The sequence below is a fragment of the Lelliottia sp. 489 genome, from assembly GCF_050435885.1.
Lineage (GTDB): Bacteria > Pseudomonadota > Gammaproteobacteria > Enterobacterales > Enterobacteriaceae > Enterobacter > Enterobacter nimipressuralis.
The window spans coordinates 1539478-1597148 of sequence record NZ_JBNDLC010000001.1 but is presented as its reverse complement, the minus strand read 5'-3'; the positions used below and the strand labels follow the sequence as shown (position 1 = coordinate 1597148).

At 55.8% G+C, this 57671-nt stretch carries 47 protein-coding genes (1 of these 47 running past the window's edge); 29 read left to right on the top strand and 18 right to left on the bottom strand.

Features of this window, described 5'->3' with window-relative positions; genetic code table 11:
- From ABIE11_RS07745 to ABIE11_RS07690, 12 genes are all read left to right on the top strand, one after another.
- Positions 1 to 3824: the 3' portion of an alpha-2-macroglobulin family protein gene (locus ABIE11_RS07745; RefSeq protein ID WP_429184236.1), read on the top strand. Its footprint begins 1126 nt before the window's first position; only the last 3824 of its 4950 coding nucleotides appear in the window; the start codon falls outside the window, past its left edge; it ends in the stop codon at positions 3822 to 3824.
- A 1-nt stretch (position 3825) separates the two neighbouring features.
- Positions 3826 to 6150 (top strand): peptidoglycan glycosyltransferase PbpC, encoded by a 2325-nt coding sequence (pbpC, locus tag ABIE11_RS07740; RefSeq protein ID WP_429184235.1) that lies wholly within the window; start codon positions 3826 to 3828, stop codon positions 6148 to 6150.
- Positions 6151 to 6306: 156 nt separating this feature from the next.
- Positions 6307 to 6738, top strand: a complete 432-nt coding sequence (gene ndk, locus ABIE11_RS07735; RefSeq protein ID WP_095282894.1) for a nucleoside-diphosphate kinase — start codon at positions 6307 to 6309, stop codon at positions 6736 to 6738.
- Between the two features lie 165 nt (positions 6739 to 6903).
- Entirely contained in the window at positions 6904 to 8070 is a 1167-nt protein-coding gene (locus ABIE11_RS07730) for a bifunctional tRNA (adenosine(37)-C2)-methyltransferase TrmG/ribosomal RNA large subunit methyltransferase RlmN (protein ID WP_100779320.1), read from the top strand.
- Between the two features lie 298 nt (positions 8071 to 8368).
- Positions 8369 to 9379: a cytoskeleton protein RodZ gene (rodZ, locus tag ABIE11_RS07725; protein WP_409255431.1), complete on the top strand. Its 1011-nt coding sequence runs from the start codon at positions 8369 to 8371 to the stop codon at positions 9377 to 9379.
- 26 nt (positions 9380 to 9405) lie between these two features.
- Positions 9406 to 10524 carry a flavodoxin-dependent (E)-4-hydroxy-3-methylbut-2-enyl-diphosphate synthase gene (ispG, locus tag ABIE11_RS07720; RefSeq protein WP_100779322.1) on the top strand — a complete coding sequence of 373 codons (1119 nt, stop codon included), beginning with the start codon at positions 9406 to 9408 and terminating at the stop codon, positions 10522 to 10524.
- 80 nt (positions 10525 to 10604) lie between these two features.
- Positions 10605 to 11879, top strand: a complete 1275-nt coding sequence (gene hisS / locus ABIE11_RS07715) for a histidine--tRNA ligase (RefSeq protein WP_429184234.1) — start codon at positions 10605 to 10607, stop codon at positions 11877 to 11879.
- A 13-nt stretch (positions 11880 to 11892) separates the two neighbouring features.
- Positions 11893 to 12513, top strand: a complete 621-nt coding sequence (locus ABIE11_RS07710) for a YfgM family protein (RefSeq protein ID WP_100779324.1) — start codon at positions 11893 to 11895, stop codon at positions 12511 to 12513.
- A gap of 10 nt (positions 12514 to 12523) precedes the next feature.
- Positions 12524 to 13702, top strand: coding sequence for an outer membrane protein assembly factor BamB (gene bamB / locus ABIE11_RS07705; protein ID WP_429184233.1), 1179 nt, complete (start codon positions 12524 to 12526; stop codon positions 13700 to 13702).
- A gap of 110 nt (positions 13703 to 13812) precedes the next feature.
- A complete protein-coding gene (gene der / locus ABIE11_RS07700; RefSeq protein WP_100780837.1) occupies positions 13813 to 15288 on the top strand; it encodes a ribosome biogenesis GTPase Der in 1476 nt (491 codons plus the stop codon).
- 72 nt (positions 15289 to 15360) lie between these two features.
- A complete protein-coding gene (locus ABIE11_RS07695; RefSeq protein WP_429184232.1) occupies positions 15361 to 16452 on the top strand; it encodes a Gfo/Idh/MocA family oxidoreductase in 1092 nt (363 codons plus the stop codon).
- 44 nt (positions 16453 to 16496) lie between these two features.
- Positions 16497 to 16712 (top strand): zinc ribbon domain-containing protein, encoded by a 216-nt coding sequence (locus ABIE11_RS07690; protein WP_100779327.1) that lies wholly within the window; start codon positions 16497 to 16499, stop codon positions 16710 to 16712.
- On the opposite strand, the gene xseA is transcribed toward ABIE11_RS07690, so the two are convergent.
- A complete protein-coding gene (gene xseA / locus ABIE11_RS07685) occupies positions 16709 to 18082 on the bottom strand; it encodes an exodeoxyribonuclease VII large subunit (protein ID WP_429184231.1) in 1374 nt (457 codons plus the stop codon). The two genes, ABIE11_RS07690 and xseA, sit on opposite strands and share 4 nt — an antisense overlap.
- A 159-nt stretch (positions 18083 to 18241) precedes the next feature.
- Here xseA and guaB point away from each other — a divergent pair, with 159 nt between their 5' ends.
- A complete protein-coding gene (gene guaB, locus ABIE11_RS07680; protein WP_100779329.1) occupies positions 18242 to 19708 on the top strand; it encodes an IMP dehydrogenase in 1467 nt (488 codons plus the stop codon).
- A gap of 62 nt (positions 19709 to 19770) precedes the next feature.
- The gene (guaA, locus tag ABIE11_RS07675) at positions 19771 to 21348 is read left to right on the top strand and encodes a glutamine-hydrolyzing GMP synthase (RefSeq protein WP_100779330.1); all 1578 of its coding nucleotides are present in this window, start codon (positions 19771 to 19773) and stop codon (positions 21346 to 21348) included.
- A 14-nt stretch (positions 21349 to 21362) separates the two neighbouring features.
- Here the strand turns inward: guaA and ABIE11_RS07670 are convergent, their stop codons facing one another.
- The gene (locus tag ABIE11_RS07670) at positions 21363 to 22553 is read right to left on the bottom strand and encodes an MFS transporter (RefSeq protein WP_429184230.1); all 1191 of its coding nucleotides are present in this window, start codon (positions 22551 to 22553) and stop codon (positions 21363 to 21365) included.
- A gap of 98 nt (positions 22554 to 22651) precedes the next feature.
- Between ABIE11_RS07670 and ABIE11_RS07665 the strand changes: the two genes are divergently transcribed.
- Positions 22652 to 23542, top strand: a complete 891-nt coding sequence (locus ABIE11_RS07665; RefSeq protein WP_429184229.1) for a LysR family transcriptional regulator — start codon at positions 22652 to 22654, stop codon at positions 23540 to 23542.
- Here the strand turns inward: ABIE11_RS07665 and ABIE11_RS07660 are convergent.
- Positions 23532 to 23702 (bottom strand): YfgG family protein, encoded by a 171-nt coding sequence (locus ABIE11_RS07660; RefSeq protein WP_429184228.1) that lies wholly within the window; start codon positions 23700 to 23702, stop codon positions 23532 to 23534. The genes ABIE11_RS07665 and ABIE11_RS07660 overlap by 11 nt on opposite strands.
- Before the next feature lie 365 nt (positions 23703 to 24067).
- On the opposite strand from ABIE11_RS07660, the gene ABIE11_RS07655 reads away from it, so the two are divergent.
- Complete coding sequence (locus ABIE11_RS07655) at positions 24068 to 26308, top strand: EAL domain-containing protein (RefSeq protein WP_429184227.1); 2241 nt, start codon at positions 24068 to 24070, stop codon at positions 26306 to 26308.
- A gap of 10 nt (positions 26309 to 26318) precedes the next feature.
- On the opposite strand, the gene ppx is transcribed toward ABIE11_RS07655, so the two are convergent.
- From ppx to purM, 4 genes are all read right to left on the bottom strand, one after another.
- The gene (gene ppx, locus ABIE11_RS07650) at positions 26319 to 27860 is read right to left on the bottom strand and encodes an exopolyphosphatase (RefSeq protein ID WP_102104969.1); all 1542 of its coding nucleotides are present in this window, start codon (positions 27858 to 27860) and stop codon (positions 26319 to 26321) included.
- Positions 27861 to 27863: 3 nt separating this feature from the next.
- The gene (gene ppk1, locus ABIE11_RS07645) at positions 27864 to 29924 is read right to left on the bottom strand and encodes a polyphosphate kinase 1 (RefSeq protein WP_100779335.1); all 2061 of its coding nucleotides are present in this window, start codon (positions 29922 to 29924) and stop codon (positions 27864 to 27866) included.
- 229 nt (positions 29925 to 30153) lie between these two features.
- On the bottom strand, positions 30154 to 30795 hold the full coding sequence (gene purN, locus ABIE11_RS07640) for a phosphoribosylglycinamide formyltransferase (RefSeq protein ID WP_100779336.1): 642 nt from the start codon (positions 30793 to 30795) through the stop codon (positions 30154 to 30156).
- A complete protein-coding gene (purM, locus tag ABIE11_RS07635) occupies positions 30792 to 31829 on the bottom strand; it encodes a phosphoribosylformylglycinamidine cyclo-ligase (protein ID WP_102104968.1) in 1038 nt (345 codons plus the stop codon). Before purM ends, purN begins: the two co-directional genes overlap by 4 nt.
- A gap of 276 nt (positions 31830 to 32105) precedes the next feature.
- On the opposite strand from purM, the gene ABIE11_RS07630 reads away from it, so the two are divergent.
- The 4 genes from ABIE11_RS07630 (at position 32106) to ABIE11_RS07615 (ending at position 36534) form a co-directional block, all read left to right on the top strand.
- Positions 32106 to 33536 carry a 6-phospho-beta-glucosidase gene (locus tag ABIE11_RS07630; protein WP_429184226.1) on the top strand — a complete coding sequence of 477 codons (1431 nt, stop codon included), beginning with the start codon at positions 32106 to 32108 and terminating at the stop codon, positions 33534 to 33536.
- Between the two features lie 196 nt (positions 33537 to 33732).
- Complete coding sequence (gene upp, locus ABIE11_RS07625) at positions 33733 to 34359, top strand: uracil phosphoribosyltransferase (protein ID WP_023308769.1); 627 nt, start codon at positions 33733 to 33735, stop codon at positions 34357 to 34359.
- An 87-nt stretch (positions 34360 to 34446) separates the two neighbouring features.
- Positions 34447 to 35736, top strand: a complete 1290-nt coding sequence (gene uraA / locus ABIE11_RS07620) for a uracil permease (RefSeq protein ID WP_100779339.1) — start codon at positions 34447 to 34449, stop codon at positions 35734 to 35736.
- 96 nt (positions 35737 to 35832) lie between these two features.
- A complete protein-coding gene (locus tag ABIE11_RS07615; RefSeq protein ID WP_213015986.1) occupies positions 35833 to 36534 on the top strand; it encodes a DnaA inactivator Hda in 702 nt (233 codons plus the stop codon).
- Between the two features lie 46 nt (positions 36535 to 36580).
- Here ABIE11_RS07615 and ABIE11_RS07610 read toward each other — a convergent pair whose 3' ends face one another.
- Genes ABIE11_RS07610 through celB form a run of 3 tightly spaced genes read right to left on the bottom strand, consistent with a single transcriptional unit; the run spans position 36581 to position 40287 of the window.
- A complete protein-coding gene (locus ABIE11_RS07610; RefSeq protein WP_429184225.1) occupies positions 36581 to 38008 on the bottom strand; it encodes a leucyl aminopeptidase family protein in 1428 nt (475 codons plus the stop codon).
- Positions 38005 to 38964 carry a N(4)-(beta-N-acetylglucosaminyl)-L-asparaginase gene (locus ABIE11_RS07605; RefSeq protein ID WP_102104965.1) on the bottom strand — a complete coding sequence of 320 codons (960 nt, stop codon included), beginning with the start codon at positions 38962 to 38964 and terminating at the stop codon, positions 38005 to 38007. Before ABIE11_RS07605 ends, ABIE11_RS07610 begins: the two co-directional genes overlap by 4 nt.
- 3 nt (positions 38965 to 38967) lie before the next feature.
- Positions 38968 to 40287, bottom strand: coding sequence for a PTS cellobiose transporter subunit IIC (gene celB / locus ABIE11_RS07600; protein WP_181826646.1), 1320 nt, complete (start codon positions 40285 to 40287; stop codon positions 38968 to 38970).
- A gap of 158 nt (positions 40288 to 40445) precedes the next feature.
- On the opposite strand from celB, the gene ABIE11_RS07595 reads away from it, so the two are divergent.
- The gene (locus ABIE11_RS07595; protein ID WP_429184224.1) at positions 40446 to 41270 is read left to right on the top strand and encodes an XRE family transcriptional regulator; all 825 of its coding nucleotides are present in this window, start codon (positions 40446 to 40448) and stop codon (positions 41268 to 41270) included.
- Here ABIE11_RS07595 and arsC read toward each other — a convergent pair.
- On the bottom strand, positions 41267 to 41626 hold the full coding sequence (gene arsC, locus ABIE11_RS07590; RefSeq protein WP_107703142.1) for an arsenate reductase (glutaredoxin): 360 nt from the start codon (positions 41624 to 41626) through the stop codon (positions 41267 to 41269). The genes ABIE11_RS07595 and arsC overlap by 4 nt on opposite strands.
- A gap of 12 nt (positions 41627 to 41638) precedes the next feature.
- Positions 41639 to 43102 (bottom strand): beta-barrel assembly-enhancing protease, encoded by a 1464-nt coding sequence (gene bepA, locus ABIE11_RS07585; RefSeq protein ID WP_409255422.1) that lies wholly within the window; start codon positions 43100 to 43102, stop codon positions 41639 to 41641.
- A gap of 221 nt (positions 43103 to 43323) precedes the next feature.
- Between bepA and ABIE11_RS07580 the strand changes: the two genes are divergently transcribed.
- The gene (locus tag ABIE11_RS07580; protein WP_100779346.1) at positions 43324 to 44385 is read left to right on the top strand and encodes an AI-2E family transporter; all 1062 of its coding nucleotides are present in this window, start codon (positions 43324 to 43326) and stop codon (positions 44383 to 44385) included.
- Between the two features lie 38 nt (positions 44386 to 44423).
- Here the strand turns inward: ABIE11_RS07580 and bcp are convergent, their stop codons facing one another.
- A complete protein-coding gene (bcp, locus tag ABIE11_RS07575; RefSeq protein ID WP_100779347.1) occupies positions 44424 to 44894 on the bottom strand; it encodes a thioredoxin-dependent thiol peroxidase in 471 nt (156 codons plus the stop codon).
- Positions 44894 to 45454 (bottom strand): glycine cleavage system transcriptional repressor, encoded by a 561-nt coding sequence (locus ABIE11_RS07570; protein WP_100779348.1) that lies wholly within the window; start codon positions 45452 to 45454, stop codon positions 44894 to 44896. Before ABIE11_RS07570 ends, bcp begins: the two co-directional genes overlap by 1 nt.
- A gap of 145 nt (positions 45455 to 45599) precedes the next feature.
- Here ABIE11_RS07570 and dapA point away from each other — a divergent pair, with 145 nt between their 5' ends.
- The 6 genes from dapA to ypfH all read left to right on the top strand — a co-directional run bounded on the left by dapA (position 45600) and on the right by ypfH (position 52138).
- Positions 45600 to 46478, top strand: a complete 879-nt coding sequence (gene dapA, locus ABIE11_RS07565) for a 4-hydroxy-tetrahydrodipicolinate synthase (RefSeq protein ID WP_100779349.1) — start codon at positions 45600 to 45602, stop codon at positions 46476 to 46478.
- Positions 46479 to 46494: 16 nt separating this feature from the next.
- Positions 46495 to 47529, top strand: coding sequence for an outer membrane protein assembly factor BamC (gene bamC / locus ABIE11_RS07560; RefSeq protein WP_100779350.1), 1035 nt, complete (start codon positions 46495 to 46497; stop codon positions 47527 to 47529).
- A gap of 109 nt (positions 47530 to 47638) precedes the next feature.
- Entirely contained in the window at positions 47639 to 48352 is a 714-nt protein-coding gene (purC, locus tag ABIE11_RS07555; protein WP_095282862.1) for a phosphoribosylaminoimidazolesuccinocarboxamide synthase, read from the top strand.
- A gap of 120 nt (positions 48353 to 48472) precedes the next feature.
- Complete coding sequence (gene ypfJ, locus ABIE11_RS07550) at positions 48473 to 49342, top strand: KPN_02809 family neutral zinc metallopeptidase (RefSeq protein WP_429184223.1); 870 nt, start codon at positions 48473 to 48475, stop codon at positions 49340 to 49342.
- Positions 49342 to 51369, top strand: coding sequence for a tRNA(Met) cytidine acetyltransferase TmcA (locus tag ABIE11_RS07545; RefSeq protein ID WP_429184222.1), 2028 nt, complete (start codon positions 49342 to 49344; stop codon positions 51367 to 51369). Before ypfJ ends, ABIE11_RS07545 begins: the two co-directional genes overlap by 1 nt.
- A gap of 73 nt (positions 51370 to 51442) precedes the next feature.
- Positions 51443 to 52138: an esterase gene (gene ypfH, locus ABIE11_RS07540; RefSeq protein WP_100779353.1), complete on the top strand. Its 696-nt coding sequence runs from the start codon at positions 51443 to 51445 to the stop codon at positions 52136 to 52138.
- Between the two features lie 38 nt (positions 52139 to 52176).
- On the opposite strand, the gene ABIE11_RS07535 is transcribed toward ypfH, so the two are convergent.
- Genes ABIE11_RS07535 through ABIE11_RS07525 form a run of 3 tightly spaced genes read right to left on the bottom strand, consistent with a single transcriptional unit; the run spans position 52177 to position 53885 of the window.
- Positions 52177 to 52374 (bottom strand): YpfN family protein, encoded by a 198-nt coding sequence (locus ABIE11_RS07535; RefSeq protein WP_059179411.1) that lies wholly within the window; start codon positions 52372 to 52374, stop codon positions 52177 to 52179.
- Positions 52375 to 52399: 25 nt separating this feature from the next.
- Entirely contained in the window at positions 52400 to 53527 is a 1128-nt protein-coding gene (gene dapE / locus ABIE11_RS07530) for a succinyl-diaminopimelate desuccinylase (protein ID WP_107703144.1), read from the bottom strand.
- A gap of 10 nt (positions 53528 to 53537) precedes the next feature.
- Positions 53538 to 53885 carry an ArsC family reductase gene (locus ABIE11_RS07525; protein ID WP_429184221.1) on the bottom strand — a complete coding sequence of 116 codons (348 nt, stop codon included), beginning with the start codon at positions 53883 to 53885 and terminating at the stop codon, positions 53538 to 53540.
- A 389-nt stretch (positions 53886 to 54274) separates the two neighbouring features.
- Here ABIE11_RS07525 and ypfM point away from each other — a divergent pair, with 389 nt between their 5' ends.
- A complete protein-coding gene (gene ypfM / locus ABIE11_RS07520; protein WP_100780840.1) occupies positions 54275 to 54334 on the top strand; it encodes a protein YpfM in 60 nt (19 codons plus the stop codon).
- Positions 54335 to 54448: 114 nt separating this feature from the next.
- Here the strand turns inward: ypfM and acrD are convergent, their stop codons facing one another.
- Positions 54449 to 57562: a multidrug efflux RND transporter permease AcrD gene (gene acrD, locus ABIE11_RS07515; protein WP_100779356.1), complete on the bottom strand. Its 3114-nt coding sequence runs from the start codon at positions 57560 to 57562 to the stop codon at positions 54449 to 54451.
- Positions 57563 to 57671 lie beyond the last annotated feature (109 nt).

Genomic DNA, 57671 nt, shown 5'->3' with positions numbered 1-57671 from the left:
CAGGCGGGCCTGGTTACAGCAAGCAGTTCTTTATGTTTGGCCCGCGCGATCTCTATCGTCCGGGGGAGACCGTGATCCTCAACGGTCTGCTGCGCGACAGCGACGGCAAACCGCTGGCCGATCAGCCTGTGAAGCTGGAAGTGCTGCGCCCGGATGGGCAGGTGGCGCGAACCGTCGTCAGCCAGCCTGAAAATGGTCTTTATCGCTTCAACTATCCACTGGAAAGCGGCGCGCAGACCGGCATGTGGCATGTGCGCGCGAATACGGGCGACAATCAGCAGCGTTTGTGGGATTTCCACGTCGAAGATTTCATGCCAGAACGTATGGCATTGAATCTGACCGGGCAGAAAACGCCGGTTTCGGTGCAGGATGAGGTCAATTTCGACGTTGTCGGCTACTACCTGTATGGCGCACCGGCTAACGGCAACAGTCTGCAGGGGCAGCTTTTCCTGCGTCCGCTGCGTGAAGCGGTCAGCGCGTTGCCGGGATTCCAGTTCGGTGATATTGCGGAAGAGAATCTCAGCCGCAGCCTCGATGAAGTGCAATTGACGCTGAATGAGCAGGGGCGCGGTCAGGTTGCCACGGAAAGCCAGTGGAAAGAGGTGCATTCTCCGCTGCAGCTGATTCTGCAGGCCAGCCTGCTGGAGTCTGGTGGTAGGCCGATCACGCGTCGTGCAGAGCAGGCCATCTGGCCTGCTGCTGCCCTGCCGGGTATCCGCCCTCAGTTCGCCAGCAAAGCGGTGTATGACTATCGCACGGACACCACGGTGAACCAGCCGATTGTCGATGAAAACGGTAATGCCAGTTTTGACATTGTTTATGCCGACGCCAGTGGCGCGAAAAAAGCCGTATCGGATCTTCAGGTGCGCCTGATCCGCGAGCGCCGCGACTACTACTGGAACTGGTCTGAAAGCGACGGCTGGTTGTCTCAGTTCGATCAGAAAGATCTGGTGGAGGGCGAGCAGGCACTGACGCTCAAGGCCGACGAAACGGGCAAAGTGACCTTCCCCGTTGAGTGGGGCTCTTACCGTCTGGAAGTCAAAGCCCCTGACGATATGGTCAGCAGCGTGCGTTTCTGGGCCGGTTACAGCTGGCAGGATAACAGTGACGGCACCGGGGCCGCGCGCCCTGACCGCGTCATGCTGAAACTCGACAAACCCGCTTATCAGCCAGGCGACACCATTAAACTGCATGTTGCAGCACCGGCAGCGGGTAAAGGCTACGCAATGATCGAATCCAGCGAAGGTCCGCTGTGGTGGAAAGAGATCGATGTCCCGGCGAACGGGCTGGATCTCTCCATTCCGGTCGATAAAGCCTGGAAGCGTCACGATCTTTACCTCAGCACGCTGGTGGTACGTCCGGGAGATAAATCCAAATCCGCCACGCCGAAACGTGCGGTGGGTATTCTGCATCTGCCGATGGGTGATGAAAATCGTCGACTCACGCTGGCCCTGGATACACCACAGAAAATTCGCCCGAATCAGTCGCTGTCAGTGAAGGTCAAAGCCAGCGTGAAAGACGGCAGTGTGCCACAGAAAGTGAACGTGCTGGTGTCCGCTGTCGATAGCGGCGTTCTGAACATTACCGATTATGTCACGCCCGATCCGTGGGAAGCGTTCTTTGGTCAGAAGCGTTACGGCGCGGATATCTACGATATTTACGGTCAGGTGATTGAAGGCCAGGGAAGGATGGCGGCACTGCGCTTTGGTGGTGACGGCGATGAGCTGAAACGCGGCGGTAAACCGCCGGTGAATCATGTCACCATTATTGCCCAGCAGGCGCAGCCTGTGGCGCTGGATGACAATGGCGAAGGGACGATTACTCTGCCGATTGGCGACTTCAACGGCGAGCTGCGCGTCATGGCGCAGGCCTGGACGGCGGATGATTTTGGTAGCAGCGAGGGCAAAGTGATTGTTGCGGCGCCGGTGATTACCGAACTCAACACGCCACGCTTCCTGGCCAGTGGTGACTCAACAAGGCTGACGCTGGATCTGACTAACCTCACCGACAAACCGCAGACGCTGAACGTCGCGTTGAGCGCATCGGGATTGATGGAGCTCGAAGGCGCACAACCGCAGCCCGTTCAGCTTGAACCGGGCACGCGAACCACGCTGTTTGTTCCGGTGAGAGCCCTGGACGGTTACGGTGACGGCGAAATCACCGCGCAGGTGACTGGCCTTCAGTTGCCAGGAGAAACTTTCGCACCGCAGAACAAGAGCTGGAAAATTGGCGTGCGTCCGGCGTTCCCGGCACAGACAGTGAATACGGGAACCATGCTAAACCCAGGCGAAAGCTGGACGGCACCGGCTCAGCACATCACGGGATTCTCACCGGCTACCCTGCAAGGTCAACTGCTGCTCAGCGGTAAACCACCGCTGAACCTGGCGCGTTATATCCGCGAATTGCAGGCCTATCCATACGGTTGCCTGGAACAAACCGCAAGCGGCCTGTTCCCGTCGCTCTATACCAACGCGGCGCAATTGACGGCCCTCGGCATCAAAGGCGATACGGATGACAAACGCCGTGCGGCTATTGATATCGGCATCTCCCGTTTGCTGCAAATGCAGCGTGATGACGGTGGTTTTGCCCTCTGGGATAAAAATGGCCCGGAAGAGTATTGGCTGACGGCCTACGTTACCGATTTCCTGGTCCGTGCGGGTGAGCAGGGGTACAGCGTTCCGGCCGAGGCGGTGAACAATGCCAACAACCGTCTTCTGCGCTATCTGCAGGATCCTGGCATGATGTCTATTCGCTACAGCGATGATACGCAGGCGAGTAAATTTGCGGTTCAGGCCTATGCGGCACTGGTGCTGGCCCGCCAGCAAAAAGCACCGCTGGGTGCACTGCGTGAAATCTGGGAGCGTCGTGCGCAGACCGGTTCGGGTCTGCCGTTGATGCAGCTGGGGATGGCGTTGAAACTGATGGGCGATGCGCCACGCAGCCAGCAGGCGCTGGATCTGGCCTTGAAAACCTCTCGCAGTGACAGCAAAAACTGGATGGCGGATTACGGCAGCCCACTGCGTGACAACGCCCTGATGCTCTCCCTGCTGGAAGAGTACAAACTACTGCCGGATGCGCAGAACACGCTGCTGAATACGTTGTCTCAGCAGGCGTTCAGCCAGCGCTGGCTCTCAACGCAGGAAAGCAACGCGCTGTTCCTGGCCGGTCGTCTATTGCCGACACTTTCAGGCGCCTGGCAGGCAACCACCAGCCTCTCGGATAAAGCGCTGAGCGGCGATAAGGCTCAGACACAAAATGTGAGTGGCGATCAGTTGGGCGCATTGCAGGTCACCAACAGTGGCACCACGCCGCTGTGGGTCCGTCTCGACAGCACGGGCTATCCGGATTATGCCCCGCAGCCATCGTCCAACGTTCTGCAAATCGAGCGTCATATTCTCGCAACCGATGGCAGCAGCAAATCGCTCTCTTCTCTGAAAAGCGGTGAACTGGTGCTGGTGTGGCTGGAAGTGAAGGCAAATCAGAATGTCCCGGATGCGCTGGTGGTCGATTTACTTCCGGCAGGGCTTGAGCTGGAAAACCAGAACCTGGCCAGCAGCAGCGCCAGCCTTCAGGATAGCGGCAGCGAAGTGCAGAATCTGCTCAACCAGATGCAACAGGCGGACATTCAGCATATGGAGTTCCGCGACGATCGCTTTGTTGCTGCGGTGCCCGTGAACGAAGGGCAGCCTGTGACGCTGGTGTATCTGGCTCGTGCCGTTACACCGGGAACGTATCAGGTTCCGGTACCGATGGTGGAATCTATGTATGTTCCGCAATGGCGGGCAACGGGCGCAGCAAGCGGCCCGCTGATTGTTGTTCCGTAAGGTGACGTTATCTCGACTCATTCGCTCCCGTTGGCTTTGGCTGGCGGGAGCGATTCTTATTGTATGGGCGTTGATTGTTGTCGCCGATCGCCTGTGGCCGTTGCCTTTAAGAGAGGTCAATCCTGCACGGGTGGTGGTCGATGAGAAAGGTACACCCCTCTGGCGTTTTGCCGATAGCGATGGGATCTGGCGCTATCCGGTCACCATTGAAGATGTCTCTCCGCGCTACCTTGAAGCCCTGATCCAGTATGAAGATCGCTGGTTCTGGGATCATCCCGGCGTTAATCCGTTCTCCGTTTTACGTGCGGCCTGGCAGGATCTGAGTTCCGGTAAAGTGGTTTCGGGCGGCAGTACCCTCACCATGCAGGTGGCACGACTGCTTGATCCGCATCCACGTACTTTTGGCGGTAAAGTGCGTCAGCTATGGCGGGCGATGCAGCTCGAATGGCACCTGTCAAAACGCGAGATCCTCACGCTCTATCTCAACCGTGCTCCCTTTGGGGGGACGTTACAGGGCGTCGGTGCGGCCAGCTGGGCCTATCTCGGGAAATCACCGGCGCAGTTAAGCTACTCAGAGGCTGCGTTGCTGGCCGTTCTTCCTCAGGCACCGAGCCGTCTGCGTCCGGATCGCTGGCCAGAGCGCGCGGAGGCCGCGCGTAATAAAGTGCTCGAGCGCATGGTGACGCAGGGCGTCTGGAGTGCGCAGCAGGTTAAAGAGTCGCGTGAAGAGCCGGTCTGGCTTGCCCCCCGGCAAATGCCACAGCTGGCTCCGCTATTTTCCCGCATGATGCTGAGTAAAAGTCGCGACAACAAAATTGTCACTACGCTGGATGCTTCGCTGCAACGTCAGATGGAAGAGCTGGCGATGAACTGGAAATCCCGGCTTCCGCCGCGTAGCTCACTGGCGATGATCGTTGTTGATCACACCACAATGAAAGTTCGCGGTTGGGTTGGCTCGGTGGATATTAATGACGACAGTCGTTTTAGTCATGTCGATATGGTGAGCGCGATCCGATCGCCGGGATCGGTGCTGAAACCCTTTGTCTACGGAATGGCACTCGATGAAGGCCTGATCCATCCCGCCTCTTTGTTACAGGATGTTCCGCGGCGCACGGGAGATTACCGACCGGGTAATTTCGACAGTGGTTTTCACGGCCCCGTCAGCATGAGCGAGGCGCTGGTGCGCTCCCTGAACCTTCCCGCCGTGCAAGTGCTGGAGGCGTATGGCCCAAAACGTTTCACCGGAATGCTCAGCAATGTTGGTTTACGCCTGATCCTTCCGCCTGGCGCGCAGCCTAATTTATCGCTGATCCTGGGCGGTGCGGGGGCGCGGCTCTCAGACATTACCGCCGCTTACAGCGCCTTTGCCCGTCAAGGGAAGGCGGGGCGGTTACGCCTGCAGCCGGGCGATCCGTTGATTGAGCGTCCGCTGCTCTCGCCTGGCTCGGCGTGGATCATTCGCCGAATTTTAGGCAACGAAGCGCAGCCGCTGCCGGATAGCGCACTGCCGCAGGTTGCACCGCTGGCGTGGAAAACCGGTACCAGCTATGGCTATCGTGATGCCTGGGCCATTGGCCTGAACGCGCGCTACATCATTGGGATCTGGACCGGACGCCCGGACGGGACACCCGTTGCCGGGCAGTTTGGATTCGCCAGCGCCGTGCCATTGCTGAACCAGGTCAATAATATGCTGCAGTCGAGTTCAACGGTGGATGAAGGGCGCTTGCCGCGCGATCCGCGCCCGGCTTCGGTCAGTCGCGGTGTGATCTGCTGGCCCGGCGGGCAATCCCTGCCTGAAGGGAGTGAGAACTGCCGTCGCAGGCTCGCGACCTGGTTGCTTGACGGCAGCCAGCCGCCCACGCTGTTATTGCCGGAGCAAGAGGGGAGCCGTGGGATTCGCTTCCCGGTCTGGCTGGATAACCAGGGCAAACGCGTCGCGGCTGATTGCCCCGGCGCGCAGGAGAAAATCCTCGACGTCTGGCCGTTACCGCTTGAACCCTGGCTTCCCGCATCTGAACGCAGGGCGGTACGCGTTCCGGCGCCGTCAACTACCTGTCCTCCACTGGCGCAAGATTCCCCTGCGCCGCTGATGCTCTCCGGCGTGCGTGAGGGGGCATTAATTAAACGCCTGCCCGGTGAGTCGCGCGTATCGCTTCCGCTACAGGCAATTGGCAGCGACAGTGAGCGCTGGTGGTTCCTGAATGGCGAACCGCTGAATGTGAAAGGGCGCGCTTACACTTTGCAGCTTGATAAAGCAGGGGATTATCAGTTACTGGTAATGGATGAGACGGGGCAAGTCGCTACGGTGAATTTCACCCTGCAGTAGCGAAAAACCCATCCGGGATGTGAGCTGTTGCTAAAACTCGTCTTATTTTAAAAAAATGTTACGTCGAACCATAGGCAATGGCGTTTTTGCTCTCTATAATCCGCGCCATCTTATACAGACGTATGCAAAACAACAGAACATAACACAGAGGTTATCATGGCTATTGAACGTACTTTTTCCATCATCAAACCAAACGCGGTGGCAAAAAACGTTATTGGCAGCATCTTTGCTCGCTTTGAATCTGCAGGGTTCAAAATCGTTGGCACCAAAATGCTGCATCTGACCGTTGAACAGGCTCGCGGTTTCTACGCTGAGCACGACGGCAAACCTTTCTTCGATGGCCTGGTTGAGTTCATGACCTCCGGTCCAATCGTGGTTTCCGTACTGGAAAGCGAAAACGCAGTACAGCGTCACCGCGATCTGCTGGGTGCAACTAACCCGGCTAACGCACTGGCTGGCACTCTGCGTGCAGATTACGCGGACAGCTTCACCGAGAACGGCACCCACGGTTCCGACTCTGTAGAATCTGCTGCGCGCGAAATCGCTTACTTCTTCGCCGAAGGCGAAGTGTGCGCTCGTACCCGCTAATTCCTCAGGGAAGGGTATAAATTTGGTAAAAGTCGCGTGCAAACGTGGCATCCCTGCGCCAGACTTTGTACAATGCAACGCCCCGGAAGAGCAAAGCGCTCACCGGGGCGTTTCTTTTCAACCCTCCACGGGCCATAACGTGTAACAACGAGGCCGGAAAATATTATGTCTGAACTAGTTAACACCTCTGAAGTCGCCATTGCCGCGGTTCCTAATAAAAATGGAAAAATTAACCTGCTGGATCTGAACCGTCAGCAGATGCGCGAGTTTTTCAAAGAGATGGGCGAGAAGCCGTTTCGTGCCGATCAGGTCATGAAATGGATGTACCACTATTGCAGCGACAACTTTGATGACATGACTGACATCAACAAAGTGCTGCGTAACAAACTCAAAGAAGTCGCTGAAATCCGCGCACCGGAAGTGGTGGAAGAGCAGCGTTCTTCTGACGGCACTATCAAATGGGCGATTGCAGTTGGCGATCAGCGCGTTGAAACCGTGTACATCCCGGAAGAAGATCGCGCGACTCTGTGCGTCTCTTCTCAGGTTGGTTGTGCACTGGAGTGTAAATTCTGCTCGACGGCGCAGCAGGGCTTTAACCGTAACCTGCGCGTGTCTGAAATTATCGGCCAGGTATGGCGCGCGGCGAAAATCGTCGGCGCGGCAAAAGTGACCGGCACACGTCCTATCACCAACGTGGTGATGATGGGCATGGGCGAGCCACTGCTGAACCTGACCAACGTCGTTCCGGCGATGGAAATCATGCTTGATGACTTCGGCTTTGGTTTGTCCAAGCGTCGCGTGACCCTCTCCACCTCTGGGGTTGTGCCTGCGCTGGATAAACTGGGCGACATGATTGACGTGGCGCTGGCGATCTCCCTGCATGCACCGAACGATGAAATTCGTGACGAAATTGTGCCGATCAACAAAAAGTACAATATCGAAACCTTCCTCGCGGGCGTGCGTCGCTACCTCGAAAAGTCCAACGCCAATCAGGGGCGCGTGACCATCGAATATGTGATGCTGGACCATGTGAATGACGAAACCGATCATGCGCATCAGCTGGCTGAATTGCTGAAAGACACGCCGTGCAAGATTAACTTGATCCCATGGAACCCGTTCCCGGGGGCGCCGTATGGCCGTAGTTCTAACAGCCGTATCGATCGTTTCTCCAAGGTGCTCATGGAGTACGGTTTCACCACCATCGTGCGTAAAACCCGTGGTGATGATATCGATGCCGCCTGCGGCCAGCTGGCCGGTGATGTGATCGACCGTACCAAGCGTACGCTGCGTAAGCGCATGCAGGGTGAGGCGATTGAGGTCAAAGCTGTGTGATTCGTATGCGTCGCGGTGCAGGTTTGTACCGTGACGCATTAGCTTACTGAATATTCAGCCACGTAGATTGTGATTGCTGAATAATTACGGTGCGTTTCAGACGACTTTAAGGCAGTATGTAACGTCGCAACAACAGTTTAGCCTCATGAGTAGCGCTGCACTGTCAACTAAAGCCGGACAGTCTTATACTAACTGTCTGTCTAAGGTTAAATGACCAGAAGTTTCGCGGTGCGGGTGGCATTGTGACTCACCGGCGCCTGAACCCTAATTTACACGTACCAGTAAGTAGTTGTAGCGAATGAATACTGAAGCCACTCACGACCAAAATGAAGCACTCTCCACGGGCGTTCGTCTTCGCAATGCCCGTGAACAACTCGGACTCAGCCAGCAAGCTGTTGCAGAACGCTTGTGCCTGAAGGTTTCCACGGTTCGCGATATTGAAGAAGATAAGGCTCCGGCCGATCTTGCTTCAACGTTTCTGCGTGGTTACATCCGCTCTTATGCAAAACTGGTGCATATCCCTGAAGAAGAACTGTTGCCAATGATGGAAAAACAGGCACCGGTACGTGCGGCGAAAGTCGCGCCGATGCAGACCTTCTCTCTGGGCAAACGTCGCAAAAAACGTGATGGTTGGCTGATGAGCTTTACCTGGCTGGTACTGTTTGTGGTGATTGGTCTGACGGGCGCATGGTGGTGGCAAAACCACAAAGCGCAGCAGGAAGAGATCACCACGATGGCTGACCAGTCCTCTGCCGAGCTAAACAATTCCGGTAACGACGGCGCGCAAAGCGTGCCGTTAAACACCGACAGCAGTGCCACTTCCGGCGAACCGCAAACTGCTGCTACCGATTCTCAGGCTGTTGAACCTGCCCAAACGCCAGCGCCGGCCACCACACCGGACCAGACGACAGCGCAAAATGCTGTTGTCGCACCGTCTCAGGCGAATGTGGATAACGCTCCAGCGGCGACAACACCTGCCGCTACGGCGAACACCACACAGCCGCTGCCAACCGACCAGGCTGGCGTCGTAGGGGCAACCACTGCCGATCCTAACGCGCTGGTGATGAACTTCTCTGCCGACTGTTGGCTGGAAGTGACGGATGCAACAGGTAAAAAACTGTTCAGTGGCCTGCAGCGTAAAGATGGCACATTAAATCTAACCGGTCAGGCTCCGTATAAGCTTAAAATCGGTGCTCCGGCTGCGGTGCAGATCCAGTATCAAGGAAAACCTGTCGATCTGAGCCGTTTTATCAGAACTAACCAGGTTGCGCGTCTTACCGTTAATGCCGAACAATCAGCAGCACAGTAACAGGCGAGTAACGCGGGAGACTTTTCATGCATAATCAGGCTCCGATTCAACGTAGAAAATCTAAGCGGATTTACGTTGGGAATGTGCCGATTGGTGATGGTGCACCCATCGCCGTTCAGTCGATGACCAACACCCGTACCACGGATGTTGAGGCGACGGTCAATCAAATCAAAGCATTAGAGCGCGTAGGAGCGGATATTGTCCGCGTCTCCGTGCCGACCATGGATGCCGCCGAGGCATTTAAACTCATCAAGCAGCAGGTCAATGTTCCGCTGGTTGCCGATATCCACTTCGATTACCGAATCGCGCTGAAAGTCGCGGAATATGGTGTGGATTGTCTGCGTATCAACCCAGGTAACATCGGCAGCGAAGAGCGTATTCGTTCGGTCGTTGACTGCGCCCGCGATAAAAATATTCCTATCCGCATCGGCGTTAACGCCGGATCGCTGGAAAAAGATCTGCAGGAAAAATACGGCGAACCGACGCCGCAAGCGCTGCTGGAATCAGCCATGCGCCATGTGGATCATCTCGATCGCCTCAACTTCGATCAGTTCAAAGTCAGTGTGAAAGCGTCTGACGTTTTCCTGGCCGTTGAATCCTATCGCCTACTGGCGAAGCAAATCGATCAGCCGCTGCACCTTGGGATCACCGAAGCCGGTGGCTTGCGCAGTGGTTCTGTGAAATCCGCGATTGGCCTTGGGCTGCTGCTTTCCGAAGGGATTGGCGACACGCTGCGTGTATCGCTGGCAGCCGATCCGGTGGAAGAGATCAAAGTCGGTTTCGACATTCTGAAATCCCTGCGCATTCGTGCTCGCGGGATCAACTTCATTGCGTGTCCAACCTGTTCGCGTCAGGAATTTGACGTTATCGGTACGGTCAACGCGCTGGAGCAGCGTTTGGAAGATCTGATCACGCCGATGGATGTCTCTATTATCGGCTGCGTGGTGAACGGTCCTGGTGAAGCGCTGGTGTCAACGCTTGGCGTGACCGGCGGCAACAAGAAAAGCGGCCTCTATGAAGATGGGATCCGTAAAGACCGTCTGGACAACAACGACATGATCGATCAGCTGGAAGCCCGAATTCGCGCAAAAGCGACGATGCTGGACGAAGCCCAGCGCATCAGCATTCAGCAAGTTGAAAAATAACGTGATGGGAAGCGTCAGGCTTCCCATGTATGATTGAACCCATTCTTTGGGTTTTTTTTGTATATAGAAAGAGAATAAACGTGGCAAAAAACATTCAAGCCATCCGCGGCATGAACGATTATCTGCCTGGCGAAACCGCCATCTGGCAGCGCATTGAAGGCACTCTGAAACAGGTGCTCGGCAGCTACGGTTACAGCGAAATCCGTTTGCCGATTGTAGAGCAGACCCCGTTATTTAAACGCGCGATCGGCGAAGTGACCGACGTCGTTGAAAAAGAGATGTATACCTTTGAAGACCGCAACGGCGATAGCCTGACGCTGCGTCCGGAAGGTACGGCAGGTTGTGTCCGCGCCGGCATCGAACATGGTCTCCTGTACAATCAGGAGCAGCGTCTGTGGTATATCGGCCCGATGTTCCGCCACGAACGCCCGCAAAAAGGCCGCTATCGCCAGTTTAATCAGCTGGGTGTGGAAGTGTTTGGCCTGCAAGGTCCGGATATTGACTCTGAGCTGATCATGCTGACGGCACGCTGGTGGCGTGAGCTGGGGATTTCCCAGCACGTTGCGCTGGAGCTGAACTCCATTGGCTCCCTTGAAGCGCGAGCGAATTACCGTGATGCGTTAGTTGCATTCCTGGAACAGCACAAAGATAAGCTGGATGAAGACTGCCAGCGTCGCATGTACAGCAATCCGCTGCGCGTTCTGGATTCCAAGAACCCGGAAGTGCAGGCGCTGCTGAACGATGCCCCGGCGCTGGGTGACTATCTGGACGACGATTCCCGCGAGCATTTCGCTGGCCTGTGCAAACTGCTGGAAGCGGCCGGTATTGCTTATACCGTGAACCAGCGTCTGGTGCGCGGTCTGGATTACTATAACCGCACGGTGTTTGAGTGGGTCACCACCAGCCTGGGTTCTCAGGGTACCGTGTGTGCAGGCGGTCGTTATGACGGTCTGGTGGAACAGCTGGGTGGCCGTGCTGCACCTGCAGTAGGTTTCGCAATGGGTCTTGAACGACTTGTTTTGCTGGTTCAGGCAGTTAATCCGGAATTTAAAGCAGAATCCGTTGTCGATATATACCTGGTGGCCTCAGGTGCGGATACGCAGTCTGCGGCAATGCAGTTTGCCGAACGTCTGCGCGATGCGCTGCCGGGCGTTAAGCTGATGACTAACCATGGTGGTGGCAACTTCAAAAAGCAGTTTGCCCGTGCCGACAAATGGGGCGCAAGTATCGCACTGGTGCTGGGCGAGTCCGAAGTGGCTGCTGGCGAAGTGGTGGTAAAAGACCTGCGCTCTGGTGAGCAAACAACCGTAACGCAGGATAGCGTTGCCGCGCACTTGCGCACTTTACTGGGCTAAGGGGAAGAACAGCGTGGAAATGTACGAGAACGAAAACGACCAGGTTGATGCGATTAAACGCTTCTTTGCCGAAAATGGCAAAGCCCTGGCCGTTGGGGTGATTTTGGGTGTGGGCGCGCTGATGGGTTGGCGTTACTGGAATAGCCATCAGGCTGATTCCGCGCGTGATGCTTCCCTGTCCTATGAAAATACCGTGAGCGCAATTCGTGCCGATCAGCCGCAAACGCTGGCTGCTGCGGAGAAATTTGCTGCTGACAACAAAAATACTTACGGTGCACTGGCATCGCTCGAGGTGGCTCAGCAGTTCGTTGATAAAAATGAACTGGATAAAGCCGCCGCGCAGCTGACTCAGGGTCTCGCGGCAGCCAGCGATGACAATCTGAAAGCGGTGATTAATCTGCGCCTGGCGCGTATTCAGGTACAGCAGAACAAAGCCGACGACGCGCTGAAAACCCTCGACACTGTCAAAGGTGAAGGTTTTGCAGCCATCGTTGCTGACCTGCGTGGTGAAGCTCTGCTCAGCAAAGGCGACAAACAAGGCGCGCGCAGCGCGTGGGAAGCGGGCGTGAAAAGTAACGCCTCACCTGCGCTGAGCGAAATGATGCAGATGAAAATAAATAATTTGTCCGTCTGAGAGGGACCCGATGCAATTGCGTAAATTACTTCTGCCAGGACTGCTTTCTGTTACGTTATTGAGTGGCTGTTCACTGTTCAGTGGCGAAGAAGATGTTGTAAAAATGTCCCCGCTGCCGACGGTTGAAAATCAGTTTACCCCGTCAACCGCGTGGAGCTCTTCCGTGGGTGATGGAATCGGTGATTTCTATTCCAACCTGCATCCGGCGTATGCCGATAGCGTTGTCTATGCGGCTGATCGCAAAGGCACCGTGCGCGCGTTCAACGCCGATGACGGGAAAGAAGTCTGGTCGGTCAATCTGGCCGAAAAAGACGGTTGGTTCTCCCGTACGCCGGCACTGCTCTCGGGCGGCGTGACCTTTTCCGGTGGTCATGTCTATATCGGTAGCGAAAAAGCGCAGGTCTATGCGCTGAACGCCAGCGACGGTTCTATTGCATGGCAAACTCGCGTAGCGGGTGAAGCCCTGTCCCGTCCGGTTGTGAGCGACGGCCTGGTGCTGATTCATACCAGCAACGGCCAGCTGCAGGCGCTGAACGAAGCTGACGGTGCCGTGAAATGGACTGTGAACCTGGACATGCCAGCCCTGTCTCTGCGCGGCGAATCTGCCCCTGCGACCGCGTTTGGTGCGGCTATCGTGGGCGGTGATAACGGTCGCGTCAGCGCCGTGCTGATGCAGCAGGGTCAGATGATCTGGCAGCAGCGTATCTCCCAGGCAACCGGTCCGACTGAAATTGACCGTCTGAGCGACGTCGATACCACGCCCGTTATCGTAGACAACGTGGTATATGCGCTGGCTTACAACGGCAACCTGACGGCGCTGGATCTGCGCAGCGGCCAGGTTATGTGGAAACGTGAGCTGGGTTCAGTGAACGATTTCGTGGTCGAGGGCAACCGCATCTACCTGGTGGATCAGAATGACCGTCTGCTGGCGCTGAACACCGACGGTGGTGTAACGCTGTGGACGCAGAGCGATCTGCTGCACCGTCTGCTGACCGCACCTGCGCTGTACAATGGCAGCCTGGTGGTGGGCGATAGCGAAGGTTATATGCACTGGATTGATCCGGAAACGGGTCGCTTCGTGGCGCAGGAAAAAGTCGACAGCTCTGGTTTCCTGACCGATCCGGTTGTGGCTGACGGCAAACTGCTGATCCAGGCAAAAGACGGTACGCTCTACGCGATCACGCGTTAATCGTCTCGTTTGTAGTATAATAAACGGCTCCTGTTAACTCAGGGGCCGTTTTGACTTTTATAAAAACGCCGCAACTGCGACGTTTATTTGAATTTTATGAGGCTTCAAACATGGTACCTGTGGTCGCGCTTGTCGGGCGCCCGAACGTTGGAAAATCCACTCTTTTTAACCGTTTAACACGCACCCGTGATGCGCTGGTGGCGGATTTCCCGGGGCTGACTCGTGACCGTAAGTACGGTCGTGCTGAAGTGGAAGGTCGCGAGTTTATCTGTATCGATACGGGTGGTATCGACGGTACAGAAGACGGTGTGGAAACGCGCATGGCAGAGCAATCTCTGCTGGCGATTGAAGAGGCGGACATTGTTCTGTTCATGGTAGACGCACGTGCGGGCCTGATGCCTGCCGATACGGCTATCGCCAAACACCTGCGCTCTCGCGAAAAGCCAACCTTCCTGGTGGCGAACAAAACTGACGGTATTGATGCCGATCAGGCGGTAGCGGATTTCTGGGCCCTGGGCCTCGGTGAAATCTACCCGATTGCCGCGTCTCATGGCCGCGGTGTCACCAGCCTGCTCGAAACCGTTCTGCTGCCGTGGGTTGACGAAGTAAACCCGCCGGAAGAAGTGGACGAAGACGCTGAATACTGGGCGCAGTTCGAAGCCGATCAAGAGGGCGCAGAAGAAGAACCTGAGGATGATTTTAATCCGCAGGATCTGCCGATCAAACTCGCTATCGTCGGTCGCCCGAACGTAGGTAAGTCCACACTGACCAACCGTATTCTCGGCGAAGACCGCGTGGTGGTCTACGACATGCCGGGCACGACGCGTGACAGTATTTACATCCCGATGGAACGTGACGAGCGCGAATATGTGCTCATCGACACCGCGGGCGTGCGTAAGCGCGGGAAAATCACCGATGTAGTGGAAAAATTCTCCGTTATCAAAACGCTGCAGGCGATTGAAGATGCGAACGTGGTGATGCTGGTCATCGACGCGCGCGAAGGCATCTCCGATCAGGACCTGTCGCTGCTGGGCTTTATCCTCAATAGTGGGCGCTCACTTGTTATCGTCGTCAACAAATGGGATGGCCTGAGCAACGAAGTGCGTGAGCAAGTCAAAGAGATGCTGGACTTCCGTCTGGGCTTCATCGACTTTGCCCGTGTGCACTTCATCTCTGCGCTGCACGGCAGCGGCGTGGGCAACCTGTTCGAATCCGTTCGCGAAGCCTACGACAGTTCCACCCGTCGTGTAAGCACCGCCATGCTGACGCGCATCATGACCATGGCAGCAGAAGACCATCAGCCGCCGCTGGTGCGTGGCCGTCGCGTGAAGCTGAAATACGCCCACGCCGGTGGTTACAACCCGCCAATCGTGGTGATTCACGGTAATCAGGTGAAAGATCTGCCGGATTCCTACAAGCGTTATCTGATGAACTACTTCCGTAAATCGCTGGATGTGATGGGTACGCCTATCCGTATTCAGTTCAAGGAAGGGGATAACCCGTTTGCGAACAAACGCAACACGCTGACGCCGAACCAGATGCGTAAGCGTAAGCGCTTGATTAAACACATCAAGAAAGGCAAATAATTGCACACTAAAAACCCGACTGAGTCGGGTTTTTTGCCTTTTGTCCTCCATAACTCATGAACGGAGTGGAACATGCGGTTAGGGTTTATTGGGCTTGGTGCAGTGGTTGAGACGGCCTATTTACCGGCGTTGCGACAGATTTCTGATACTCCCTTGCATTGCGTTGGTTTCGATCTTCGCCCCGAGCGCGAGCTTGCAGGCGTGGTGCGCTGCACGTCCCTGGAGCAACTACTGGCCAGTCCGATAGACACCCTGTTTGTCACCACCTCTTCACTGCATCACCTCGATGCCCTTGAGCCGGCCTTATCCTCACCGATTCCGCGTATCGTGGTGGAAAAACCAGTTGTCGCGACGCTTTCCCAAATCGAAAGACTCAAAACGCTGCTCGCAAAACCTGAAGCCGCTGCTCGCGTGCTGGCGCTCGATCACTGGATGGCGCGAAGCGGTGCCATGCAACTCGCGTTGGGCATTCTGAACCCGGCCTGGCAGCCGGAACGGGAAAATCAGACGGCAGGCCGGGTGGTCAATTCACTTGATGAGATCGTCAAAATCGAAGGATTTCTTCAGGAGCCTAGCGGCTTCAACGCTGCGGGAGAACCTGTCGCGCTGAATTTTGCCACCGGTGAGCCTGATACCCGCCAGCTTCGCCACCCGGACGGTGTCATCATTGATATCGGTACCCATGTGCTGGCGATGATGCGAGAAACCGTGCGCGCGCTCGGCGGAAATCACGCACTGTCTTTGCAGGTGATAACCGCGACAGATCGTCTCGGCCGCCCGATTGCCACAGGCGATCTGCTCACCGCCGAAGGCGAGGCTCATCTTCAGGGCCATGTGAGCGGTATTCCGGTGGATATCTGGCTGAACAAATATGCCGGGCCTGCGGGGGGGCAAAAAGGGCTTCGGCTGCATCTACGCGACGGGCGCATTATCAGCCACGACCGACGCGGCACCGAGGATGTTCTCGAACTGATTGACGGCGAAAACGTGCAGCGCTGGACGCTTCCGGGGGCTATCTACGCGCACTGTCTGGCAGAGCATACTCTTGGGGAAAATAGCCTGTACGAGAGGGCGCCAGAAGAGGTGACATTCACCACGCAGCGGCGACTGGAAGAGGTCGAACTCCTGCTGAAATTACAGCAACAGCTGCGTGGCCCACACTGATCGCGGCGTGGTAAAATACCTCAAAACCTTTTTAAGGAGTCACGATGTCTATCATCTGTCCGGATTGCCATGCAGAGCTGGAACCCGTAAACGGAATGGCGCACTGCGAGAGCTGCGATAAAGATATCGCGCTTGAAGCGCTATGCCCTGATTGCCATCAGCCGCTTCAGGTGTTGAAAGCCTGCGGTGCGGTCGATTATTTTTGCCAGAACGGGCACGGCCTGATTTCGAAGAAACGCGTTGAATTCAAGCCGGTTTAAACCGGCTTTTTCTTGCGCGTCTTTTTCGCGGGAGTGATACCTTTCACTTCACTTTCTACCCAGCCGTCGGCCAGGCGGGTTGTCAGCACGTCACCGGCTTTCACCTGTTTGGTCTGCTTCAGCACCGTGCCGTCTGTCGCCGTGGTTACACTGTAGCCGCGCGCCAGCGTTGAAAGCGGGCTAACGGCTTCCAGATGCGTCACCGCATTACCAAAACGCTCACGGGTGCTGCTCAGGCGTGCGCGGATGTTTTCACCCAGACGATATTCAAGCTGCTGCATGCGTGTCTGCGCGCGATAGATGCGCGGCTGCGGGTTTTGCTGATTCAGGCGCTGGGTTATCCGCTGCTGGCGCGAAACCGCGCGCTTGAGTTGATTATCCAGAGCAAAATTCATCCGCTGGCGCAGACGCTCAAGCACCGTTTGCTGACGTGCCAGACGCAGCTGCGGGTGCTGCTGCTGTAGCCGATGCTGCAACTGGGTAAAACGACGATTACGGTTGGCGAGGAAATAGTCCATCGCCATTTCCAGACGCTGCTGGCCGTTCTGCAACTGGCGCAATAGTTCCAGCTGGTTGCGGCTCACGATTTCGGCGGCGGCAGATGGCGTAGGCGCGCGCATGTCCGCGACAAAATCAGCGATGGTGACGTCAGTTTCATGCCCGACCGCGCTGACAATGGGAATAACGCTGTCGAAAACCGCCCGCGCCACGCGCTCGTCGTTGAAACTCCACAGATCTTCCAGAGAACCACCGCCGCGCCCGACGATTAACACGTCACACTCCTGGCGCGCGTTTGCCAGCGCAATGGCGCGCACAATCTGGCCCGGCGCATCGTCGCCCTGCACGGCAGTCGGGTAAATCACAACGGGCAGCGACGGATCGCGACGCTTCAGCACGTGTAAAATATCGTGCAGCGCCGCACCGGTTTTAGAGGTAATCACCCCCACGCAATGGGCGGGAGAGGGCAGGGATTTCTTGAACTGCTGATCGAACAGGCCTTCTGCTGACAGTTTTGCTTTCAGTTGCTCGTATTTCTGCTGCAGTAAGCCTTCACCCGCCGGCTGCATGCTCTCGACGATGATCTGATAATCACCGCGCGGTTCATACAGCGTGATATTGGCGCGAACCAGAACCTGCTGGCCGTGCTGAGGGCGGAACGTCACCCGACGATTGCTGTTGCGGAACATGGCACAGCGCACCTGAGCGGTGTCGTCTTTCAGCGTAAAGTACCAGTGGCCGGATGACGGCTGCGTGAAATTAGAGATCTCTCCGCTGATCCAGACCTGTCCCATTTCCTGCTCGAGCAGCAAACGAACCGATTGATTGAGGCGGCTTACGGTAAAAATTGAGGGGCTTTGGGAGGATAACATGTGAGCGGGATCAAATTCTAAATCAGCAAGTTATTCAGTCGATAGTAACCTGCCCGGAGGCAATCGCAAGCATTTTTTATAAAAAAGTGTAGATGCAATCGGTTACGCTCTGTATAATGCCACGGCAATATTTAACCACCCAGGTCAGAGATATTGCCCATGCTACGTATCGCTAAAGAAGCACTGACGTTTGACGACGTCCTCCTCGTTCCCGCTCATTCCACCGTTCTGCCGAATACTGCCGATCTCAGCACGCAGTTGACTAAAACCATTCGCCTGAACATTCCTATGCTCTCTGCGGCTATGGACACCGTGACTGAAGCGCGCCTGGCAATTGCCCTGGCACAGGAAGGTGGCATCGGCTTTATTCACAAAAACATGTCTATCGAGCGTCAGGCGGATGAAGTTCGCCGCGTGAAAAAACATGAATCCGGTATTGTTTCCGATCCCCAGACCGTTCTGCCAACCACTACCCTGCACGAAGTGAAAGCGCTGACCGAGCGTAATGGCTTTGCGGGCTACCCGGTTGTGACTGAAGACAACGAACTGGTGGGTATCATTACTGGCCGTGACGTGCGCTTCGTGACCGACCTGAACCAGCCTGTCAGCGTCTACATGACGCCGAAAGAGCGTCTGGTGACCGTGCGTGAAGGCGAAACCCGTGAAGTCGTGCTGGCTAAAATGCACGAAAAACGCGTTGAGAAAGCGCTGGTTGTGGATAACAGCTTCCATCTGCGTGGCATGATCACCGTAAAAGATTTCCAGAAAGCAGAACGTAAACCCAACGCCTGTAAAGACGAGCGTGGCCGTCTGCGCGTAGGCGCTGCGGTGGGTGCAGGCGCTGGCAATGAAGAGCGCGTTGATGCGCTGGTCGCTGCGGGCGTTGACATTCTGCTGATCGACTCCTCTCACGGTCATTCCGAAGGCGTTCTGCAACGTATTCGCGATACCCGCGCAAAATACCCTGATCTGCAGATCATCGGCGGTAACGTCGCAACCGGCGCAGGTGCCCGTGCTCTGGCTGATGCCGGTTGCAGCGCTGTCAAAGTGGGTATCGGCCCTGGCTCCATCTGTACGACGCGTATCGTAACCGGCGTGGGCGTTCCGCAGATCACCGCCGTTTCTGACGCGGTAGAAGCGTTGGAAGGCACCGGTATTCCGGTTATCGCCGACGGCGGTATCCGCTTCTCTGGCGATATCGCGAAAGCCATCGCGGCAGGTGCAGCGGCGGTCATGGTGGGCTCTATGCTGGCCGGTACCGAAGAGTCTCCGGGCGAAATCGAACTGTTCCAGGGCCGTTCTTATAAATCTTACCGTGGTATGGGTTCTCTGGGCGCGATGTCCAAAGGTTCTTCAGACCGTTACTTCCAGACGGATAACGCAGCCGACAAACTGGTACCGGAAGGTATCGAAGGTCGCGTGGCGTACAAAGGCCGTCTGAAAGAGATTATCCACCAGCAGATGGGCGGCCTGCGTTCCTGTATGGGCCTGACCGGCTGTGGTACTATCGACCTGCTGCGTACTAAAGCGGAATTTGTACGTATCAGCGGTGCGGGTATCCAGGAAAGCCACGTTCACGACGTGACGATCACCAAAGAGTCCCCGAACTACCGTCTGGGCTCCTGATAAGTTTCCGCGCCCGGCTCAATGCCGGGCGCTTTGTTTCACTTGCCTCGGAATTAGCGTCAATGACGGAAAACATTCATAAACATCGCATTCTTATCCTGGATTTCGGTTCTCAGTACACTCAGCTGGTGGCACGTCGCGTGCGTGAACTTGGCGTTTACTGTGAGCTGTGGGCGTGGGATGTCACGGAAGCACAAATCCGTGAATTCAATCCAAGCGGCATCATCCTTTCCGGCGGCCCGGAAAGCACCACCGAACATAACAGCCCGCGCGCCCCGCAATACGTCTTTGAAGCCGGTGTTCCTGTCTTCGGCGTCTGCTACGGCATGCAGACCATGGCAATGCAGCTGGGCGGCCACGTTGAATCTTCTAACGAGCGTGAGTTTGGCTACGCGCAGGTCGAAGTACTGACCGACAGCGCCCTGGTCCGCGGTATCGAAGATTCCCTGACCGCTGAAGGCAAACCGCTGCTCGACGTCTGGATGAGCCACGGCGATAAAGTGACCGCGATTCCTTCCGATTTCGTAACCGTTGCCAGCACCGAAAGCTGCCCGTTTGCCATTATGGCGAACGAAGAAAAACGCTTCTACGGCGTGCAGTTCCACCCGGAAGTGACCCACACCCGTCAGGGTATGCGTATGCTGGACCGCTTCGTTCGCGATATCTGCCAGTGTGAAGCTCTCTGGACCCCTGCGAAAATCATCGACGACGCCGTTGAGCGTATCCGCAAACAGGTTGGCGACGATAAAGTGATCCTCGGCTTGTCCGGTGGCGTTGACTCCTCCGTGACCGCGATGCTGCTGCACCGTGCTATTGGCAAAAACCTGACCTGTGTCTTCGTGGACAATGGTCTGCTGCGCCTGAACGAAGCCCAGCAGGTCATGGACATGTTCGGCGACCATTTCGGTCTGAACATCGTTCACGTTGAAGGCGAAGAGCGCTTCCTGTCCGCACTGGCGGGCGAAAACGATCCGGAAGCCAAACGTAAAATCATTGGCCGCGTGTTTGTTGAAGTGTTCGACGAACAGGCGCTGCGCCTGGAAGACGTGAAATGGCTGGCGCAAGGCACCATCTACCCGGACGTGATCGAATCCGCTGCTTCCGCAACGGGTAAAGCTCACGTCATCAAATCTCACCACAACGTGGGCGGTCTGCCGAAAGAGATGAAGATGGGTCTGGTTGAACCGCTGCGTGAGCTGTTCAAAGACGAAGTGCGTAAAATTGGTCTGGAGCTGGGCCTGCCGTACGACATGCTTTACCGTCACCCGTTCCCGGGCCCAGGTCTGGGCGTGCGCGTGCTGGGCGAAGTGAAGAAAGAGTACTGCGACCTGCTGCGTCGTGCGGATGCAATCTTCATCGAAGAGCTGCATAAAGCCGACCTGTACAACAAAGTGAGCCAGGCGTTCACCGTATTCCTGCCAGTACGCTCCGTCGGCGTCATGGGGGATGGCCGTAAGTACGACTGGGTTGTCTCCCTGCGTGCCGTCGAAACCATCGATTTCATGACCGCACACTGGGCACACCTGCCGTATGACTTCCTTGGCCGTGTCTCTAACCGCATCATCAACGAAGTGAACGGGATTTCCCGTGTCGTTTATGACATCAGCGGTAAGCCACCGGCGACGATTGAGTGGGAATAATTTCCCCCCTCTAGTCACACAAAACCCTCTGCCTCGGCAGAGGGTTTTTTATTGTGGCGCAGCACAACCACCATCCCTACAGCCAGCCCCCCAATTATCACCGTCAATCCACATGACACCCACATTGCACCGAACACACCCAGTTCCCGATTCAGCCATGCGTAAGCAAAGGGCGATACCGCAGCCATGACCTGCGCCGGAATGAGCAAGACGCCCGTGCGTCGCGCGTAATCCTCAGCAGGAAAAAGCTGTAACGGCAGCGTGGCTTTTACGATAGTCACCAGCCCGTTGATGGCACCATAGCCCAGCACAAATCCGGCAGCCGCCCAGATAAAGGTGCTGGCGCTGAGTCCGGTCAAAAAACAGAGGGGCATGGCGAGGGCAGTGATCAGCGTCAGTCGCAGCGGCGAGAGATGCGCCCCGGCAACCACCTCTGTAAATCGTGCGCCCGTCTGGCCAATGCCCCAGAGCATCCCCACGGAAGCCGGAAGCCCTACGCTTGCGATAAATTCCGGTAAGTGCGTGGATGTGCCGTTCGAAACAAAGGTAATGAGCGCGATGAATGCGGCGTAGAGCAGGCCGTTGCGGCGATCCTGATGATTGGCGTGCGCTGTCGCTTTCCGCATTGTGCCGACCGGCACCCTGTGGCCTGGAAGTACGCGGATAAGCGACGCACTCAGCAGACCGGCAAGGGCGTAAACCAGCACTGCTTCACGCCAGCTCATAAATGTCAGAAGTTTCGCGCCCAGCGGCCAGAACACGGCAGAGGCCAGCCCACCCGCCAGCGTGACGTGTGAAATCGTCCGTCGGGCACTCTGGCCGTAGAGATTCACCAGCGAGGCGAACAGGGCATCGTACAGGGACAGGCGCATGCCGACCCCTGCCAGCAGCCACGCCGCATACCAGCCAGGCAACGCGTGCACGCAGGCCATGACGGCACAACTCACGGCGATCATCAGCGTGCCGCTCATCACCACGAGCTGCCCGCCAAATCGGGCCAGCAGCCTGGCGACGAAAGGCGACACCGTCGCCATCACCAGCATGGCGAGGGTCAGGCCAAGGTAGATCTGTGGTGACGACCAGCGCATGTCTGCGGCGATCGCGTGGGCAAAGGTCCCTGGCATGTAAAAGGTAATTCCCCAGTTGATCAGCTGATTGCCTCCGACAACAACAGGAAGCAGGCGGGGGAGGGCAGGTGTTTTCATTATTTTTCATTCCGTCAGGCAGTTGTGATCACCATACTGCGCACGGTAAGGTGCTGGCAGGCCTCTGTGTTTATGACTCCTATAAGAGAAACTTTGCGATGACGACGCTGAATCTGGGCAATCTGGCGACCTTCCGGCTGGTGATCCAGCGCGGCAGCTTTTCGGCTGCGGCGGATATATTGGGCCTTTCTCAACCAGCGGTGAGCCTGCAGGTGCGCCAGCTTGAGCAATTTCTGCGAACGCGTCTGGTCGAACGTACCGGGCGTGGCATCAAAGCCACCGCTGCGGGGCTGGCGCTACTTGAGCATGGCAATCGTATTGAGCAGGTAGTGGAAGAGGCGATCCGGTCGGTGAGCGAGTTTAGCCATGAGATCAGTGGCACTATTACGCTGGGCACGGGGGCCACGGCCTGTATTCACCTTTTGCCGCCGTTGCTACAGCAACTGCGTGAGGAGCATCCGCTATTACGCGTCGGCGTGACGACGGGAAACACGCTGGATGTGGTGCGCGCCGTGGAGGAGAACCGTCTGGATATCGGGCTGGTCACACTCCCGGCAAGCGGTCGTGCGCTGGAGGTGATGCCCCTACTCGATGAAGAGTTTGTCCTGATAATTTCCCAGGTGCAGGACGAGGAGGTAGCGCAGTTTACCCCGCAAATATTGCACGCACTGCCGCTGATAGCCTTCGAATCGGGGAGTGGTACGCGGGATTTAATCGATGGCTGGTTTAACTCATGCGATCTGGAGGTCTGCCCTGTGATGCAGCTGGGCAGCATCGAAGCCATTAAGCGCATGGTTCGCGCAGGATTGGGATACAGCATTGTCCCGCGTATGGCGGTCGAAAACGTAGCGGATCGCGAAGGGCTGAGCGTGCGATCGCTAAACCCCGTTCTGCATCGTCAGTTAGGTATCGTCATGCGGCAAGACAAAATTCTCAGTAAGGGAATTTCCGAAGTGATTCGTTTATTGCGCGAGAAGGTTAATGGTTAACGGAGTCCAGCGGCTGGGTGACTTGCTGAGACTGAATTTTGTCCTGATGGTGATACCAGGCGCCAATGGAGGAGTACACGAAGCGGCCGAAGAAAAACAGGAAGCTGATAAGCAAGATAATGCGGGTCATTCGAGTGTTAAATCGATGTCGTTTCTGCATACGCGTTGCCTGGCTCACTGTGTTTTCCTGGGTATACCCTTTTGGGCGATGGGACTATTAAGTCACAGCGGGAAGCAAGGGTCAATTCGGAGTGTGTAAAAAATCGTCAATGTAATGATTCGTTGATGTTATCGATATTAATTCAATAATTTACCAGGCTGATAGAAAACAGAAAACGACCCGAGAAAATTGTAATAATTGGTTTTTTGAATTCATATTCTTGCGTTAGGTCAATTCTTGCGCGGCATTGATCACTAAAATCCTCCCTCCACGGTGTTTTCTCATGAAAATACTGTGCGTCAAAATGTCAGGTTGGATGCCTGTCTGAAATTACCCTATGGATGAAGGGGCTTAACCAGGCGCCTATGAACATTCTCTCTTATTTACAGCAAAACAAAGATCGCTGGTGGGCGCTCCCCCTTCTTTTGCCTGTTATTTTTCTGCCCCTGCTGAACGTTGCGAGCACTTATACCCAGTTAAACGGCGGAAGCATCGTACTTTATTACATGCCGTTGTCGTTTCTGCTCTCCGCAATGCTGTTTTTCGGCCTCTCAGCACTGCCGGGCATCATTCTGGCGCTGTTTTTACGTTACTACGACACGGTCAGCCTCTATGAGACCGTGGCGCTCATCTGCCATTTTATCGTTCCGCTCACCCTGAGCTGGGGCGGATATCGGGTGTTTGCTCCCCGGCGAAATATGGTGGCATACGGCAATACAAAGCTGATGGCGCAACGTATTTTCTGGCAGGTTCTGTGCCCGTCGACGCTATTTTTAGTGCTGTTCCAGTTTGCCGTTTACCTCGGCGTTTATGAAACCCGACAGAGCGTGGCCGGGCTAAATCCGCTGACCATTCGCACCCTGATCAATTTTCAGGGGCTGCTGGTCGGCGGATTGACGGGAGTGCCGTTCAGCTATCTGGTGATTCGCGTGTTCCGCCATCCGCGTTATCTCAAAGCGCTCATATCACAGATCCGAACGCAGATTGATAAGAAAGTTACTGCGGCGGAGTTTGTTCTCTGGCTTGCCGCGCTGGCAGGCCTACTTTCACTGCTGCTGGTGCCCATGAGCGATAACAGCTCAATTTTTAGCACTAACTACACGCTGTCGCTGATGATGCCTGTGATGCTGTGGGGCTCAATGCGGTTTGGCTATAAGCTGATGTCGATCATCTGGACGCCGGTGCTGATGGTCTCAATTCACTATTTTTACCACTATATTCCGCTCGGCCAGGGCTACGACATTCACCTGGCGATCACGTCGTCGAGCTATCTGGTCTTCTCTTTTGTGGTGATTTACATGGCGATGCTGGCTACGCGCCAGCGGGTGATCACGCGCCATGCCAGACGTCTGGCTTTTCTCGATCCGGTTGTACACATGCCGAATCTGCGGGCGTTATCGCGTGCATTGTCTAAATCACCCTGGTCAACGCTCTGTATGCTGCGCGTACCGGAACTTGAAGTTCTGAGCCGCAACTACGGCGTGCTGCTTCGAATTCAGTACAAACAGAAGCTGGCGGAGTGGCTTAAGAGTTTCCTGCAGCCCAATGAGTGCGTTTACCAGCTGTCCGGATGCGATCTGGCGATACGGCTGAACACTGAGTCACACGTAACGCGTATTGAAGCGCTCGACGAACTCATTAAACAGTTTCGTTTTATCTGGGACGGGGTGCCGCTGCAACCGCAGGTGGGTATCAGCTATTGTTGTGTCCGTTCGCCGGTGACCCATCTCTATTTGCTGCTGGGCGAGCTGAGCATCATTGCGGATTTCTCGCTCTTTACCAACCATCCTGAGAACCTAAAACAGCGCGGCGCGGCTAATCTACAGCGTAGCCTGCGGGATAAAGTGGCGATGATGAACCGTTTGCAAAGGGCGCTTGAGCACAATGAATTCCAGCTCATGGCGCAACGGGTGCAGGGCGTTCGCGGCGATCACTACCACGAAATCCTGTTACGCATGACCGACGAAAATGGCGTACTCATTACGCCGGATAAATTCCTGCCCGTGGCGCAGGAGTTTGGCTTGTCATCGCGCGTGGATCTCTGGGTGCTGGAAAGTACGCTGAAGTTTATGTCGGCGCATCGCGGCAGGCTGCCTGGAAAGCGTTTTGCCATTAATCTCATGTCCTCAACTATCTGCCGATCGCAATTCCCCATTGAGGTTCACCGTTTGCTGGAGAAATACGGCATCGAAGCCTGGCAGCTGATCTTTGAAATTACCGAGTGCAGCGGTTTTGGCAATGCGGATCTGGCGGATCAGATGGTCAAACAGCTGCAGAAGTTAGGGTGTCTGATTGCCATCGACGATTTTGGAACGGGCTACGCCAGCTATGCCCGGTTGAAAAGCGTTGATGCCGATATCCTGAAAATAGACGGCAGCTTTATTCGTAACATCGCTGACAACAGCCTGGACTATCAGATTGTCGCGTCGATTTGCCATCTGGCGCGGATGAAGAAAATGCTGGTGGTAGCCGAATATGTGGAAAGTGAAGCGATTCGCAGCGCACTGAGTGCGCTGGGGATAGATTTTCTGCAGGGATATTTAATCGGTAAACCTGAGCCGCTGGAACAGCTGCTTGATTCTCAGGCGTCACCACTGGACGCCTGAGAACACAGGGTTACGCCGCCACGTCTGGCGACTGCTCTTCTTCGATTTTAAGCAACCAGCCGGTCACTCCTTCCCAGTACTGCTGCTCTTTTTCCAGATCCAGCAGCACCAGCGCATTCTGGCTAAACCAGTCGTGCGGGAAACTCAGCGTCCAGTGATGGTCGTCGGTTTTCAGGGTAAGCGTTGGCGGCGTCGTCGTCGCCTGACGCTGGTTATTCAGCAAAACGCCTAAACGCAAAAGCTGAATGAGGGGCAGGAACTGCTTTTTCTTGAACAGCGTAAAGCGCGGCAGATCGTCCAGTTTGATTGCCTTACGGTGATAGCGCACCAGCGTCGCCATCATCGTTTGTTGCTCCTGATTGAAGCCCGGCAGATCGCTGTTTTGCAGAATATAAGCTGAGTGGCGATGCATGCCGCTGTGGTTAATATTCAGGCCTACTTCGTGCAGCATCGTCGCCCATTTCAACAGGGCAGCCAGCTGCGGATGCGCCAGTTTCGGATTTTGCGCTTCCCACTGTTCGTAAATGTGGGTGGTGGTTTCCAGAACGCGCTTCGCCTGTTCACGGTCGATATTGTACTGATTCGCCAGGCTTTGCGCGGTACGGCTGCGAATATCCTGATGACGGAAGCGACCTTCCATTTCGTAAAGCACGCCTTCACGCAACGCCCCGTCGGACAGGCGCAGCTCGCGGATCGCCAGCGCATCAAAGACACCGCACAGAATCGCCAGCCCAGGCACGAAGACCGCCTTACGTTCGTCGGACAAGCCCGGCAGGCTCAGGGAATCAAAACTTTTGTGTTTGAGCACTTCTTCCCGGAGTTTTTCCAGCCGTTCCGGAGTGATAATCCCGTCTTTTTCACCCATCGCCAGCAGCACTTCGTGTGCCGCTTTAATGCTGCCGGACGCGCCGAGGGCAACATTCCAGCCCTGAATACGATACTGCCAGGCTAGCGATTCCAGTTTCTGAACGGCCGCCATGCGCGCGCGCTGGAAATTTTCACGGGTAATGGTGCCGCCAGGGAAGTACATCTGCGCAAAGCTGACGCAGCCCATACGGCGGCTTTCAACCAGTTTGGGTTCGAAGTCTTCGCCGATGACCAGCTCAGTCGACCCGCCGCCGATATCGATTACCAGTTTGCGGCCTTTTTCCGGCTGGGTATGTTCCACGCCCATAAAAATCAGACGCGCTTCTTCGTTACCCGAAATGATTTCAATCGGGTAGGGGATCACTTTTTCCGCGCGTTTGAGAAACTCTGGCGCATTCAATGCCTGACGCAGCGTGTGTGTTCCTACAATACACACGCTTGATGCGGAGAACCCTTGCAGGCGTTCGGCGAACAGCGACAGGCAGGCTAAACCGCGCTCCATCGCCTCTTCGCTGAGCATGTTTTTGTCGTCAAGACCATCGGCGAGATGAACGCGCTGCTTAAGGCGCCCGATGATCTGCATGGCGCCGTCGACCTCGCGGGCGATGACCATATGAAAGCTGTTAGAACCTAAATCGACCGCAGCAAATTCCTGCGGGCGTGGGGTCTTATCATTTATCGGCATAGGTTAATCAGGTTGCTCGAGTGATTTGATATAGTCGTAAATCGCCAGCTGTGAGCGCACTTTACGGCGATTGCCGCGCTGCACGTAGCGGTTACTCAGTTCTTTATCGATATAGCGAGCCTTAACGGTGTCACTCAGTTGCAGCTCAATAATATCGAGGATCCGCTGCTTCAGACGTGGGTCCAGCAGCGGCGTCGCGACTTCAATTCGGTAATCAATATTACGCGTCATCCAGTCCGCGGAAGAGAGATACACCTGTTTGTCGCCACCATTTTCAAAAATATAGATGCGATCGTGTTCCAGATAACGGTCAACGATGCTGGTCACGCGAATATTTTCGCTGATGCCTTCCAGTTCTGGAATCAGCGAGCACATGCCGCGAATCAGTAGATTCACCGGCACACCGGTGCTGGAGGCCGCATACAGCCGATCCACCAGGCCTTTGTCGACCAGGTTATTGAGTTTGAGGGTAATGCCCGACGGCTCGCCTTTTTGCGCGGCGGCAATCTCTTTGTCGATCATCGCGTAGAGCAGGCGGCGCGAGTTCTGCGGGGAGACCAGCAGATAGTCGAAGCTCACCGGACGATACGGGTTCTCGATAAAGTTAAACACCCGGCGCACTTCGTTGGTGATGCGCGCGTCGGCGGTCAGCAGCGAGTAGTCCGTATACAGTCGCGCGGTTTTCTCGTTGAAGTTACCGGTCCCGATGTGGGCGTAGCGCACCACGTCATCACCTTCTTTACGGGAGATCAGGAACAGTTTGGCGTGAATTTTCAGCCCCGGCGCCGAGAAGATAACGTGCACACCGGCTTCCGTCAGACGGCGCGCCCAGTGAATGTTTGCCTCTTCGTCGAAACGCGCCTGCAGCTCAACCACCACCGTCACTTTTTTGCCGTTGTGCGCGGCGTGAATCATCGCATCGATAATGCGCGAGTCTTTTGCCACACGGTAGATGTTGATTTTGATCGCCAGCACGTTCGGATCGAACGACGCCTGACGCAATAGTTCCAGTACGTGTTCAAAGGTGTGGTACGGATAGTAAAGCAGCACGTCGCGCTCGCGAATGGCGTCGAATCCGTTGCGGAACTTATCGAACCAGAGATGGCGCAGGCGCGGCAGCGGTTTGTTGACCAGATTGGCTTTGCCGACGTTCGGGAAGCTAATAAAGTCTTTAAAGTTGTGATAGCGTCCGCCCGGTACGATGGAGTCGTAGCGGGAGATGGTCAGCTTGTCGCGCAGCATTTCCACCATGGCGTCCGGCATATCGCGCTGATAAACAAAGCGCACCGGCTCGGCCGTCAAACGTTGCTTCAGACTGGAGGACATCAGCTCCATGAGGCTGGCTTCCATCTCATGCACCAGATCGTACTCGGCATCACGGGTCATTTTCATGGAATAGGCGTTCAGCGCATCGTAATCGAAGAAGCCTTTGAAAATGTCGTCGAGGCAGTAGCGCAGGATGTTATCCAGCAGGATCATTGGCTTGCGTCTGCGCGGGGTTTCCGGCGGCAGGTTCACAAAGCGTGGCACTTTATCCGAGGGGATCTCCAGCAGCGCGTAGCGAATGGAGTCGCCGCGAATAATCTCAACCGCCAGATAGGTGTAATCATCCTTCAGGAACTGCACCAGATCCGTTTCGCGATTGATAAGAATAGGGGTGATGTGCTGGCGCAGATAATGTTTGAAGTAGTGGCGCAGCCAGGTCTGTTGGTTGGCGGAGAGCTGACGTTCGTTAATCAGGAAGATTTGGTTACGCGCCATCTCCAGCAGCAGCTCGTTATACAAGCCGTCAAATTCCTGGTCGGCTTTCAGAACACGAGCCTGGATTTTACCCAGCAGATGGCGTGAATGGGAGTTCAGGCCTTGCTCTTCGCTGATGATGATCCGCCGCTTCAGTTCGGCAAAACGGACCTTATAAAATTCATCCAGGTTATTGGAATAAATACCCAGAAAACGCATCCGCTCAATCAGCGGATTACTTTTATCAGCCGCTTCCTGAAGCACGCGTTCGTTGAATGCTAACCAGCTTAGCTCTTTTTCGATGTATAACTTTTCCTGACCCATTACAACTTACACTCCGTTTCAATCACGGGACGCAGCAAATCCGTCTCGATTCTATTATGGCGAGCTTTGACACGAGATGTCCAACTGTGCCAGAAAAGTATGACAGTTAATTTTTTTTCTGGAGGATTTTAAGGGGTTGGTGCGGATGAAGATGTGTCGGGCGGCGCGGCGCGTACCCGACTAACAAAAACGTCGGCTCTGCAAGCGCAGCGCCGCCGGGAAAAACAGATTACTCGTCGGCCGCATAGCCCTGAGCGGGCAGCTTAACGCCATCCAGCCAGGCGGCGTTGTCGCGCATCTCAAGACGTCCATCGACAAACCAGCTTACCACTAACGGGTAAATGGCGTGCTCCTGCGACTGAACGCGTTCGGTGATGTCGTCTTCATCATCGCCGTCAAACACCGGGATTTTTGCCTGCAGAATGACCGGCCCGCCGTCCAGCTCGTCGGTGACGAAATGCACGGAAGTCCCATGCTCCTCATCGCCATTTTCCAGCACCTGACGGTGGGTATGCAGGCCTGGATATTTCGGCAGAAGAGAAGGGTGGATGTTCAGCAGACGGCCAGAGTAGTGGGAAACAAACCCCGGGCTGAGGATACGCATATAGCCGGCCAGCACCACGACATCCGGCGCGTAGGCGTCGATCTCCTGCACCAGCTCCCGGTCGAAGGCTTCTCGACTGGCAAACTGAGAGGCTTCCAGCGCGTGCGCCGGGATATGGGCATCCCGCGCACGCTCAAGGCCGAACGCATCGGCCTTGTTGCTGAATACTGCGCGAATGGTGCCATTGATCTGTTTCTGTTTGCAGGCGTCGATAATGGCCTGCAAATTACTTCCGTTACCGGAAATGAGCACCACAATATTTTTCATTCAATGACCACGCGCTGTTCGGAATCAGAAGCTTTGATGATACCGATTTTCCACGCGTTTTCACCTTTCGCCTTCATCAGCTCAATGGCGTTGTCTGCTTCGCTGGCGGGCAGAGCAATCAGCATGCCGACGCCGCAGTTGAAGGTGCGATACATTTCGTGCTGGCTGACGTTACCTGCAGTTTGCAGCCAGTTGAACACGGCTGGCCACTGCCAGGAGGACGCGTCGATCACCGCCTGAGTATTGTCGGGCAGAACGCGCGGGATGTTTTCCCAGAAGCCGCCGCCGGTCAGGTGTGCAATGGCGTGCACGTCAACGTTCTCAATCAGCTCAAGAATGTTTTTCACGTAGATGCGGGTCGGAGCCAGCAGGTGATCGGCCAGCGGTTTGCCGTCGAGTTCCGTGGTTTCTGGATCGCAGCCGCTCACTTCGAGGATCTTACGCACCAGGGAATAACCGTTGGAGTGCGGGCCGCTGGAGCCGAGTGCAATCAGCACATCGCCATCGGTCACTTTGCTGCCGTCGATAATTTCTGATTTTTCTACCACGCCGACGCAGAAGCCTGCGACATCGTAATCTTCACCGTGATACATCCCCGGCATTTCTGCCGTTTCGCCGCCGACCAGCGCACAGCCGGACTGCAGACAGCCTTCAGCGATACCGGTAATCACGCTGGATGCGGTATCCACGTCCAGTTTTCCGGTCGCGTAATAGTCGAGGAAGAAGAGGGGTTCAGCACCCTGCACCACAAGGTCGTTCACGCACATGGCCACCAGGTCGATGCCGATAGTGTCGTGGCGTTTGAGATCCATCGCCAGACGCAGTTTTGTTCCCACGCCGTCAGTGCCAGAAACCAGAACAGGCTCACGATATTTTTGCGGCAGTGCGCACAGTGCGCCAAATCCACCCAGACCACCCATCACTTCAGGGCGGCGAGTCTTTTTGACCACACCTTTGATTCGGTCAACCAGCGCATTACCTGCGTCAATATCAACACCGGCATCTTTATAGCTGAGAGAAGTTTTGTTGGTCACGGCTTAAGTCCCCACGCGATTGCATTGCATAGTAAGAAAAATCGGCGCAATTCTAACAGTCCAGGCAAACGTTTGCGAGCCTATTCTGCGGTCATAAAAAGTCGCTGAAAATTTACACATTTATACATCGGCTCGCGACAAACTTGATACCGTTCACGAAAATGAAACCGGTTTCGGTAATGTGCTTGCAACCGCCAGGAGCATTGCACATGATTTCACTGAAACCGGTTTCTGTAATTGTTTTTGCAGAAAATAACGCAGAATGAGGGAAAAGGCATGCCAGGATTCAAAGAAGGTTTTCTGTGGGGCGGCGCGGTGGCGGCGCATCAGCTGGAAGGTGGCTGGAAAGAGGGTGGTAAAGGAATCAGCGTTGCGGACGTAATGACGGTCGGCGCGCACGGTGTCCCGCGTGAAATCACCCAGGGCGTGATTCAGGGTAAAAACTATCCGAACCACGAAGCCATCGATTTCTACCATCGCTACAAAGAAGACATCAAACTCTTCGCCGAACTGGGCTTTAAATGCTTCCGCACGTCGATTGCCTGGACGCGTATTTTCCCTAAAGGCGATGAGCTGGAGCCGAACGAAGCCGGTCTGAAATTCTACGACGACCTGTTCGACGAGTGCCTGAAATATGGCATTGAGCCGGTGATTACTCTTTCGCACTTCGAAATGCCTTTCCATCTGGTGACCGAATACGGCGGCTGGCGCAATCGCAAGCTGATCGACATGTTTGTGCGTTTCGCGACCGTGGTATTCAAGCGTTACCAGCACAAAGTGAAGTACTGGATGACCTTCAACGAGATCAACAATCAGGCTAACTTCCACGAAGATTTTGCACCATTCACCAACTCCGGCCTGAAGTACGAGCCGGGCGAAGATCGCGAGCCGGTGATGTTCCAGGCTGCGCACTATGAGCTGGTGGCCAGCGCTCTGGCGGTGAAAGCCGGGCGTGAGATCAATCCGTCCCTGCAAATTGGCTGCATGATTGCCATGTGCCCAATCTATCCGCTGAGCTGCGCGCCAAACGACATCATGATGGCGATGAGCGCTATGCATCGTCGCTACTGGTTCACCGACGTGCACGTGCGCGGGAAATATCCGCAGCACCTGCTCAACTACTTTGAGCGTCGCGGTTTTGAACTGGATATTACCGAAGAAGATATTGCGGCACTGAAGCAGGGCTGTGTTGATTACATCGGTTTCAGCTATTACATGTCTTTCGCCACCAAAGCGACGCCGGACAATCCGCAGCTGGATTATGACGAAAGTAAAAGCCTGGTCTCCAACCCGTACGTTCAGAAATCCGACTGGGGCTGGCAGATTGACCCGGTGGGCCTGCGTTACTCCCTGAACTGGTTCTGGGATCACTATCAGCTGCCACTATTTATCGTCGAGAACGGCTTTGGCGCCATCGATGTGCAGGAGAGCGACGGCACGGTGAACGACCAGTACCGCATCGATTATCTCGACGCGCACATCCGCGAGATGAAAAAAGCGGTCGTTGAAGATGGCGTGGATCTGATGGGCTATACCCCGTGGGGCTGTATCGATCTGGTGTCGGCGGGCACGGGCGAAATGAAAAAACGCTACGGGTTTATCTTTGTCGATAAAGATAACGAAGGCAATGGCACCCTGAACCGCAGCAAGAAAAAATCATTCGACTGGTATCAAAAGGTTATCGCCACTAACGGTGCAGACCTGTAAGCGCAGCATCGCACGGTAACTGTTCCCCGAAAAAGCCGGACTCCCCTCCGGCTTTTTTTTCCTGTTTTATACTCTCTAACGCTCCCCAATCCACTTTGATTGATCAACGTCAAGCAAGATGGGTATGGCGAACCTGGAAAAAAGCGGTATAATCCGGCGATTTTTTTTGCGGTAGCCACCTCAGAGGAGAATGAGAATGAAGATTGTGGAAGTGAAACACCCACTCGTTAAACACAAGCTGGGCCTGATGCGTGAGCATGACATCAGCACGAAGCGTTTTCGCGAACTGGCCTCTGAAGTTGGAAGCTTACTGACTTACGAAGCAACGTCTGACCTGGAAACTGAAAAAGTGACCATCGAAGGCTGGAACGGCCCGGTCCAGGTTGAGCAGATCAAAGGCAAAAAAATTACCGTGGTGCCAATCCTGCGCGCAGGTCTGGGCATGATGGAAGGCGTGCTGGAGCACGTACCGAGCGCGCGTATCAGCGTTGTCGGTATCTACCGTAATGAAGAGACTCTCGAGCCGGTTCCGTATTTCCAGAAGCTGGTTTCCAATATCGACGAACGTATGGCGCTGGTCGTTGACCCGATGCTCGCCACCGGCGGCTCAATGATCGCCACTATCGACCTGCTGAAAAACGCCGGCTGCAACAGCATTAAAGTGCTGGTGCTGGTTGCGGCACCGGAAGGAATCGCGGCGCTGGAAAAAGCGCATCCGGACGTTGAGCTGTATACCGCATCCATCGACCAGGGGCTGAACGAGCACGGGTACATCATCCCGGGGCTGGGCGATGCCGGCGATAAGATTTTTGGTACGAAATAATCGAATAACGAAAAAGAAGCCGACTTTGATAGTCGGCTTTTTTTTGAATAAAACACAAACAACTCACAATACTTAGAGGAAAACACTATGACGCGCCGTACTATCGGGGTGAGTGAAAGACCGCCGCTTTTGCAGACGATCCCGCTTAGTTTGCAGCATCTGTTTGCCATGTTTGGTGCGACCGTGCTGGTGCCAATCCTATTTCACATTAACCCGGCTACCGTGCTGCTGTTCAACGGTGTCGGCACGCTGCTTTACCTTTTCATCTGTAAAGGCAAAATCCCGGCGTATCTGGGTTCCAGCTTTGCGTTTATCTCCCCGGTCCTGTTGCTGCTGCCATTAGGCTACGAAGTGGCGCTGGGCGGCTTTATCATGTGCGGTGCGCTGTTCTGCCTGGTGGCCTTCATTGTGAAGAAAGCCGGGACAGGCTGGCTGGATGTGATGTTCCCGCCTGCGGCGATGGGCGCAATCGTTGCCGTCATCGGTCTGGAGCTGGCGGGCGTGGCGGCCAATATGGCCGGGCTGCTGCCTGCGGACGGGCAATCGCCTGAGTCCAAAACCATTATTATTTCGCTGGTGACCCTGGGCGTGACGGTGTTCGGCTCGGTGCTGTTCCGTGGTTTCCTGGCGATTATCCCGATTCTGATCGGGGTGCTGGCGGGCTATGCGCTCTCCTTTGCGATGGGTGTGGTGGACACCACTCCGATTGCCCAGGCGCACTGGTTTGCACTGCCAACCTTCTACACGCCGCGCTTTGAGTGGTTTGCGATCTTCACCATTTTGCCAGCGGCGCTGGTGGTGATTGCCGAGCACGTTGGTCACCTGGTGGTGACGGCGAATATCGTCAAAAAAGATCTGATCCGCGACCCAGGTCTGCACCGTTCGATGTTTGCTAACGGCCTGTCGACCATGATTTCCGGCTTTTTCGGCTCCACGCCAAACACCACTTACGGCGAGAACATCGGCGTAATGGCGATTACCCGCGTCTACAGCACCTGGGTGATCGGCGGGGCGGCGATCTTTGCAATTCTGCTCTCCTGCGTGGGTAAACTGGCGGCGGCGATCCAGATTATCCCGGTCCCGGTCATCGGCGGTGTCTCACTGCTGCTCTACGGCGTGATCGGCGCATCCGGTATTCGCGTGCTGATTGAATCCAAAGTGGATTATAACAAAACGCAGAACCTGATCCTGACCTCGGTGATCCTGATTATCGGCGTGAGCGGCGCGAAAGTGCACATCGGTGCCGCTGAGCTGAAAGGCATGGCGCTGGCCACCATCGTCGGCGTAGGCCTGAGCCTGATCTTCAAACTGATCTCTGTGCTGCGCCCGGAAGAAGAAGTTCTCGACGCCGCTGACAGCGAAAAAGCGTCACATTGATCGTTAAACCGGGCGGACGATCCGCCCGGTTCTCTCATTGCAGGTTCCGTGATAAACTCCCTCCCGATTTTATGTGAGACCTTGATCGAGGTATTTCTGAACGGACCGGCACAGCTCTCTCTGCCACTTTATCTTCCTGACGACGAAACTTTCGCGAGTTTCTGGCCGGGCGATAACCCCTCTTTACTGGCTGCACTGCAAAACGTGTTGCGCCAGGAGCACAGCGGATACATTTATATCTGGTCACGCGAAGGCGCGGGACGCAGCCATCTGCTGCACGCCGCCTGTGCGGAGCTTTCCCAGCGCGGTGACGCGGTAGGCTACGTGCCGCTGGATAAACGCACCTGGTTTGTCCCGGAAGTGCTCGACGGTATGGAACATCTTTCACTGGTTTGCATCGACAATATTGAATGCATTGCCGGAGATGAGCCGTGGGAAATGGCGATGTTTAATCTCTACAACCGCATTCTGGAGTCGGGGAAAACCCGGTTGCTGATCACCGGCGATCGTCCTCCGCGCCAGCTGAATCTGGGATTGCCGGATCTGGCGTCTCGTCTCGACTGGGGACAAATCTACAAGCTGCAACCCTTGTCTGATGAAGACAAACTTCAGGCGCTGCAGTTACGCTCGCGGCTACGTGGGTTTGAGCTGCCGGAAGACGTGGGGCGTTTCCTGTTAAAGCGGCTGGATCGGGAAATGCGCACTCTGTTTGATACGCTGGATCAGCTCGATCACGCGTCCATAACTGCCCAGCGCAAACTGACCATTCCGTTTGTGAAAGAGACGCTGAAACTCTAATTCGCCACCAGGCCTTCTGGCCCGGCGGCGCGTCGCGTGTATGGGCTTACAGTTCTATATCTGCTAATAAATGCTCCACCAATAACGGATTCGGTCTTCCCGACGCCACGCTTCTTCCGCCTTCACGCCATAACGCCGTTCCGCTGATATCCAGATGCGCCCACGGAATCGTTGGTGGGCAAAAATGGTGTAATAACCATGCGGCTGACGCACTGATCGCTGCGTTATTGGTCGGCGTATTGCACAGATCGGCAATCGTGCTTTCGGTCTGTTTTTTCAGCCGCGCATCCAGCGGCAGAGACCACACCTCATCGCCGCTCCTGATCCCGGCGCGGGTCAGCTGCTTCCGCAGCGTTTCGTTTTGCGTCATCAATCCGCTCAGCTCATACCCCAGCGCTTTCACCACCGCACCCGTCAGCGTCGCCATATCGATAATGTAATGCGCCTGTGGATGGCGCTTACTTGCCCAGGCGATAGCGTCGGCCAGCACCAGTCGTCCTTCGGCGTCGGTATTATTGATCTCCACCGTCAGGCCGTTACAGGCCCGCGCTACCGTCCCCGGCTGCATTGCGTCCGGGCCGATGGCGTTTTCCGCCAGCGCCAGCACGCCCATGATCCGCACGGACAGGTTCAGCTCAGCCACCGTCAGCATCAGGCCCAGCACGTTGGACGCGCCGCACATGTCGTACTTCATGGTGTACATGCCCGCGCCTTCCTTCAGCCACAGACCGCCCGTGTCAAAGGTAATGCCTTTGCCCACATAGCAGCGAACCGGACCGTCGCTGATGCCGTCGTAATGAATCGCCAGCAGGCGCGGCGGGCAGGTGGCGCCTTTTCCTACGGCATGGAGCAGCCCAAGACCTTGCCCGACGATCTGTTGTTCATCAAGCACCTCGCAGCGCAGGGCAGGGAAGGCGGCACACAGGGTCTGCGCCTCGTCGACCACGTACTGTGGCGTGCAGCGGTCGGATGGCGTGTCTGCCAGACGCCGTGCAGCGATCATCCCGTTGGCAACCGCCTGCTGTTGTTCGATGATGCTGGCTAACCGCTCTCGTTGCTCGGGCAGGCACAGGGCGGCAATGTGGCGAATCCGCACGGCTGAGCCGTCCGTTTTCTTGAGCTGCAAATCACTAAGGTTATGCGCCTGATTGAACAGGAAACGCAGCAACTGGCCCAGAACAGTGTCGTGAATATCGCAGAGATCAATCACCAGGCTTTCGCTGACGGGCGCGGCAAAAAGCGGGCGTAGCGCGGCCACTAAACCGTCGGTCAGGGAATCCTGCCACAGCGCTTCTGGCAGCAGAGTGATACGGGCAAAAGGGGCACAGCCGAAGCGTGTGTCTGCTACGCCTGTCTGTACACGCATCTCATTGATAAGCGCCGTCTCCGGCAGCTGTGCGCAGGCGTGGCGCGCCAGAAGATGGCTGTGTGGGCGGGCTTCGACAAGAGAGGTAATCAGCTGGCAGGTAATCATGGTTGTTCCTCAATCGGCGCGCGAATGCGGGTGGCATAGGCCTGCATCCAGTCGTCATCCACGGCCTGATAGTGGGTTTTCTCACGCAGGCGTTCGGTGCGAAAAACGGTCAGGGGCTGCCGGGCGGTGGCGACCACAAAAGAGAACGTTTTGATGTTGGTCGCCGCGCCAAATTCGCCTCGATTATTCATACACACCACGGAAAGATCGCCCACGCGGCCAAAGCGTGACATTAGTTTGTCTTCGAGTTCAAAGACGACGGAATCTGCCGCCTGCTGGGGCGTCATGCCCTGCGCCATGCGGCGCACGATTTCGTAGCTGGTGCAGCCTTTCATCAGGTCCTCGCCCACGCCCGTGGCGGTGGCGGCCCCCGTTTCGCTGTCGCAATAAAAACCGGAACCGATAATCGGCGAATCCCCGATGCGCCCGCGTTTTTTCATAAACAGGCCGCTGGTGGAGGTGGCGACACTCATGGAGCCTTGCTTATCCAGCCCGATAATGCCGACAGTATCGTGACCGTCGTACGGGCTGAGCCCCTTATCCAGCGTTTCACGACAGCGCTTGCGATAGTGCTGCATTGCCCGGTCGGTGAGCATGGTTTTGTCAGTAAAGCCCTGGCTTAACGCCCACTCGCGCGCTCCCTGGCCGACCAGCAGGCTGTTATAGCGCTGACGGCTCAAGGCCTGAGCCACCCGCACCGGGTTGGCGATATCCACCAGATTGCCCACTGCGCCAAAGGCCAGGCTATCGCCGTCCATATAGGCGGCGTCGAGTTCCACTTCGCCATTCTCCGTGGGCAGCCCGCCGTAGCCGACGGACTTGTAATACGGAAAGTCTTCAACGGCGGCAACGGCATCCACGACTGCCGATGCGACAGGCTTCCCCGCAGCCAGCGCAGACGCAGACTCCGTCACACCTTCCAGCGCCATTCGCCAGGTTGCGATAATTCCCCACATGGTTTACTCCTGTTTTGCCAGCGTGGTTTCGGTTGGTGTCGCGGTAGCGATTTCCGCAGCGCGGTACTGTTTGTCCAGAATGCGCATAAACGGCAGATAGAGCATCGCGCCGATCAGCAGGTTGAGCAGCTGCATCACGCTGCCGCTGAGATGCCCGGTGACGATAAAGCCGCTGATGACCGGCGGCAGCGTCCAGGGAATAAACACCCCGGTGGTCACGGCGACCGCGCCGATTTTCATGGCCGCGTACTGCACGGTGACTAACACCAGCGGCACCAGGTTGAAGGGAATCAGCATGATCGGGTTCATGATCACCGGCAGTCCGAACAGAATCGGTTCGTTGATGTTGAACACCGACGCACCCGCGCCGAGCCGTGCCACTTCCCGCATATTTTTACTGCGGGCAAAAATCAGCATCGCGATGACCAGAGACAGCGTAGCACCCGCGCCGCCCATCCAGATCATGTCGAAAAACTGCTCGGTAATAATGTGCGGCGGCGTCACGCCCGCCTGAATGGCGGCGATATTGTCGGTCTGATTCTCCATCCACAGCGGACGGATAATGCCGTTAATCATCGAACCGGAGTTAATGCCCACTGACCACAAAATGGTGATACTGAACACCGTCATCAGCGCGCCGAAATAGGAGGTGCCGTAGTGACGCACCGGCGTTGCGACCACGTCATAGATGAACTGATGGATGGTGTGATAGTGCGTGTTTTCAAACGCAATGCGGATCACCAGCACCAGAATCATCACCACCAGGGCGGGGATCAGCGCGGCGAACGACTCCTGCACTGCAGGCGGAACGCCCTCCGGCATTTTAATCACCAGATTTTTACGCTTCAGCCAGCAGAACAGCTCTGTCCATAACAGCGAGCCAATCATCGCCACGAACAGGCCTTTACTGCCAATCCACTCCACCGGCATCACGGTAATACCGCCGTTTTCCGCCACTTTGATAAACGGCGTGAGGATCAGGAAGCTGACCAGCGCCAGGATCCCACACGAGATGCGGTCCTCGTCGTAATGCTCCGCCAGACGGAAGGCGACCAGGAAGCTGATAAACAGAGACATCGTCGAGAAAACAGCGTTAAACGGGATCTCGATAATCGCGCTCCAGCTTTCGCCAAAGGCCGACGACATAAACTGCTGATAGGTCTGATTCGGGAACGAGGAGATAACCAGCAGGATCGAGCCGACGATAATAAACGGCATGAATGAAACGTATGCACCACGAATGGCACCCAGATGTCGCTGCTGAGCCGTTTTGGCTGCCAGCGGCATCAATTTTGCTTCCATAAATCCCAGAACATTGTTCATTGTGAACTCCGTACAAGATCGCGTGACGTTGTTTATGTTATGTCTGAGGATTATCAGTGAAGCGTTGCGACCGAAAGGTGAATCAGGTCACAATGTAATCGCTTTGTTAATATAAATCTCACAAGATTGGTTATAAGAAATTTGACTGAGGCCTCGCGATGGAAATCAAACTGCACGCCAATGCCACCACGACACCGCGCACCCGTCGCTATCTTCAGCAGTCGGATAAGAGCGACAGGGAGCTGGCCCTGGAGCTGGGAATTTCAGTCACCACTGTCCGGCGCTGGCGTAAACGCGAGCAGATATCTGACAACCACACGACGCCTAAAGTGATACACAAAGCGATGAGACAGGAGCAGGTTTCATTGATTAACGCCCTGCGTGACGCCACCGGTGCGCCGCTGGACGAACTGTTGCTGCTGGTGAATGAAGGGCTGGGGATTAGCGTTTCGCGGGCGACGCTGAATCGCTATCTGAAACCTGCTGCATCCTCGCGTCAGGGCGCGCCACTGCAGGGCAAAAAAGCGCTGAAAGCCGGTCTCTTACCGCAGCGGCTTGAACTGCATCATCTGCCGCTCTCATTGCATATGGACGACGGCGGGGAACAGCATCTGCTGTGGGCGCGAGAGCCGGTCAGCGGCTGGTGTTTTGCCAGGCTTTACGCGGGGATTTCACCGCAGCTGGTAGCAAACTGGGCAAGGGAGCTGCTGGAAGCCTGTCCGGCTGATATTCAATCTGTTGAGACTTTTGGCTTCGCCACATCGTTGAGCCTGGAGGAGATAGTGATAAAACACAGCCCGGCACAGCACAGCGCCGTACAGGTGGCGATCCCGCTGGGTGAAATCATTCCCCGAGTGAATGTGGAACCGGCAGGGGAGTTATTGATGCGAATCTGTGAATTCTATAATCAGGGCAAAGCGCAGAAAAAGCTGGGGGACAGTACGCCGCAGGGCTTTCTTGAAGCGCTGCGGCGCACCCTTTAGTTGAGGATTTCGAGCACATCTTCCGGTGGGCGGCCAATGCGCGCTTCACCGTTAGCGACCACAATCGGGCGCTCAATCAGCTTTGGATTTTCAACCATCGCCTGAATCAGCGCATCTTCCGTGAGGTGGCTGTCATCCAGGTTTAAGGATTTATAGAGATCTTCTTTCCGGCGCATCAGCTCACGTGCGCTCGCCATGCCCAGCATGCTCAGAAGCTGGCGAAGAGTGGCGGCGTCCGGCGGCGTCTCCAGATAGAGCACCACGTCGGGATCAATGCCGTTCGCTTTCAGCAGGCTCAGCGTGTCGCGACTCTTGGAGCAGCGAGGGTTGTGATAAATTTTAACCTTGTCTGACATGACTTCTCCTTATTACATCTTTTCGTACGGCTTGAACCGTTGCTGCAGCGCGCGCAGCTGATCGATTCGGGCGTCGTAGCGCGCCTGCTGCAGACTGCCCAGTTTCACCTGCGAACTGGCGCTGCTTAACAGGGAAATCGACTGGTCCAGGCGCCCAACCAGGGCAAAGCCCTCGGCGCGCGCGGCTAACTCCTGGTCGCGGTTACCAAGCTGTCCTTCGGTTTGCGCCAGTAAATCCCAGCCGTTTTGATCGTCTTTATGGTCAAAGGTATAGCGATTCAGAATCGTTGCCGCCTCTTTCGGCTGGCCGCCCTGCAAGTAAGCATTCGCCAGGTTGAGCTGCAACACCGGATTGGTGCGCAAATCTTTGGCGTTTTTCAGGCGATTAATCGCATCGGCAGTTTTCTTCTGGCCTAAATCGATGTCGGTTGAGAGATCCAGATACCACGCATTGTTAGGATCGGCGGCCAGCAGAGGCTGGATCGCTTTGCGCGCCTCATCGTATTTGCTGGCCTCCATCGCCTGCAGCGCACGACCGTACTGGGCTGCATTCTGCTCACGCACATTGCCTTTCGTCAGCGTATCGAGCAGGTCGCTCGTCAGCTGGTTGCGGCCAGAATTATACATGCCGAGGGTTCTGACCTTCGCCATGTAGAAATCCTGCGACGACTGAACGACGACCGGACGCATCTGATTGGCACGGTTACGCGCATCTGAAAGACGGCTTTCTGGCAGGGGGTGGGTCAGCAGAATTTCCGGTGGGCGAGTGGAGTAGCGCGCCTGATCGAGCAATTTTTCGAGGAAGGTCGGCATCGCCTGCGGATCAAAACCAGAGCGCTGGAGCACCTGAATGCCGATGCGGTCTGCTTCCTGTTCGTTCTGCTGGGTAAAGCTGATCATCCCCTGACGCGTCCCGGCGAGCGTCCCGGTCAGGGCGGCCATGCCGGCCTGCGGGCTGGCCATCGCCAGCAGGATCGAACCCAACGCGCCGACCCAGGTCAGCGGTGCATTTTTTTTCTGATCTTCCATGGCACGCGCCAGATGGCGCTGAGTGACGTGGGAGATTTCGTGCGCCATTACCGACGCAAGCTGGCTTTCGTTGTCGGAATAACGGAATAACGCCGAATGCAGCACCACGTTACCGCCGAAGAAGGCGAAGGCGTTGATTTCGTCGTTATTAATTAAATAGAAGTGGAAGGGGGTTTTGACGGAGTCGGCGTGGGCCACAAGGCGCATGCCAAGACCGTTGATATATTGCACCAGCAGCGGGTCATTAATCAGCGGCGCGCTGCCGCGAAGCTGACGCACGTAGTAATCACCCATCTGCATTTCTTGTCCGATGGAGAGCGTGCTTCCTGCTGAGGTACCCATATCCGGCAATGTATCGGACGTGTCAGCGAAAGCTGGCACCATTTGACCGACAGTCAGCGCGGCAATAAGCGTTGCAACCAGAGTTTTTTTCAACTGCCTGAACATAACCTCTGCCCTGTATTTTGGATGTACCCATTTGACCGAAGAACGTGCATATCGTTCACCTTCTGCTGCTCTGCGAGTGTAGCCGTGTTACGGCCTGAAGAAAATCCCAAACGCCCGCCTTTTGCGTTTCGTGACGCAGCGTCAAAAATGGAAAGTCTTTTGTGTGACAGTTAGATACAATTCGCCTCTCGCTCCAGCCATCAGATTCAGGGAAGGGTTGTATGCTCGAAATGTTAATGCAGTGGTATCGGCGCCGTTTCAGCGACCCCGAAGCTATTGCTTTGCTGGTTATTCTGGTCGCCGGGTTCGGTATTTTGTTCTTCTTCAGCGGGCTGCTGGCGCCGCTGCTCGTTGCCCTGGTACTGGCCTATCTTCTTGAATGGCCGACAGTGCGTCTTGAAAAAATTGGCTGCTCCCGCCGCTGGGCAACCAGCATTGTGCTGATCCTGTTCGTCGGCATTCTGTTGCTGATGTCGTTTGTGGTGATGCCGGTTGCCTGGCAGCAGGGGATCTACCTGATCCGCGATATGCCGGGGATGCTCAATAAACTCTCCGATTTTGCCGCCACGCTGCCACGCCGTTATCCGGCGCTGATGGATGCGGGCATTATTGATGCGATGGCGGAAAATATGCGCGCCCGCATCATGACGATGGGCGATTCGGTGGTGAAATATTCCCTCGCCTCGCTGGTGGGCCTGCTAACGCTGGCGGTCTATCTGGTGCTGGTGCCGCTGATGGTCTTCTTCCTCGTGAAGGACAAAGAGCAGATGCTCAACGCCGTGCGCCGTATTTTGCCGCGCAATCGCGGGCTGGCGGGGCAGGTGTGGAAAGAGATGAACCAGCAGATCACCAACTACATCCGCGGCAAAGTGCTGGAGATGATTGTGGTCGGCGTCGCAACCTGGATTGGGTTTGTGATCTTTGGTCTGAATTATTCGCTGCTGCTGGCGGTGCTGGTGGGCTTCTCGGTGCTGATTCCCTATATCGGCGCATTCGTGGTGACGATTCCGGTGGTCGGTGTGGCCCTGTTCCAGTTTGGTCTGGGTACAGAATTCTGGAGCTGTTTCGCAGTCTACCTGATTATTCAGGGGCTGGACGGCAACCTGCTGGTGCCGGTGTTGTTCTCGGAGGCGGTGAATTTGCACCCGCTGGTGATCATCCTGTCGGTAGTGATTTTTGGGGGGCTGTGGGGCTTCTGGGGGGTGTTCTTTGCCATCCCGCTGGCGACGCTGATTAAAGCGGTCGTGCATGCGTGGCCGGATGTGCCTGCGGTGGAAGAATAAAAAAATCCCGGTTCAATGAACCGGGATTTTTCGTTTAATCAGGCGTTCGCTTTCAGCCAGTCGAGCACCACGTCGTGGTGGTTGCTGGTTTTGAAATCATCAAACACATGTTCAACTTTGCCATCGGCATCAATCAGGAAGCTGATGCGATGAATGCCGTCGTAGGTTTTGCCCATAAAGGTCTTCTCACCCCAGACGCCAAATTGCTCGCAAACCTGATGGTCTTCATCGGAGAGCAGCGTAAAGTTCAGCAGCTCTTTTTCAGCGAAGCGTGACAGTTTTTCTGACTTATCGGTGCTGATTCCCAGCACGTCTACGCCGGCCTTTTTCAAATCATCCATGTTATCGCGTAAACCGCACGCCTGTACGGTACACCCTGGCGTCATGGCTTTCGGGTAGAAATAGACCAGAACACGCTGTCCCTGGAAGTCGGTCAAATTTACTTGCTCGCCGTCTTGATCGGGCAGGCTAAATTTCGGTGCGATGTCACCGGCTTTCAGTGGATTCATTACTCAACTCCATCCTGTTCGTGCTGCGAATAATTGACGACGTTTATACTGCCTTGTGCATTGAGTTCTGTACAGAGTGCTTTGAACGCTTGCTCAATATTTGACGCATCGTGCGAGGCAGGGCTGTGTGCCGTGATCTGAATAAATAATTTTGGCAGCGGTCCGGGCTGTGTGCGGGACACAAGCTCAGCGATGTTCATCTGGTGGCTGTCAAACAGTGCGGTGAAACGTTCGATTAAATGCGGGGAATCGGTGACTTCAACCTGCACCCAGACGGTCGCCGGCATGGCCGGGCGCGGGCGCGCAGTTGTGCGTTTCATCACGATCAGCAAATCCAGCTCCGCGCCTTTCAGCGGCAACGTGGATTCAATGAGCGTAATCGCGTTCCATGTCCCGGACAACAGCATGATAAACGTGAACTCGTCACCCAGCATCGCAAGGCGGCTGTCTTCGATATTACAGCCGCAACTGCTGACGTGGCGGGTGATGGTGTTCACAATACCGGCTCTGTCGGCACCCAGCGCAGTGATAACCAGGTAATGTTGTGATGAGGTTGTCAAACCTGTTCTTCCTTTGCGTGGTTAAGTCATCCTAAGGAAAGCATAAAAAAAACATGCATACAACAGCCTGGACGCCTTACGTCGCTTGCTTTTATTACAGTTCCAAACGTACCATTGAGAATCTTGTTTGCACAGAGGATGGCCCATGTTCACGGGAAGTATTGTTGCGCTTGTTACGCCGATGGATGAGAAAGGTAATGTCTGCCGGTCAAGCCTGAAAAAACTGATTGATTACCATGTCGCCAACGGGACGTCGGCGATCGTTTCCGTAGGGACTACCGGTGAATCTGCCACCCTGAGCCATGAAGAACACGGCGATGTGGTGATGATGACCGTCGAACTGGCTGACGGGCGTATCCCGGTTATCGCCGGAACGGGTGCAAATGCAACCGCCGAGGCCATCAGCCTGACCCAGCGTTTTAACAACAGCGGCATTGTCGGCTGCCTGACGGTGACCCCGTACTACAACCGCCCAACGCAGGAAGGTCTGTTCCAGCATTTCAAAGCCATCGCTGAACATACTGACTTGCCACAAATTCTGTATAATGTGCCGTCGCGTACTGGCTGCGATATGCTGCCGGAAACCGTAGGCCGTCTCTCGAAAGTTAAAAATATTATCGCAATTAAAGAGGCGACCGGGAACTTAAGCCGCGTTCACCAGATCAAAGAGCTGGTTTCAGACGACTTTATCCTGCTCAGTGGTGATGACGCGACCGCGCTGGACTTCATGCAGCTCGGTGGTCATGGCGTGATTTCCGTTACGTCTAACGTAGCCGCGCGCGATATGGCCGAAATGTGCAAACTGGCTGCGGCGGGTCATTTCGACGAAGCTCGCTTGATTAACCAGCGTCTGATGCCGCTGCACACAAAATTATTTGTCGAACCCAATCCGATCCCAGTGAAATGGGCATGTAAGGAGTTGGGACTTGTAGCGACCGACACGCTGCGTCTGCCGATGACCCCCATTACCGACCACGGTCGCGAAGTGGTCACCGGGGCGCTGAAGCATGCCGGTTTGCTGTAGAGTTTAGGGAGATTTGATGGCTTACTCAGTACAGAAGTCGCGCCTGGCGAAGGTTGCGGGTGTTTCGCTTGTTATGCTCCTCGCAGCCTGTAGTTCAGACTCGCGCTACAAGCGCCAGGTGAGCGGTGATGAATCCTATCTGGATGCAACGCCGCTTGCTGAACTTCATGCGCCAGCGGGTATGATCCTGCCGATTCAAAACGGCGATTACAACATTCCTGTCACTAACAGCAGTGGTGCAGTAGGCAAAGCGCTGGACATTCGTCCACCGGCACAGCCACTGGCGCTGGTGAGCGGTGCCCGCACCCAGTTTACGGGTGACACGGCTACGCTTCTGGTCGAAAACGGTCGTGGCAACACCCTGTGGCCGCAGGTGGTCAGCGTGATTCAGTCGAAGAACTACGCGATTGATAAGCGTGACGACGCCAGTCAGAGTCTGACGACCGACTGGATCGAATGGAACCGTCTGGATGAAGATCAGCAGTACCGTGGTCGTTATCAAGTCTCTGTCAAACCGCAGGGTTATCAGCAGGCCGTCACGGTCAAACTGCTGAACCTGGAGCAGGCTGGCAAGCCAGTGGCGGATGCGGCCTCGCTGCAGCGCTACAGCACTGAAATGCTGAACGTGATTGCTTCTGGTCTCGATAAAAACGCGACCGATGCAGCGAACTCCGCGCAGAGCCGCAATGGCGTGACTTTCGATGTGCAGAGCGCAGCGGATGACACCGGTCTGCCAATGCTGGTAGTGCGCGCACCGTTCCAGCAAACCTGGCAGCGTCTGCCAGCCGTGCTTGAAAAAGCCGGTATGAAAGTGACCGACAGCACCCGCTCAACGGGCAGCATCACGGCCACTTACAAACCGCTTTCCGATAGCGCATGGCAGGAACTGGGTGCCAGCGATCCTGGCCTCGCGTCCGGCGATTACAAAATTCAGGTCGGTGACCTCGATAACCGCAGCAGCTTGCAGTTCATCGATCCGAAAGGTCACACGCTGACCCAGTCGCAGAACGATGCGCTGGTCGCGGTCTTCCAGGCTGCATTCAGCAAATAAAAAACAGGGCTGGTTAATCCAGCCCTTTTTATTTTCGTGCTACGCAAACGTGTGCGTGGCATAATATCCCGAGATTTTTGTACATATCATCACACCAGGAGTAATGAAGATGCAGAAGCAAGCTGAGTTGTATCGTGGCAAAGCGAAGACCGTATACAGCACCGAAAACCCGGATCTGTTGGTGCTCGAATTCCGCAATGATACGTCAGCAGGGGATGGCGCACGCATTGAGCAGTTCGATCGTAAGGGCATGGTAAACAACAAGTTCAACCATTTCATTATGAGCAAACTCGCCGAAGCCGGTATCCCGACTCAGATGGAAGCGTTGCTGTCCGATACGGAGTGTCTGGTGAAAAAACTGGATATGGTCCCGGTCGAATGCGTGGTGCGTAACCGCGCGGCAGGCTCCCTGGTGAAACGTCTGGGTATTGAAGAAGGCATCGAACTGAACCCGCCATTGTTCGACCTGTTCCTGAAAAATGACGAAATGCACGATCCCATGGTCAACGAATCCTACTGCGAAACCTTCGGTTGGGTAAGCAAAGAGAACCTGGCGCGCATGCAGGAGCTGACCTACAAAGCCAACGACGTGCTGAAAAAGCTGTTTGATGACGCGGGCCTGATCCTGGTCGACTTCAAACTGGAGTTCGGTCTGTACAAAGGTGAAGTGGTGCTGGGTGATGAGTTCTCCCCGGACGGCAGCCGTCTGTGGGACAAAGAGACCCTGGATAAAATGGACAAAGACCGTTTCCGTCAGAGCCTGGGTGGCCTGATTGAAGCGTACGAAGCCGTCGCGCATCGTCTGGGCGTTAAACTCGATTAATTCCTTTGCGGGCCAATGGGTGGAAACATCCTTTGGCTTGTTACCATTGTTTCCTATGGTAATCCGTCCGTTAACCGCCTACGATCACTCTATTCATATTGAGAAAGTTTCGAGGTGGTTATGCGCTGGCAAGGGCGTCGTGAAAGTGACAATGTAGAAGACAGGCGCAGCAGTGGCGGCATGGGGCCGTCGATGGGCGGTGGCGGGATGCGACTTCCCGGCGGTAAAGGCGGCATTGTTCTGCTGATTATCGTACTGGTGGCGGGCTACTACGGTGTCGATTTGACCGGTTTAATGACCGGAGAACCGGTTCCACAACAACAGCAATCTCAGCGCTCCATCAGTCCGAACGAAGATGAAGCCGCAAAATTCACCTCTGTCATTCTGGCGACCACTGAAGATACGTGGAGCCAGCAGTTTGAAAAAATGGGCCGCACCTACCAGCAGCCAAAACTGGTGATGTACCGTGGCGCGACACGCACGGGATGTGGCACAGGACAGTCTGTAATGGGGCCGTTCTATTGCCCGGCAGACAGCACCGTCTATATCGATCTCTCCTTCTATGACGACATGAAACGCAAACTTGGCGCTGACGGCGATTTTGCCCAGGGCTACGTGATTGCGCATGAAGTCGGTCACCACGTACAAAAACTGCTCGGCATCGAACCGAAAGTGCGTCAGCTGCAGCAAAACGCCTCCCAGACTGAAATCAACCGCTTGTCCGTGCGTATGGAACTGCAGGCCGACTGCTTCGCAGGCGTCTGGGGCCATAGCATGCAGCAGCAGGGCGTACTGGAGTCGGGCGATCTGGAAGAGGCACTCAACGCCGCACAGGCTATCGGCGACGACAGTCTGCAACAGCAAAGCCAGGGGCGCGTGGTGCCAGACAGCTTCACCCACGGCACTTCTGAAGAACGCTACACCTGGTTTAAACGTGGTTTTGCGAGTGGCGATCCGGCTCAGTGCAATACCTTTGGTAAAGCCATGTGATGTCGCGCGGCAGGGAAGAGGCGGTCTCCTGGTTTGAACCACTGGCCGCACAGCTACAGCGGGAAGGTCATCGCCGGTTGCTGGTGCTAAGCGGTAGCGATACGTGGTCGCAGACACACGCATTGATGCTTCGCGACGCGCTTTCCGGCGACTGGCTGTGGGTTGGAAACGACGCGCCCGTTGAGCCGCACTGCGCGCCGCAAGCGCTAAAAAATCTGCTCGGACGCGAGTATCGTCACGCGATTTTCGATGCCCGTTGCGGTTTTGATGTCGCAGCCTTTGCGGCGCTGAGCGGCACATTACGCGCGGGCAGTCTGCTGGTGTTACTTACGCCTCCCTTCGCCGTCTGGCCCGGTCAAACCGACAGTGATTCGCTTCGCTGGAGCGACAGCGATACCCCCATCGCGACGCCGCATTTTGTTCACCATTTTTGTCGGGTGGTGAGCGCCGATCCCGGTGCGTTGATCTGGCATGAACACCAGCCCTTACCTGATTTTCCCTTGCCTTCGGCACCCGACTGGCAGCCTGCCAGCGGCGAGCCGCAGCGCGAACAGGCTGACATTCTGGAGTCACTAACCGGGATGGAAACCGGCGTAGCGGTGGTGACAGCACCGCGCGGGCGGGGGAAATCCGCGCTCGCGGGGATGCTGTTACGCCGCATTTCGGGTCGGGCTATCGTCACTGCGCCTGCGAAAGGGGCGACAGACGTCATCGCCCGCTTCGCGGAAAATCACTATCACTTTATGGCCCCGGACGCGTTGCTAGCTTCTGACCAGCAGGCCGACTGGCTGGTGGTTGATGAAGCCGCCGCCATTCCCGGCCCGCTGCTGGAACAGTTGGTGTCGCGTTTCCCGCGTGTATTACTCACGACGACCGTGCAGGGTTACGAAGGTACGGGGCGCGGCTTTTTACTCAAATTCTGCGCGCGTTTTAGCGGCCTGCACTCTTTCACCCTCTCGGCCCCCATTCGCTGGGCGGCGGGCTGCCCCCTTGAGCGCGTGATAGCGGATGCGTTGTTATTTGATGACGACGTTGTGGACGCGATACCCGGCGGTACACCCGAGATCATCTCCCTGGAACAAAACGCCTGGGAGAGCCAGCCGCAGCTTGCCGCTGATATCTACCGGCTCTTGTGCTCAGCGCACTACCGCACCTCACCCGTGGATTTACGCCGGATGATGGACGCGCCGGGCCAGCATTTTGCCGTCGCCCGCACCGGGAAAGCGCTGGCAGGGGCGCTGTGGCTGGTAGACGAGGGTGGGTTAACGCCGGCGTTGAGCCAGGCCGTGTGGGCAGGCTACCGACGCCCGCGCGGCAATCTGGTGGCGCAATCTCTTGCCGCCCACGGAGGATCACCGCTTGCGGCGACAATTGTCGGGCGGCGCGTTACCCGCGTAGCGGTCCATCCGGCGCGTCAGCGCGAGGGCATCGGCCAGGCGCTGACGGGCAGCGCAGGTGCGCACCGACAGCAAGATTATCTCTCCGTCAGCTTTGGCTATACCCAGGAGCTGTGGCGCTTCTGGCAGCGCTGCGGCTTTGTGCTGGTGCGTATGGGCAGTCATCGCGAGGCCAGCAGCGGCTGCTATACGGCGATGGCGCTACGGCCCATCAGCGAGGCGGGGCAGGCGCTGTGCGCACAGGAACATCAGCGCCTGTGCCGCGATGCGCGGATCATTGAACGCTGGAACGGCGAAAAGATCCCGGTAGACGATCGCTGGGAGACTACCCTTAATGATGATGACTGGCTGGAGTTAAGCGGTTTCGCCTTTGCCCATCGTCCTCTCTCGACGTCTGCAGCAGCGCTCACGCGCCTGTTGCTGGCGGTACCTTTACCGCTGGAGGCCCTGCGCGGCAGGCTGGAAGAGGGCAAAGAGGACGTGCAGCTGTGCGCCGACCTGGCACTTCACGGACGTAAAACATTACTCATACGACAGCGCCAGGAGGCCGCGCAGGCTCTTGAATCGCTTGATCGCTGCCGCTGCGAGCGGCTCAAAAGTGACGTTTTGCAATGGCATTTTTTTCAATGACTTCTTCAATGAAGTGGCATGGTCATTACCCCGCAGAGGCGTAAAATCCTGACTATCAATTAAGGAGACTGCCATGAAACATGACCATTTTGTTGTCCAAAGCCCTTCTGCCCCAGCGCAACAACTGCTGCTGCTGTTTCATGGCGTCGGTGATAATGCAGTGAATATGGGGCAAATCGGCAGCTGGTTTGCGCCGATTTTCCCCGACGCACTCATCGTCAGCATTGGCGGCGTAGAGCCTTGTGGCCCACAGGGGCGTCAGTGGTTTTCCGTGCAGGGCGTGACGGAAGAGAATCGTCAGGCACGCATCGATGCCATCATGCCGACCTTTATCGACACCGTACGCTACTGGCAACAGCAGAGCGGTGTAAGTGCCGGAGCAACCGCGCTGATTGGTTTCTCGCAGGGGGCGATTATGTCGCTGGAGAGCGTGAAAGCACAGCCGGGGCTGGTCTCGCGTGTGATTGCCTTTAACGGCCGCTTTGCAACTCTGCCACAGAGTGCCACGACAGCAACCACCATCCACCTGATTCACGGCGGTGAAGACCGCGTGATTGAGTTGTCCCATGCGGTGGCCGCTCAGGAAGCGCTGATTCGTGAAGGGGGAGATGTGACGCTGGATATTGTTGATGAACTGGGTCACGCCATTGACGATCGCAGCATGCAGTTCGCGCTGGATCACCTGCGCTTTACCGTGCCGAAGCACTATTTCGACGAAGCGTTAAGCGGCAGCAAGCCAAACGACGACGATATTGTCGAGTTTATGTAAGTTCAAACCCCTCTCCCGTCGGAGAGGGGTTTTTGAAACTATTTCTTCTGGTCTTTCTTCGGCCAGTTGTCGTCATCGTCCCACTTATCGTTAAAATCACGATGCGGGGGAAGCTCAGGTTTGTTGGCGAGGAACTTCTTATGGTCCACGCGCTTCAGATCTTTGATCACGTTCAGCAGCACGCCTACCAGAAACACCAACACCAGAATCCACCAATATTTAGCCAGCCAGTCCATTCGCTATTCCTTCTCAGAGCAGTCGTCAGGCGACGAGTTGCTCCATAATACGTTGATACATACGAGCCAGTAGCTGCAAATCAGCCGCGTTCACGCATTCATTGATTTTATGAATGGTGGCGTTTACTGGGCCCAGTTCGACAACCTGCGCACCCATGCGGGCGATAAAGCGTCCGTCTGAAGTGCCACCGGTCGTCAGGAGCTGCGGTTTGATCTCATTATAGTGCGCGATAGCGTTTACCACCGCATCCACCAGCTTGCCGCGCTGGGTCAGGAACGGCTGGCCGGAAAGCCACCAGTCCAGGGTGTAGCGCAGTTCGTATTTATCCAGCAGAGCAATCACGCGGGATTTGATCATCTCGTCGGTCAGTTCCGTGCTAAAGCGGAAGTTGAACTGCACGAAAAGATCGCCCGGAATAACGTTGTTGCTGCCGGTGCCCGCCTGAACGTTGGCGATCTGCATGCTGGTCGGCGGGAAGAATTCATTGCCTTTATCCCACTCGATCCCCACCAGCTCGCTCAACATTGGCGCCGCGCGATGTACCGGGTTATCGGCGAGATGCGGATAGGCCACGTGGCCCTGCACGCCGTGGATGGTCAGATTGCAGGTCAGTGAGCCGCGACGGCCATTTTTCACCACGTCACCGACCACTTCCGTGCTCGACGGCTCGCCCACCAGGCAATAATCCAGGCGTTCGCGGCGTTCCATCAGCGCTTCGACCACTTTCACCGTGCCATTTTTGGCGCTGGCTTCTTCGTCGGAGGTGATCAAAAACGCGAGACGATTTTTGTGGTTCGGGTGCTGGGCGACAAAGCGTTCGGCGGCCACCACCATCGCAGCCAGCGAGCCTTTCATGTCAGCAGCGCCACGACCAAACAGCATGCCATCGCGGATGGTGGGTTCGAAGGGAGGATTGATCCAGCGATCGGCGTCACCTGCAGGGACGATATCGGTGTGTCCGGCAAAAGCCAGCGTTTCGCCCTGGCCGCGCCATGCCCAGAAGTTCTGGGTGTCGCCAAAATCCATACGCTCAACGGTAAAACCAATGGCGCGCAGGCGCTCAATCATTAATGCCTGACAACCTGCATCGTCCGGGCTAAGGGAGGGACGGCGAATAAGCTGCTGAGTCAGCTCAATGACCGGGCATGACATAGACTACACCTCAAATATAAGTCTGATAACTGGATTCACTAAAACCCAGCAGCATAGGCTGCCCAGGCGCACAGAGCAATGGGCGTTTGATGATCGCAGGCATTTCGAGCATTAATTTCGCTGCGCTGTCAGCGTCAGTGATGCTATTGCGTACTGATTCATCGAGTTTTCGCCAGGTGGTCCCGCGGGTATTCAGCAGCGCTTCCCAGCCCAGTTCTGCGATGGCGCTATGCAGAAATTTCGCATCCAGGCCATCTGCGCGATAGTCATGAAAGCGATAATCAACATGGTTTGCCTCAAGGAAGCGGCGTGCTTTTTTGATGGTGTCGCAATTTTTAATGCCGTACATCACAATCATCGTGAATCCTTTTGTCTTTATTAATAACAAACGTTCAATTTTTTCGACTTTAAATTGTTCAGAGAAATATAACACATTCAGTTTATCGTTAATTCTGCTATGCCGATTAATTCAACGTACAACTGTTCGCTGAATAGTGTTTCATTTTTTACGCATAAAAGTCCAGCCGCGTAAAATTTCTTTTAAAGTCAGTTCAGAATAAGATTATCACCCGCTCGTATGGTTGTTTCTAAATATTGCTATTGGTCACATAAAATTAAAGGTAATCGCGCCATATTTGTCTCAGGGCCAGCACAGGAGCGGGGGACACAATCGTAACCATTGATTAAATTATCTTCACAATGACGATATATTCTCATAGAATACGCATAATAATAAGAGAGGTTGTTATGATTGAACGTGAACTGGGGAACTGGAAAGATTTTATCGAAGACATGCTTCGTAAATGATCTTCAGGAAGAACTGCAAGAGCACTTAATTTAGTTATAAAAATGATGTGATAGGTATCAAACAAATCACACGTTAAAAAGGCGGCTATCAAAGCCGCCTTTTTTATTGCCTGATTACTCCGGCTTTTCTTTTAACGGGAAGCGCTGGCGCACCAGCACAAAGAACAGCGGCACGAAGTAAATGGCGAGAATGGTCGCGGAGATCATGCCCCCCATTACGCCGGTCCCGACCGCGTGCTGGCTGCTCGAACCTGCGCCGGAACTAGTGGCCATCGGCAGGACGCCAAACACAAATGCCAGCGAGGTCATCAGGATTGGGCGCAGACGTTGACGGCAGGCGTGCAGCGTGGACGACAGCAGATCGTGGCCCTTCGAATTCATCTCATTGGCAAACTCAACGATCAGAATGGCGTTCTTCGCCGACAACCCAATCACCGTCAACAGCCCTACCTGGAAGTAGACATCGTTCTCAAGTCCTCGCATCCAGGTGGCGAGCAGCGCACCAATCACACCCAACGGTACCACCAGCATCACTGAGAACGGCACCGACCAGCTCTCATACAGAGCGGCCAGACACAGGAAGACGACCAGCAGTGAGACGGCATATAGGGCAGGGGCCTGTGCGCCAGACAGCCGTTCCTGATAGGACATGGCCGTCCACTCCAGGCCAAAACCAGCCGGTAGCTGTTGTACCAGTTTTTCCATGGTGTCCATGGCGGTACCGGTACTGACGCCCGGCGCGGCTTCGCCGACGATTTCGAGCGCCGAATAGCCGTTATAACGCTCAAGTCGTGGAGAGCCGCTCTCCCAGTGAGAGGTGGCAAAGGCGGAGAAGGGCACCATGCCGCCGGAATTGTTACGCACGTACCAGAGATTAATATCGTCCGGCAGCATACGATACGGCGCGGCGGCCTGAACGTAGACCTTCTTCACGCGGCCCCGGTCCATAAAGTCGTTCACATAGCTGGAGCCCCACGCGGTTTGCAGGGTGTCGTTGATATCATCAATAGACACGCCCAGCGCCTGCGCCTTGCGCTGATCGATATCAATCTGCAGCTGCGGGCTGTCATCCAGACCGTTGTGACGAACGCGGGTAAGCGATTTATCCTTCCCCGCCAGTTCGAGCAGCTGGTCGCGCGCGGCCATCAGCGCATCGTGTCCGACTCCGGCGTGATCCTGTAATTCCATATCAAAGCCAGCCGAACTGCCGAGGCCGCTGATTGCCGCCGGGCTGCTGGCGAAAACGCGCGCCTCTTTGATGTGGCTAAAGGCTTTGGTGGCACGCTCGATAATGGCGAAAGAGGAGCCGGTCGTGCTGTCGCGCTCATCCCAGTTTTTCAGGCGCACGAACATACGGGCGACGTTCTGCCCGTTCCCGCCGGGGCCGGAACCGACCGTGGAGAACACCGACACGATATTGTCTTTCTCTTTGGTGAAGAAATAGGATTCGACGTTCTCAACCACCTTCAGCGTCTGCTGCTGGGTGGCCCCGCTTGGGAGCTGCACGGAGGTGATAAACATTCCCCGATCTTCCAGCGGCAGGAACGAGGTTGGCAGGCGCAGGAATAAGAAGACCATCCCGCCGAGCAGCAGAACGTAAATCAGCATCCAGCGCAGGCTGCGGTGCAGGATTTTCCCCACACCCGCTTCATATCGCGCTGCATTGCGGTTGAACATCCGGTTAAACCAGCCGAAGAACCCTTTTTGCCCGTGCTGTTCCCCCTTGTGTAACGGCTTGAGCAAGGTTGCGCAGAGGGCAGGGGTCAGGATCATCGCCACCAGCACCGACAGCACCATCGCCGAGACGATTGTTATCGAGAACTGGCGGTAAATCGCGCCAGTGGTGCCGCCAAAGAAGGCCATCGGCACAAACACAGCGGAGAGCACCATCGCGATGCCGACCAGTGCCCCCTGAATTTGTCCCATCGATTTGCGCGTCGCTTCCCGCGGCGACAGACCCTCTTCGCTCATGATGCGCTCGACGTTCTCAACCACCACGATGGCATCGTCCACCAGCAGGCCGATCGCTAGCACCATCGCAAACATGGTCAGGGTGTTGATGCTGTAACCAAAGGCATAGAGCACGGCAAAGGTGCCGAGCAGCACGACGGGAACGGCAATGGTCGGGATGAGCGTGGCGCGGAAGTTTTGCAGGAACAGGTACATCACGAGGAAGACCAGTGCGATGGCCTCGAGCAGCGTTTTCACCACGTCCTCAATCGAGGCTTTCACGAAAGAGGTGGTTTCATAGGCAACTTTGTATTCCAGGCCATGCGGGAAATACTGGGACAGCTCATCCAGGCGGTCGATGACCAGCTTCGCGGTCGCCATTTCGTTCGCGCCGGAGGCCAGTTTAACCCCGATACCCGACGCCTGATTGCCGTTAAACCGGCTCAGGTAGTCGTATTTTTCGGCACCCATCTCAACGGTGGCGACGTCGCCGAGCCGCACTTCGGAACCGTCCTGATTCACGCGCAGGGTGATATCGCGGAACTGCTGCGGCGTCTGGAGCAGGGATTGCGAGTTGATGGTGGCGTTCAACGCCTGTTTATCCACCGACGGCGTACCGCCCAGTTGCCCGACGGCGATTTGCGCGTTCTGGGATTTGATGGCGTTAGTCACATCGGTGGCGGTCATCTGCACGCTGTTCAGCTTCGCCGGGTCCAGCCAGATGCGCATGGAATACTGTGAGCCATAGGCGTCGATATCGCCGACGCCGTTAATACGGCTTAAGGGGTCCTGAATATTACTGGCAACGTAGTCCGAGATATCCTGCTTATCCATCGAGCCGTCGGTCGACACGAAGGCGATGGTCAGGATGTTGGAATCCCCGGTTTTACGCACCGTCACGCCCTGGTTCTGCACCGCCTGCGGCAGCTTACGCATTGCCGACTGCAGCTGGTTTTGCACCTGCTGCACCGCTTCATCGGGATCGGAACCGGCGGTAAAGCTTAACGTCACCGTCGCCTGACCAGTCGCGCTGCTCTGGGACGACATGTACATCAGGTTATCCAGCCCGGTCATATTCTGTTCAATCACCTGAGTGACCGTATTTTCCAGCGTTTGCGCCGATGCGCCCGGATAGTTCGCGGTAATACGCACGTTCGGCGGAGCCAGGTCGGGATATTGCTCCACAGGTAAAGACAAAATAGCGAGAGTGCCCGTCAGACATAAAATAATTGCCAGCACCCAGGCAAAAATGGGGCGATCAATGAAAAAATTCGCCATTAAAGTAAGACCTCGTAAGCTTGCATCGTTATTGTTTATTGCCCGCTTAACTCTAGCGGCAAGGCGGATGCCAAACGTGGAGAAAAAAAGGAGATAGTGTAAATTATCA

What these genes read in the sequence shown, in the direction of transcription:
- celB (WP_181826646.1), bottom strand. Translation starts at nt 40,287, where the DNA reads ATGAACAATGTTCTGGGATTTATGGAAGCAAAATTGATGCCGCTGGCA.
- ndk (WP_095282894.1), top strand. Translation starts at nt 6,307, where the DNA reads ATGGCTATTGAACGTACTTTTTCCATCATCAAACCAAACGCGGTGGCA.
- upp (WP_023308769.1), top strand. Translation starts at nt 33,733, where the DNA reads ATGAAGATTGTGGAAGTGAAACACCCACTCGTTAAACACAAGCTGGGC.
- ABIE11_RS07630 (WP_429184226.1), top strand. Translation starts at nt 32,106, where the DNA reads ATGCCAGGATTCAAAGAAGGTTTTCTGTGGGGCGGCGCGGTGGCGGCG.
- purN (WP_100779336.1), bottom strand. Translation starts at nt 30,795, where the DNA reads ATGAAAAATATTGTGGTGCTCATTTCCGGTAACGGAAGTAATTTGCAG.
- ppk1 (WP_100779335.1), bottom strand. Translation starts at nt 29,924, where the DNA reads ATGGGTCAGGAAAAGTTATACATCGAAAAAGAGCTAAGCTGGTTAGCA.
- bepA (WP_409255422.1), bottom strand. Translation starts at nt 43,102, where the DNA reads ATGTTCAGGCAGTTGAAAAAAACTCTGGTTGCAACGCTTATTGCCGCG.
- ABIE11_RS07535 (WP_059179411.1), bottom strand. Translation starts at nt 52,374, where the DNA reads ATGGACTGGCTGGCTAAATATTGGTGGATTCTGGTGTTGGTGTTTCTG.
- ABIE11_RS07525 (WP_429184221.1), bottom strand. Translation starts at nt 53,885, where the DNA reads ATGATTGTGATGTACGGCATTAAAAATTGCGACACCATCAAAAAAGCA.
- der (WP_100780837.1), top strand. Translation starts at nt 13,813, where the DNA reads ATGGTACCTGTGGTCGCGCTTGTCGGGCGCCCGAACGTTGGAAAATCC.
- ABIE11_RS07545 (WP_429184222.1), top strand. Translation starts at nt 49,342, where the DNA reads ATGTCGCGCGGCAGGGAAGAGGCGGTCTCCTGGTTTGAACCACTGGCC.
- dapE (WP_107703144.1), bottom strand. Translation starts at nt 53,527, where the DNA reads ATGTCATGCCCGGTCATTGAGCTGACTCAGCAGCTTATTCGCCGTCCC.
- ABIE11_RS07605 (WP_102104965.1), bottom strand. Translation starts at nt 38,964, where the DNA reads ATGTGGGGAATTATCGCAACCTGGCGAATGGCGCTGGAAGGTGTGACG.
- ypfH (WP_100779353.1), top strand. Translation starts at nt 51,443, where the DNA reads ATGAAACATGACCATTTTGTTGTCCAAAGCCCTTCTGCCCCAGCGCAA.
- ispG (WP_100779322.1), top strand. Translation starts at nt 9,406, where the DNA reads ATGCATAATCAGGCTCCGATTCAACGTAGAAAATCTAAGCGGATTTAC.
- ABIE11_RS07655 (WP_429184227.1), top strand. Translation starts at nt 24,068, where the DNA reads ATGAACATTCTCTCTTATTTACAGCAAAACAAAGATCGCTGGTGGGCG.
- acrD (WP_100779356.1), bottom strand. Translation starts at nt 57,562, where the DNA reads ATGGCGAATTTTTTCATTGATCGCCCCATTTTTGCCTGGGTGCTGGCA.
- ypfJ (WP_429184223.1), top strand. Translation starts at nt 48,473, where the DNA reads ATGCGCTGGCAAGGGCGTCGTGAAAGTGACAATGTAGAAGACAGGCGC.
- uraA (WP_100779339.1), top strand. Translation starts at nt 34,447, where the DNA reads ATGACGCGCCGTACTATCGGGGTGAGTGAAAGACCGCCGCTTTTGCAG.
- xseA (WP_429184231.1), bottom strand. Translation starts at nt 18,082, where the DNA reads ATGTTATCCTCCCAAAGCCCCTCAATTTTTACCGTAAGCCGCCTCAAT.
- arsC (WP_107703142.1), bottom strand. Translation starts at nt 41,626, where the DNA reads ATGTCAGACAAGGTTAAAATTTATCACAACCCTCGCTGCTCCAAGAGT.
- ABIE11_RS07665 (WP_429184229.1), top strand. Translation starts at nt 22,652, where the DNA reads ATGACGACGCTGAATCTGGGCAATCTGGCGACCTTCCGGCTGGTGATC.
- rodZ (WP_409255431.1), top strand. Translation starts at nt 8,369, where the DNA reads ATGAATACTGAAGCCACTCACGACCAAAATGAAGCACTCTCCACGGGC.
- ppx (WP_102104969.1), bottom strand. Translation starts at nt 27,860, where the DNA reads ATGCCGATAAATGATAAGACCCCACGCCCGCAGGAATTTGCTGCGGTC.
- ABIE11_RS07690 (WP_100779327.1), top strand. Translation starts at nt 16,497, where the DNA reads ATGTCTATCATCTGTCCGGATTGCCATGCAGAGCTGGAACCCGTAAAC.
- ABIE11_RS07730 (WP_100779320.1), top strand. Translation starts at nt 6,904, where the DNA reads ATGTCTGAACTAGTTAACACCTCTGAAGTCGCCATTGCCGCGGTTCCT.
- ABIE11_RS07610 (WP_429184225.1), bottom strand. Translation starts at nt 38,008, where the DNA reads ATGATTACCTGCCAGCTGATTACCTCTCTTGTCGAAGCCCGCCCACAC.
- guaB (WP_100779329.1), top strand. Translation starts at nt 18,242, where the DNA reads ATGCTACGTATCGCTAAAGAAGCACTGACGTTTGACGACGTCCTCCTC.
- ABIE11_RS07695 (WP_429184232.1), top strand. Translation starts at nt 15,361, where the DNA reads ATGCGGTTAGGGTTTATTGGGCTTGGTGCAGTGGTTGAGACGGCCTAT.
- purC (WP_095282862.1), top strand. Translation starts at nt 47,639, where the DNA reads ATGCAGAAGCAAGCTGAGTTGTATCGTGGCAAAGCGAAGACCGTATAC.
- ABIE11_RS07580 (WP_100779346.1), top strand. Translation starts at nt 43,324, where the DNA reads ATGCTCGAAATGTTAATGCAGTGGTATCGGCGCCGTTTCAGCGACCCC.
- ABIE11_RS07595 (WP_429184224.1), top strand. Translation starts at nt 40,446, where the DNA reads ATGGAAATCAAACTGCACGCCAATGCCACCACGACACCGCGCACCCGT.
- bamB (WP_429184233.1), top strand. Translation starts at nt 12,524, where the DNA reads ATGCAATTGCGTAAATTACTTCTGCCAGGACTGCTTTCTGTTACGTTA.
- dapA (WP_100779349.1), top strand. Translation starts at nt 45,600, where the DNA reads ATGTTCACGGGAAGTATTGTTGCGCTTGTTACGCCGATGGATGAGAAA.
- bamC (WP_100779350.1), top strand. Translation starts at nt 46,495, where the DNA reads ATGGCTTACTCAGTACAGAAGTCGCGCCTGGCGAAGGTTGCGGGTGTT.
- ABIE11_RS07660 (WP_429184228.1), bottom strand. Translation starts at nt 23,702, where the DNA reads ATGCAGAAACGACATCGATTTAACACTCGAATGACCCGCATTATCTTG.
- guaA (WP_100779330.1), top strand. Translation starts at nt 19,771, where the DNA reads ATGACGGAAAACATTCATAAACATCGCATTCTTATCCTGGATTTCGGT.
- bcp (WP_100779347.1), bottom strand. Translation starts at nt 44,894, where the DNA reads ATGAATCCACTGAAAGCCGGTGACATCGCACCGAAATTTAGCCTGCCC.
- ABIE11_RS07670 (WP_429184230.1), bottom strand. Translation starts at nt 22,553, where the DNA reads ATGAAAACACCTGCCCTCCCCCGCCTGCTTCCTGTTGTTGTCGGAGGC.